This is a genomic window from Uliginosibacterium gangwonense DSM 18521 (assembly GCF_000373965.1).
GTDB lineage: Bacteria > Pseudomonadota > Gammaproteobacteria > Burkholderiales > Rhodocyclaceae > Uliginosibacterium > Uliginosibacterium gangwonense.
Genome location: NZ_KB892868.1, coordinates 112,314 through 169,321, shown reverse-complemented (window position 1 = coordinate 169,321; position 57,008 = coordinate 112,314). Strand labels below are relative to the sequence as shown.

Sequence of the window (57,008 nt, the reverse complement as noted above, 5' to 3'; positions counted from 1 at the left end):
GCAGCCCTTGCAGCGGATGCTGCAGCCTTGCAACCAGATGCCGATGCGGCGACCGGGGCCGAGTACGGTGACGGGAAAGTGTGCCTTGTTGACAGCGATTTTCATGCAGTGCTCAGTCCACTTGCAAGGTCAGGGATATGACCTTGTCTTCTTCTGCAAGCGCGGTGACGACAATGCGGCGCTTGCCTTCGATCTCTTGTGCAAACAGGGCACGCGAGAGCGGGTTGATGAAATTTGATTCCAGCGCATTGCCAATGCCGCGCCCGCCGTTGGAGAGGTCCCGCGTGCAGCGGGCCAACAGATCGCTGCGTATTTCGGCAGGCATGGCCAGTTGCAGATGGAATTCTTCGAAGAGGCGGCGGGCCACGTTTTTGAGCATACCATCAAAGATCCGCTCGGCTACTTCGGGGGAGATGAAATCGAATACGACGATGTTATCCCCAATCCGGTTGAGAATTTCCGGACGCGACAGGCGGAACTTGAAGTAGTCCCCAATCGCTTCGCGCACTCGACTCTCGACGATGTCATACGCATCCCCTGGGCGCACATTCTGGCTGCGCCGCCCCTGTTCATCTTCCACATAGATGCCAAGGTTGGAAGTAAAGATCAAGATGGTTTCCGAGAAATAGGCGGTGTCTCCTCTGCCATCGGTCAGACGCCCGTCTTCGAGAATCTGCAGGAACTTGTCCAGAATACGCGGATGGGCTTTTTCGATCTCATCGAACAGCACGACTGAAAAAGGTTTTTCGCGCACTGCATTGGTGAGTTCCCCGCCTGCATCAAAGCCGATATACCCTGGTGGCGCACCAAGTAGGCGGGCGCTGCTGTGCTCTTCGGCGAACTCGCTCATATCGAAGCGGATGTAGGCGCGTTCGTTGCCGAATACCAATTGGGTCAGTGTTTTCGCCAGTTCCGTTTTACCTACGCCGGTGGGGCCGGCGAAAAACAGCACGCCACGCGGGCGACCGGAGCCGCTGCGAGCCTGGGCACCGGTCAGCCCCATGGTGGAGCGTTTGAGGATGTCCAGCGTCTTGACGACGGCGCAGCGTTGCCCCTTGACGCGATCTTCGATGAAAGACTGTGCGTCGCGGATCTTGGCGCGCAGATAGTCTTTGCGCCAAGGGTTATCCAGTGCGCCGACTTTGTAGCAGCGCACGGCGTCGTCGATGGCGTCGATCCCCAGGTGTTCCCGGCTAGCCAGTTCGGTGATGTCTGAGAGCGCGTTGAGCGTCATGCCCTCTGTGCCATCGGTGAAGTTTTTGATGAACTTGGCGCGGGCTGCCTCGCTGGCATCACTATGCCCATCGAATAGTGCCGCCAATTGGTGGGCGGCGGCCTCGCGGGTTTCGTAATCTGGGCGGGAGACGATAAGGCTGGCGACGCGTTCGCTGTCGAGTGCAAACCATGAGGGAAGATCCTGCGGGCGGTTGACCAGCCACAGGATCGGGTTGAAAAGTGGTATACCACCGTCCTTGGGGACGAGTGCCGAGGCGTTCAACGATAGCTTTTCTGCGGCAATAAAGAAGCGGTGCTCAGCTTCGCTGAGGTGGTCTGCCTGGCGGGTCAGGCGCGAGGCGAAATCCACCAGCAGCGCACAGCGTGCCTCGCGCTGTGCGCTCAGGTTACGCATCACATTGTTGAGCGTTTCCAGGCTGATCTGTTGGGAGCCATTGGCGAGTTTGAGTTCAAACAAGCGTTCGGCCAGCGCTTTGGGCTCCGCTTCGTTGGGATAGACACGCAGCCCATCAACCGGGTCGTAGACCAGCAAGCACCGGTAGCCCTGGGCCTTGAGCGTTTCCCACAAGGCGCGCAGCAGGGGCAGGAGCACCGGCCCACCGGGCTGTGGCACCAGAAAGCTGTCGCGGATGTTGCCAGAGATCACATACTGCGAGCGGATCGCAAGCAGGCGCTCCAAGTCAGCAAGCCAGCGTGGTGCCGTGTTGCTCATTTCATCTCCCGCGCCCGCAGCGCCTGGGCGGGTGTCTGTTCTTCATCGCCCGCAAAATGCGGCAACTTGCTACGCTCGACCAACTGTACCGGCAGGTCGCCCGGTTCCACCCGGCGGGTGACGTTCAGGAGCACTCCCTTGGCTTCCAGCGCCTGCATCAGGGCTGGGAATTCGCTGCACCAGCGGTCTTCGGCCAGATGGTCGCGCACGCTGCGTTCATTATCGCCTTCGTCCACGGCGCGGATCACGTTGAAGTTGGCGCTGTGGCGTTTGAAATCCAGGCGCATCCGCACCATGTAATTGCCCCAGCCCGGGCGCTGGAAGTGCACCATGCCACCTTCCACGTACAAGGTGTGGGCAACCTCTTCCACCTCATAGCCCAGATCCTTGAGCGATTGCTCGATGACGATGGCAGCGGCTTCGTCATATTCGCGCTTCTGTACGGCTTCCAGATGCTGTGCGATGCGCAGGCGCAGTTCGGTTGCCAACAGATCGGCACGCTCACCCGGTGGTGTGGCGTCCAGGGTTTTGGCCAATGTGGCGATGTCGGTCGGGATCTCGCCCAGATGGGCGATGCGCAGCAACAGGCGGGCCGAGGGCAGGGCTTGGAGAGAGATCGGCTGATCCAGGTATTCGGCCAAGGCATCCAGCGCGGCAGTTTCCTGCTCGCTGCGGCAGGCCGCATCGGTGAGCAGGATGCGCTGCAGATCATCTGCCAAGCCTTCCAGGCCACGGATATAGGCGGCGAGCATCGCTGGGTCTTGTTCTGCCGGGCGTTGTGGGCGGGTTTTGGCGAGGCTGTCGCCACGGCCCAGTTGCTCGGCCAAGTTGCCTAAGCGTTCCAGGCGTGCCTCGGCGGCCTGCAGGGAGGCTTCCAGTGCTGCCTGCCCGGTGCTGGCGGCATTGCCCTGGGTAGTGGCCCGGTTCTGTTGCGCATCCTGATGGCTTGCACGCAGCGCCGCCGCCTGCGCATATCCATTGGCAATGGTCTGGGCTGCACGGATGCCCGCTGCGACCAGGACGACGCCTGGTGCAACGGTGATGCCGGTAGTGATGGGGCTGCTCATAGCGGGGCCGACCTGGCTATCCTGATGAAATCAGCACATATCCTAGCGCGGAATGGCTTCCTGTGTGCGACCCCAGGTCAGGCCTGTGGGCCTTTGCCCGCACCAGGAGGTGGCTTGGCGCAGCAGGCCCCGGCGTCGGCCTGCGCGTGGGTGGCCGTGTTGCGCTGGCGCCACGCGCGGAATGCCTGCCACATGTGACGCAGGCGATCTAGCCAAGCGGGGTGAGGGCAATTATCCGCCATGCAGAAAGTTTCCTATTTTTTGTCGCAACTCGCGCTGCAGGCATTGTAACTGCTCTGGCAACTGGCACCACGGCCACAGCTATACAGTTTGGCGCCGCAGGACTGGATGCAGGCATCCCATTTATCCGAGTGCGGCGCGTTTTCCCCTGGCAGCGTGACGTTGCCCCGGCCCCTGCTTTGTGGGCAGGCTTCCAGGTTGAGGGTACGGGCCGGGCTGCCAATCTGTGCCCAGGCGTCGGAATCGATAGGCAAATCCAGCATGACTGCATTGATGCTGTTCTGCTTGCTCAACACGCGCGAGCGGCTCAGGGTATCCAGCGCCCAACAGTCGGCAGCCTGGACCTGCTCGGGCGTGCGTTCGGCGCCCAGTGGTTGCTTGAGGGCAAAGCGGGCGCATTCCTGGGCGAAGAGGAAGAGCCTGGTTTCTGGCAGCAATTGCGGCAGAGCTTTCGGGTTGTAGTAAATAACGAGTTTGTTGTCGTCTTCCAGCGCGGCTTCAGCAAAGCGCCCCAATTCGGGGTCTGCCTGGGCGGGCACGGGTTTTCGGGCTGCATCCACGCAGCCATCGTAACTGAAGGTGGTGCCGGACTCGGCCGCATGGGCAAAGCCGGACAGGGCCAGCACGGCAAACAGGGAGGCGATCCAGCGTAACATGGCGAATTCCCGGAATAGTTTCACGTAAACTACCAATCTAGCCGAAATTCCGAGCCGGGCGAGTAGCGGGCGGATCGGCGGTTGTATAATCTCGCACTTTATCATTCAGACACTTCGCAGAGGTCATTATGGCCGGTCATTCCAAATGGGCCAATATCCAGCACCGTAAAGGGCGTCAGGACGCCAAGCGGGGCAAGGTTTTTACCAAGCTGATCAAGGAAGTCACCGTTGCCGCCAAGCTCGGCGGTGGTGACCTGAACTCCAACCCACGTCTGCGTCTGGCGGTGGATAAGGCCAAGGCCGAATCTATGCCCAAGGACAATATCGAAAACGCCATCAAGCGCGGTACTGGCCAGCTTGAAGGCGTGGTGTACGAAGAAATCCGCTACGAAGGTTATGGTATCGGGGGTGCCGCCGTGATGGTGGACTGCCTGACCGACAACAAGACCCGTACTGTGGCCGACGTGCGTCATGCTTTCTCCAAGTATGGCGGCAACATGGGCACTGATGGCTGTGTGGCCTTCCAGTTCAAGCACTGTGGCACCCTGGTGTTTGCCCCCGGCACGTCGGAAGACGCGCTGATGGAGGCCGCCCTGGAAGCCGGAGCGGAAGACGTGGTGAGCAACGATGACGGTTCCATCGAAGTGATCACCGGGCCGTGGGAATTCACCACTGTCAAGGAAACGCTGGAGAAGGCCGGTTTTACCGCCGAGTTCGGCGAAGTCACCATGAAGCCGCAGAACGAAACCGTACTGGCAGGCGAAGAGGGTGTGCGCATGCAAAAGCTGCTCGATGCGCTTGATAACCTGGACGACGTGCAGGAAGTCTATACCTCGGCAGAAATCGACGAGTAATCGCCTGTTTCTGCTGCGACTGGAAGGCAGGCCGATGTTTGGCCTGCTTTTTTTATTCCATTTCTAAACCAATCCACTCTTTGTCGACTTCGCCTTGCCGTGGGTTGATCACTGTCTGCGGTTTATCTTCGTGATCGAATTGGTTTAGAAACGGAATTACATTTGCCGGAACAGGTGGGCGAACTGGCGGCTGACCGGGAGTTTTTCTGAGCGGCCTTGCAGGCTCAGGTGAATCCGTCCGTTCTCATCGCGTTCTGCGCTGGTGATGCAAGCGGCATTGACGATGGTGCCACGATGCACCTGCCAGAACTGCTGTGGGTCCAGCCCGGTCAATAATTCCCTGAGCGGTATCCGGATCAGTGCCTCTGTTTGGGGGGTTACGACGTTGACATACTTGTCGCTGGCCTCAAAGTAGATCACCTGTTCGACGGGAATCATCTTGACCGAATTACCCACACCAGCACGGATGATGCGCAGGCGCTCCGTGGCGGAGCTTTGCCCCAGCAAGCCTTGCAGGTGCAGGGCAAGCTGGTCAAGCGAGCTGGACTCTGGTTCGGTGAGGCGTTCGCGCAGGCGGGCGATGCAACGCGCCAGTCGCTCCGGCTCCACAGGCTTGAGCAGGTAATCCACGGCTGCAGCTTCAAAGGCGGCCAGCGCGTATTCGTCATATGCCGTTACGAAGACGATCAGCGGTGGCTGGGTGTATTCGCACAGCACCTGGGCAGTTTGCAGGCCATCGCGCACCGGCATGCGCACATCCAGGAAAATGACATCCGGGTGATGGGCGTCCACCATGGCGAGCGCCTCGTCGCCGTGGGCGGCAAAGCCGATGCATTCGGCTTCACACCATTGCTCCTGTAGGTGGGCAGCCAAGGCTCGTGCAAGCAGGGGTTCGTCCTCGGCAATCAGGTAGCGGATAGGCGTCATGCAGATTGCTCCTGCAAACATGTCATCGGTATTGCTATGCGGGCCAGGGTGCCGTGTGGCGAGAGGGGGGCGAGTGTGAGTTGCGCCTTTTTACCATACAGTGCAAGCAGACGTTCGCGGATATTGGCAAGGCCCGTTCCGGTGCCCTGCGTGCTACCGGATTGGGCCAGCCCTATGCCGGTGTCGCTGACTTCGACGATCAGTAGATCGTCCTGACGCTGGACGTGGATACGGATTTCTCCACCTTGCGGAGCAGGTTCGATGCCATGCTTGATCGCGTTTTCCACCAGTGGTTGCAGCAGCATGGGGGCCAGCGGCAGCTCAACGCAATCGGCCGGGCATTCAATATGGGTACGCAGGCGATTGGGGATGCGGGTTTCCATGATCTGCAGGTAGGCCCGCAGCAACTCGCATTCCTCCCCCAAGGTGGTATGCGTATTGCGTGAGTGGATCAGGGCGCTGCGCAGATAGCGGTTGAGGTGACCGAGCAGTTCGCGGGCATGTTTGGGGTCGATGGCGATCAGGGCGTCCAGCGTGGCCAGGGTATTGAACAGGAAGTGGGGTTCCACCTGGGCCTGCAGACCGCGTAGCTGGGCCTCGACCGCGGCACGGGAGGCCTGTTCGGCACGTTGCCGCGCCTCCAGATACCGTGCTTTACCCGCAAAATAGAAAACGCCGAAACACCCGCCCAACAATGAAAAAGTCAAACTATTCCAGAGGTGATCCAGGGTCGGAATGTAGTATTTCACCCCGATCCATACACAGGGTACGATGCTGCCCAAAGCAAATCCGGCAGGGATTCCCAAGAGTACCGAGAGTGCATACCCGAGTGGCGCCTGGAGATGCCAACGCAGGAAAAGACGATGCAATGTAGAGATGCACAGATAAATCGATAAACCGATACTCTGGCTGGTCACCAGGACGACCCCAAGATGGGCCCAGTTCATTGTTACTGCACTATAGGTCAAGCCGATCAACAGGTTGAAAAGTATCAGCGATGGAAGATTGCGTACAAAGCGATGCCAGCTGAACTGATAAAGTGACTCACTGTGTTGGTCGCCCATGATTGTGGTTCTGTTCATCGAGTCTTAGATAGCTTCTATCATTTACCTGGCGGTAGGGCGACAGGTAAAACCTAAAATGGATACTTAACCCAAGCATACAATAAAGAGCGATTCGGCAAATTGCGTGCAATGGCTTCACGGGGGCCATCAAATTGGCGCCAGCCGCCCTCAACGCTCCAAACATCGCCTTGCCAGTTCAGCGACAAAGTTGTGATGCGGCCATGATCGCGCGGTGTATACAACACATCAAGCGCCGGGCTCCAGCGCGCGTCGGTCCATGATACCCGTAGCAGCAGATTATCTTGCTGCAGATTGGTACTGGTCGTCGGCGCAGCCAGATTGGCCACCATCCCACTTTGGGCCGAATGCCCCAGCCACTCAGGCACAGACTGAATGCGTTCGCGCCAACGCCGCCAGTCTGCTGCACTGGGCGCGCGGTTGTCGTGCCAATACTCGGCCAGAACCCCCAACTGATTGTCTCCCGTCCAACTGCCCCCTAACAGGCTTTGCCATCCCCCTTGTCCAACTGTTTGGGCATAGCCCATCCCGTTTTCTTGAAAATGCATGAGCTTCTCTGCGCGCAGCGCCGACGCATGAACCTCGATAGAATCATTTATCACCATTGCCCACGCCATGCCCGCCTCTGCGCCCGTTTGGCGGCCCCAGCGTGTGACGACATGCCAATCGGAACTGCCTTGACGCAAATAGTAACGGACCGCTGCAGCCGCTTCGTTCTGAGCGCTTGCCTGCTGATCTTTGAATGGATTCGCCAATACCATGGACCATGCCGACTCACCTGTGTAGCGTTCGGCCATCGCGACTCTCACGCCTTCAAGGGTCGCGCCATAGAGTACCCGCCGGTTTTCCTGCTGGATCACATCTAGGGGGCGAAAACCCTGGCCGACATCCCAACTGACGATCTTCTTGCCCAGCGTGAAATGCCAGTCCTGCGCCTGCCCGGACCAATACAGCTCATTGAACAGGCTTTGCGTGTTACTGCCGCCAGGGCGGCTTTGGGTCTGGGTGAGTGTGGCCTGGGCTTGCACCGGGCCTGCGCGGCCCTTGAGGGAGAACTCTTCGCGCAGGCTGTCTTTGCCCGCCTGCATGCGTTCCCGTGCTGGGGCGAGCAGACCATTCCGGTTCGAGTTATCGGATTCCGACAGCATGCGCAGGCTGCCTGACCAGTCAAAATTCTCTGCCCAGACTGGTGGAGTAGCGAGAAGCAATGCAATGGGCATTAACAGAACCCGGGCACGAGGGCGCATGCTCAGATCTCCGCCCGGGTCAGGAACATCGGGTTGTACCACTCATCCGGCGCACGCTTGGGTGTGCGCGCAAGGTAACGCACGGTGGTTTCACGGCTCTTTTCGATCTGGTCGAGCAGGATCATCTCCTTGACCTGCCGCCGCCCATCCACCTTGTCGAGCACGAAACGCGCCTGCTTGGCGAGCTTGTCTGACTGCACATACAAATCGGAGCGCACGGGTTCGGCACTCCCCACCGCCAGCCACAGTTCGATCAGTGCATAGGTTACGCCCTTGCGCTGTGAAGTTAATGACAAGTGTGTGCAGCGTGCCTTGCTGCCTTCCTCGCAAGGCTCTTCACCCACAATCTTGCCGTCATAGTCCCCCGCCCAGTTGAGCGTGGCGATGTCTCCGGTGGAGGCGTCGCCGAGCAGTTTCTGGGTCGGGGTGATGCGCATCGGGCGCTGGCTGTTGGGCATGATCAGCCAGAAGTCATCGCCCAGCATCAGCACCTTCTGTCCTTTTTCGGCGGGTGAGCGCATCAATACCAGGGATTGGCGGTTCTCGCGCACCAGCACGAGGTAGTGACGATCCTTGTCAGGATGCCCGTTCTTGCTGACGATGATCTGGGTTTCCACCTGCATCGCTGTCTCACTCAGGCGGTAGGTATCGGCCTTTTTCAAAAGTGCCTGGATGCCCTCGTCGGCATGGGCGAGCGGGAGGATTGTGCAGGCGAGGAAGGCGATCAAGGATTGCTTAAACATGGTTCAAGGCCTCCACGATGGGTTTGCGGGCCGAACGGCGGCTGACGAGTGTGGCGCAAAGGGTTGCCAGCACGACTACGCCAAGAACGACAAGTGCATAGATGAGTGGATTGATCGACACGGATAAGGGGTAGCCGACCGAGCGCCCGGGCGGTGGGGGCATCTGGATGCCCGCGTACAGCAGGATGACTGAGACGATCAGTGCCAGTACGGCCCCAACCAAGGCGCCCGCACCACCCAGCACCGCACCTTCCATGGCAAAGATGCGCGTGAGCTGCTGGGGCAGGGTGCCCAGGGCGCGTAGGGTGCCGATCTCACGGGTGCGTTCGATGATTGACATGCTCATGGCGTTGGCAATCACAAACAGCACGATGATGGCGATGATGCCACCCAGGGCACCGAAAATCCGGTTATACAATTCACGCACGGATTTGTAGAAGAATGCTTGATCGCGCCATGTCTGGGTGGTGAAACCCTTGCCTGCGGTGGCTTCGATGCGTGCACGGTCGTCGTCAGCCAGCTTCATGTCAGAAAGATATACGCCAAGCTGGCTGATTTTTTGGGTGACAAGCATCCTCTGTGCGGTTTCAAGATCGGTGTAGAGGGCGCGTTTGTCATATTCGGGTACGCCGGTTGAAAACGTGCCGCGCACCTGTACGTCAAGTGCGTTCAGTGCTCCATCGGTGGTGGAGGCCAGCAGGGTCAGGCCCGAGCCAGGGTGGACCTTGAGTGTTTTGGCAAGTGCTTCGCCCACCAGGATTTGTGGCGTATCGGATTTGGCAGAGCTGAGCAGGCTGCCTTCCTTCATGTTCAGAAAGGGGCCTTTGATCAGGAACTCGCTATCCGGGTCAATGCCGGTTGCCATCATGATCACCGATTTGTCGCCATTGGAAACCAGCCCAGAGAACTGGATGCGCGGCAGAAGGTAGCGCACATCGGGGTCTGCGAGCAGACGGCTGCGCAGCGCCGGGTAGTTGTCAATGCCATATTGCAATGGCGTATCCTCTTCGTGCTGGAAGTAATCGCTGCGTGCGACGACTAGATGGCCTGCGTCGCGTGCTGCGGATTCGGCCAGACCCTGGTAGGTGTACTCGGCAAAGCCTGCCGCGAGCAGGATGGCGGCGGTGCCCAGTGCGGCGATGAGCAAGGTGGTGGCAGAGCGGCGCCGGTTGCGCAAGGTGTTGAGTACGGCAAATTTGAACCATTTCATGGTACGTGTCCCTTTATGCCGCCACCGCAGGTGCGGCCAGATGGGTGAAGGGCGCATCAGGCAGGATGTACCCATCGCGCATTGCCAGCACACGATCACAGCGCGTGCTCAGGCGATCGTCATGGGTGGCGACCAGGCAGGCGGCGCCTTCGGCGTGGCAGAGTTCGCGGATCAGGGTGATGACCTGATCGGCAGTATGCGAATCGAGATTCGCGGTCGGCTCATCGGCAATCACCAGACGTGGCCATTTGACCAGGGCACGTGCTACGGCCACACGTTGACGCTGCCCGCCGGAGAGGGCGTCGGGGCGCCGTTGTGCCTGTTCGCGCAGACCAACCTTTTCCAGCATCTCGGCCACCCGCCGCTTGCGTTCGCCTGCGTTGATGCCCGCCAGGAACAAGGGGTAATCGATATTGTCGGCTACACTCATCACGGGTACCAGATTGAAGCCCTGGAAAATAAACCCGATGGCATTGCGGCGCAGCAGCGTCCGGCAGGTTTCATCAAGTTGGCTGACGTCCTCGCCATCGAGCAGGTAGCGCCCTGTATCGGGAGTGTCGATCAGCCCGGCGATATTCAGCAAGGTGCTTTTGCCGCTACCCGATGGCCCCGTCAAGGCCAGCATCTCACCAGGGGGTAGGGCCAGACTGGCGTCGCTTAAGGCCTGCACGCGGCCCTCACCCATATTGTATGCTTTACTCATGCCCTGCAGGCTGATGACAGGGGTATGTTCGCTCATTTCCACACCTCCTTCAGCTTGGTTTGGGCGGTTTGGCGCGCAGCCGCATCGCCCGAATTCAAGACTTGCAATTGCTCGATGGTGGAGGCGGGTTGCTTGTCAGCTGTGGCGGTTTTTACGGCCAGCCCGACTACCGCCTGACGGAATCCGGCAGGGGCGGTGAGCAGGTCAGCGTCCGCAAGGATTTGCTGCAATTGCTGGTGCCCGAGCTGGCTGCGTTTGAACATGTCCGGCAAGGCCAGGAAAGTGCTGGCAGCGACCAGACGGGTTTCCAGCGTGACGGGTACGCCGCGTACCAACTGGCGGGTTTGCTCCGGGCTGAGTTGTTGCAGGGCCTTGTCGATGGTGGCCAGCCCGTTTTCGGTGTATTTCAGCTTGTTCCAGGGTAGCCATGCCTGTTTGCCCTGTAGAGACTGGGCTGAACCCAGATAGGCGCGAAACAGCGGATTGGTGGGCTCCTGGCGAGAGAGTTGCTCAAACGCGCTGACCGAGGCCTCCACTTCATCGCCACCCGTGGTACGGGCTTTTTGCAGGTGGGCAACGGCGGCCTTAAAGGCGGTTTCATCAACAGCCTGGGCTTGCTGCATCCCCAAGGGCAAAGCGCAGCACAGGGCGAACAGCAAGGCGATGCGAGATGGCATGGCGTTTCCTTTTTGATGTGAGGAGGAACGCTGCCACTGTAGGACGGGCGGGGCGCCGGGTCAGGCAGGATGAGACGAAGCCTTGTTTTCCCGGCGCGAGTTACGCATGGAGGGGATGAATGGCGTTTAGGCGGATGCCCGGCCGAGCGAATGTGGCATCAGCGGCTGCGCTTGCGCGAGATGTTCCGGCGTGGCAAACCACCGCTGGAGCAGGCGGCAGATGTCTGAATCGAAGCAGCGGGGAGGCTGCCTGGTCAGCAGTTCGCCAAGTTCAGCCTCGGACTCTGCACTACCCAGATGGCACCATTGGTCGAAGACGTGGGTTTGCGCCCGCAGGCTGGCCGGGTCAGATTCGCTCAGCAGGATTGCGCCGGGCCAGGGCCAAGCCCGCAGGCGTAGTGCGGCCAGCGCGGTAGCCAGCCTCAGATCGTGCAGGCGCGGGTTTTCCTTGCCGGTGCACACCCCGTTGCAGCGCCCGAGGTGCACGCCCTGGCAGGCTCCAAAGCCTTGCTCCAGGCCAATGCGGGTGGCGCACAGGCGGTGCTGGCGGGCCAGCTCCTGCAAGGCGGTACGGGCTTCGCGCTCCCCCCGGAAATTGCCAAACACGTCTTGCCAATTGGCCGGGTCGGTCTCCTGCAGATTTTCCAGTGCCAACACCGGGCCGGTTTCCACCTGCCGATGCCAGCGCCAGCCAATTGCCTGGGTGGGCTCTTCATCCTTAAGCTGGCGGGTGAGCGTCAGTTCCCGTAGCTGTGCTCCCAGTTCACCTGCACAGGGCCAGGTTTCCACGTCATGGACACTGGCGGCGAGCTTCTTGGCCTTGGCGTCGGTGCGTGTGGCGGTGAAAATCCCCAGCACCTGCGAGCGCAGATCGCGGGCCCGCCCGATTTGCAGGATCTGCCCGGTCGGCCCCCGGAAGACGTAGGCGCCGGGGCTGGTCGGCAGGGCTTCCAGGTCGCCCTTGGGCAGACGCGGCACGCTGGCCGTGGAATAGGCTTTATCCCAGGCACGTTGCAGGCGCGCGTCGTCCGCACGCAGCAGGGCGTCGCTGAGAAAGCGCCAGACGATCAGCGCGTCATCCAGCGCCCGGTGGCGCGCATCAATGGCATAGCCGTGGCGGGCGATGATGGCATCCAGCCCGTGGCGGCCATGTTCCGGGTCCAGCGCGCGGGAAAATTTGACCGAACACATTACGGGAGCATCCCAGGTTTTGTGTTCAGTCTCGAATGCAGCACGCAGGAAGCCATAGTCAAAACGCGCATTGTGGGCGACAAAAACAGCGTTTTGCAGCTTGGCGTGCACAATGTCGGCCAGATCGCTGAACTTGGGAGCGTCTGCCACCATCTCATCGCTGATGCCGACCAGATTCTGGATGCGGAAGGGGATCGGCATGCCCGGATTGACCAGCGAACTCCACTGCTCAATCAGCTTGCCGTCTTCGGCAATCAGGATGGCGATCTCGGTGATGCGGTCTTTTGCTGGATCAGCCCCGGTCGTCTCCAGGTCAACAATGGCAAGGCGCGGAAACAGCATGGGGCGGTGATCTCGAAGGCAGGCAAAGGCGCCACAGGGCGCCAGCAGGGGTTAATCCGGTTGGTAGGGGTAAGGCTTCTGGGCAACCCGGGATTCGGCGCGAGCCTCCTGGATTTCCGGGCTCTGGGGTTTATCCCACCACAGGGAACGCCCCTTCTGTTGTTCTTCACGCTCTTCGGGGTGTTGTTCCAGCCACTGGTTGATGAACTGGGTGAAGTCGGATGTATAGGCCATGAATCTCTCTTCTGTTAGCGTTTATTGAGTGGTTTGTCGTAATTGCGTTCGCGCACGATCCGCACCACGTCGGTGAGGCGGCGTACCGAGCGCATCACCCGGGCCAGATGCAGGCGGTTTCTGACCTGGATGGTGAAATGGATGATGGAGCTGGGGCTGTGCTCATTTTCCATGTTTACGTTCTGGATGTTGGCTTCCATGTCCGCGATCGCAGCCGCCACGCGGGCCAGAACGCCACGGCGATGATCCACCAGCACCCGGATGCCCACGTCGAACATGCGTTCGGTGGACTCCTCCCATTCTACGTCGACCCAGCGCTCGCGGTCGGAGGAATGGTTGCGGGTGAGCATCGGGCAATCGTTGATGTGCACTTCCAGCCCCTGACCCTTGCGCAGCATGCCTACGATGGGGTCGCCGGGGATGGGGCGACAGCAGCGCGCCATCTGCACCGCCATGCCTTCACCGCCCTGGATCAGGATAGGCACCATCGGGCGGGGCTTGGTATTGGGCTCTTCACCACTGGCCGTATTGCGTTCATGCTGCAGGTCCGACAAGCGCCGTGCAACCATCGCGGCCAAACGTTTGCCCAGGCCGATATCGGTGTAGATGTCGTCCCGGCTGCGCACGCTCAATTCACGCAGGAAGCGATCCCAGGCCGAGGCGCCGATATCCGGCAGGCTGGTGCCAACTTGCCGCAAGGCTTGGGAGAGCAAGCGCTCGCCAAGCTGGGTGGCTTCCTCCTGCTGTACGGTCTTGAGGAAGTGGCGGATCTCCGCCCGGGCCTTACCGGTGCGCACATACGACAGCCACGCCGGGTTCGGGTGGGCGTGTTGGGCGACCGTAATGTCCACCTGATCGCCGTTTTTGAGTTCTGTGCGCAATGGGCGCAGTTCGCCATTGATCCGGCAGGCCACGCAACGGTTGCCCACATCGGTGTGCACGGCGTAGGCAAAATCGACAGCGGTGGCGCCACGTGGCAGGTTCAGAATCTTGCCCTTGGGCGTGAATACGAACACGTCGCCAGGGAAAAGATCGATCTTGACGTGTTCCAGAAATTCCGAGGAATCCCCGGAGGTGGACTGCAGCTCCAGTAGGGATTGCAGCCAGTTGTGCGTTTTGCGTTGCAGGTCGGACAGCGACTGGGCCGTGTCGTCTTTGTAGAGCCAATGGGAGGCGACGCCCGATTCAGCCACCGCATGCATCTCCTGCGTGCGGATCTGCACTTCCACCGGCATGCCTTGTGGGCCAATCACCGTGGTATGCAGCGACTGGTAGCCGTTGGCCTTGGGCAACGCGATGTAATCCTTGAACTTGCCGGGTACGGGCTTGAACAGCTCGTGCAAAGCCCCCAGGGCGAGGTAACAGCCGGAGGTGTCTTTGACGAGGATGCGAAAACCGTAGATATCCAGCACCTGCTCAAATGACAGGTGCTTCTCCACCATTTTGCGGTAAATCCCGAAGAGGTGCTTTTCGCGCCCGTATACCTCGGCATCCACGCCCCATGAAGGCAGGCGCTCACGCATGGTGTTCATGAGCCGGGTGACCATCTCGCGGCGGTCCCCCCGCACTTCGCGCAGAGCCTTGCCCAGCACGCGGAAGCGCATCGGGTAGGTGTTCTTGAACGAGAGTTCCTGCAACTCCCGGAACAGCGTATTCAGCCCCAGGCGATTGGCAATCGGGGCGAAGATTTCCAGCGTCTCCCGTGCGATGCGACGGCGCTTGTCGGGCCGCACAGCATCCAGGGTGCGCATGTTGTGCAGGCGATCTGCCAACTTGATGAGGATGACGCGCACATCTCGCGCCATGGCCAGGAACATCTTGCGGTAGTTCTCTGCCTGGGCTTCCTGATAGGTCTTGAATTCGATGCGGTCGAGCTTGGAGACGCCATCGACCAGTTCGGCTGCTGTTTTGCCGAATTGCGCTGCGATGTCTGCCTTGGTGACATCGCTGTCTTCCATCACATCATGGAGCAGGCCCGCGATCAGGGCCTGTGCGTCCAGATGCCACTGTGCGAGAATTTCCGCCACTGCCAAGGGGTGCGACACATAGGGCTCACCGCTGATGCGGAACTGCCCCGTGTGGGCACGCAAGGCAAGCCGAAAGGCCTGCTCAAGCCGGATCAGGTCATCTGGCTTGATGTAGCGCTCCGCCTGACTATACAGGCGGGCAAACTCCACTTCTTCGTCAAATTCGGCCAGGAAACCGTGGGAAACCGGTTCCGGCGGCACGACCACCCCCCCTTCCACACGCAGCAAGGCTGCTGCTGTGTTGTGATTGGCGGGGGCAAACGAAGCTGCTGCTGGCTTGGGCTCCATTTAGCGACTCCCGAAGCGTATCCAAGCCCGCTGCATACAATCAGCCCTGGGTGCGGGTCAGCACTTCCAGGCCGATTTTGCCGGCTGCGATTTCGCGCAGGGCAATCACGGTGGGCTTGTCACGATCACCATCCACCAGCGGCGTGCTGCCAGCACTGATCTGGCGGGCGCGATAAGTCGCGGCCAGGGTCAGCTGGAAGCGGTTCGGGATGCGTGGCAGGCAGTCATCTACAGTAATACGGGCCATTTGGATTCCTTGTTTCTTCAGACAGCAGGGAGAAAAACTTCCGGATTGCGACGGCGGACAAGAGGCGTGCGCAGGCGTGCCGCTTGGACGGTGGCACACAAGTCATCGAGTGCCCGTTGCAAGTCTTTGTTAATTATAACGTAACCAAACTGGTCTACCTGCCTCATTTCATCACATGCGGCGGCAAGACGTTTCTTGATCACCTCTTCGCTGTCTGTGCCACGGCCGCGAAGCCGCTGCTCCAGGGCTTCAAAGCTGGGCGGCATGATGTAGATCCCCACTGCATCGGGGAAAATTTTGCGCACCTGGGCCGCCCCCTGCCAGTCGATTTCCAGCAGCACGTCCTGCCCTGCCTGCATCTGCTCTTCCAGCCACAGGCGGGAACTGGCGTAATAGTTGCCATGCACCAGCGCCCACTCAATGAATTCGCCTCGGTCGCGGCGGGCCAGGAAATCCTCGGGGGTGGTGAAGTGATACGCCACCCCGTTGACTTCCCCTTCGCGCGGCGCACGGGTGGTGTAGGACACGGACAGGCGCACGCCGGGGTCTCGCGCAAGAAGCCCTTTTACAAGGGTGGTCTTTCCTGCGCCAGACGGGGCGGCAACGATAAAGAGAGAACCAGACATGATGAAAGCCAGCTAAAAAGGTTGATTACTCCAGGTTTTGAACCTGTTCGCGCATTTGTTCAATGTAGACCTTGAGGTCGACCGAGATATCCGTCAATTGGGGCGCGACGGCTTTGGAGCCCAGGGTGTTGGCTTCGCGGTTGAGTTCCTGCATGAGGAAGTCCAGTCGCTTGCCTACCGCCCCCCCTTTGTTGAGGATGCGTTCGACTTCGTCGAGGTGGGTTTGCAGGCGGGTGATTTCTTCGGCAATGTCTGCGCGCTGGGCAAACAGGGTGACTTCCTGGCGGATGCGGTCTTCGTCGAGCGTGGCGACGGCTTCGCGCAGGCGCAGGGTGAGGCGTTCGCGGTAGTCGGCAATCGCAGTGGGAATCAGGGGGGCTGCGGCGGCGACGCGTTCGCGCATCAGGGTGATGCGCTCGCGCAGCATGTCGGCGAGCTTGGCGCCCTCTCGGGCACGTGAGGCGCGGAAGTCAACCAGGGCTTCCCGGGCCAACGCCTGGACGGCGGCGAGCAGGGCTTCCGGGTCGGGCGACTGCTCGGCCAGAATGCCTGGCCAACGCAGGATTTCATTGACGCTCAGCGGGGCCGCATCAGGGGTGGTGGCGCGGATCTGGTCTTGCACCACGTTCAATTGCTCCAGAAGCTGGGCATTGATGTTCAGACTGTTGTTTTGTGCATGAGCCGCCTGTAAGCCTAGGCGACATTCGACCTTGCCTCGTGTTACGCTGGCGTTAATCAGCTCGCGTATGGCTGGCTCGGTGAAACGCAAGTCTTCAAAGATGCGGAAGGACAGATCGAGGTAGCGGGAATTGACGCTGCGCAGCTCGATCTGCATGGATGCACCCCCAACTTCACGGGTGAGGGTTGCGTAACCGGTCATGCTTAATACCATTGGAATCCTTCCTGCTGGATGCGGCCTTGTAATTCGGGCCTTTACACCTGTGGAACAAAGCCGGACAATCTCACGGCTAGTGGATCATAACGCCCGACTACATGGCCTCTCAAGTTAATTCGCCTCTGCCGCCTGGGTTTCAGCTCGAGCAATATCGCATCGAGCAGCAACTCAGCCTGGGTGGTTTCTCCATCGTCTATCTGGCGACGGACGCTGAAGCACGCCCTGTGGCGATCAAGGAATACCTGCCAAATTCGCTGGCCTTGCGCAAGGCGGGCGAGATTGAACCGCAGATTACAGAGGAGCATCAGGCTGCATTCCGTTACGGGATGAAGTGCTTCTTTGAAGAAGGGCGGTCCTTGGCCAAGCTGATGCACCCCAATGTGGTACGGGTGCTCAACTTTTTCCGTGCCAACAATACAGTGTACATGGTCATGCAGTTCGAGCGTGGTCGCACCTTGCAGGACTTCATCCAGCGCAACAAGGGCCACATCAAGGAGCGTTTCATCCGTGGCGTGTTCACTCGGCTCCTCAATGGCTTGCGTGAGGTGCACGCCCACAAGTTGCTGCACCTGGATATCAAGCCGTCAAATATCTACCTGCGCAATGATGGTGCCCCGGTGCTGCTGGATTTCGGGGCTGCACGCCAGACTCTTGCGCAAGACACCCCTATGCTCAAACCCATGTATACGCCGGGGTTTGCGCCACCAGAACAGTTTCAGGACCGCGAGCATCTGGGGCCCTGGAGCGATATCTATAGCATTGGCGCGGCGATGTATGCCTGCTTGGCGGGCTGCCCGCCGCAGCGTTCGGATGAGCGCCTGAAAAAAGACCAGATGGAACCGGCTACCAAGCGTTGGTCGGGGGACTATTCCCCCCATCTGCTTGAAACCATCGATTGGTGCCTCAATCTGGACCCCTTGGCGCGGCCGCAGAGTGTGTATGCCTTGCAAAAGGCGCTGCTGACGCGCGCGCGCCACGTTCCCAACAAGACGCCGGCTTCTCTGCTCGAACGAGTGGGTAACCGGCTCCGTGCTTTGATTGGCAGATCATGAAGTTCACCATCTACCAGGAAAGTCGGCCGGGGGCCCGGCCTAACAATCAAGACCGCGTGGCCTATAGCTATACGCGTGATGCGCTGTTGATGGTGATCGCCGATGGCATGGGCGGTCACTTGCATGGCGAGATTGCCGCGCAGATCGCCGTGCAATACATCACCGAGGCTTTCCAGCGCAGCGCAACCCCACAGGTGCATGACGAGTTGCTGTTCCTGTCGCGCAGCCTGGGCAATGCCCACGCCGCGATTCAGGATTACGCCTTTGACAAGAACCTGCCGGAAGCTCCGCGCACCACCATCGTGGCCTGTCTGGTGCAAAACAGCGTGGCCTTCTGGGCGCACGCTGGGGATTCGCGCCTGTATCTGGTTCGCCGTGGCCGTACCATCCAGCAGACCAAGGATCATTCCCGTTTGCAGATGATGCTGGATCAAGGTTTGATCGATGAAGAGGCAGCGTTGCATCACCCCGCGCGGAACCGGATTTTTAGTTGCCTGGGGGGATCGCATTCGCCGCAGATCGAGTTCTCGTCGCCGGTGCCCTTGTTCGCCAATGACCTGATTGCGATGTGTACCGACGGGGTGTGGGGTAATCTGGCGCCTGATGAGGTGGCCGAGCGCCTGGCCGAAGGCGACGTGCTGGAGACTTCACCGCGCCTGTTGGATCGTGCCGAGGCCAATGGCGCGCTGACCTGCGACAACCTGTCGATCCTGACCATGCGTTGGCATGATGATTATGTGATGGAGCAGGCCTCTGCCATTTCCACCGAAGGCATGCCCGTGGATGGCATCACGACCAAGATGGAAGGGTTCGCCCGGCATCGCCCGCCAGAGGGCGGCAATCTGTCGGACGCGGATATCGAGTCGGCCATCACCGAGATCAACATGGCGATCAAGAAATACTCCCGCTTTGATCCGGGCAAGTAAGCCGGTTCTACGCCACCCATTCCATGCGCCGTGCTCTATCGCACGGCGTTTTCCATTTCAAACCGAGTGAGAATTTACATGACCCGTCCTTCCCTGCGCCAAGCCAACCAGATGCGCGATGTGCGCATCACCCGCCACTACACCTGCCATGCCGAAGGCTCGGTGCTGGTGGAATTCGGCAACACCAAGGTGTTGTGTACCGCCAGCGTGGAAGAGGGGGTTCCGGGTTTTCTCAAGGGGAAGGGGCAGGGTTGGGTGACGGCCGAATACGGCATGCTGCCGCGTTCAACCCATACCCGTTCGGCACGTGAAGCAGCCAAGGGCAAGCAAAGCGGGCGTACCCAGGAGATCCAGCGCCTGATTGGCCGCAGCCTGCGTGCGGTGGTGGATCTGGAGGCGCTGGGCGAACGTCAGCTCATTATTGACTGCGATGTGCTCCAGGCCGATGGGGGTACCCGTACCGCATCGATCACCGGTGCCTGTGTAGCGGTACATGATGCGATGCAGAAGCTGGTGGCCGTTGGCAAGCTCGCGGCCTCCCCTCTGCGTGACTGGGTGGCAGCCGTCTCGGTTGGCGTCTTTGAGGGGGTGCCGGTGCTGGATCTGGATTACCCGGAAGACTCTGCCTGCGATACCGACATGAATGTGGTGATGACGGGCAGCGGTGGTTTTGTGGAAGTACAGGGCACCGCCGAAGGCACCCCCTTTTCACGTACCGAATTGAATGCATTGCTGGCCTTGGCCGAAGAGGGGATTGCCCGCTTGGTGGCCTTGCAGAAGGCGGCGGTGGCGCAGTAGGGGATTTGGCGTTGGCAGGGGGTTTAGCGTATCTTACGAAGTCCTACAATATTGAAAACCCTTCAGGGTTTCTGAAAATATGCCGATCCCCCTCTATGAGTTGCTGATTCGCAATGCGGCCTGGTCACAGCGTGAGCGCGAGGCCGATCCCGAGTTCTTCTCCCGTCTGGTGGCTCAGCAGAGCCCCGAATACATGTGGATTGGCTGTTCAGACAGCCGCGTGCCCGCCAACGAGATCATCGGCCTGGCGCCGGGTGAAGTCTTTGTTCACCGTAACGTCGCCAATGTGGTGGTACATACCGATCTGAACTGTCTGTCCACTTTGCAGTTTGCGGTGGATGTGCTCAAGGTCAAGCACGTCCTGATCGTCGGGCATTACGGCTGCGGCGGCGTCAAGGCCGCCATGAATGATGTGCGCCAGGGCTTGGTGGATAACTGGCTGCGCCATGTGCAGGATGTGCATGAAAAATTCCAGTCAGAGCTTGCCCGTCAGTCCGACCTCTCGTTGCGCGCAGACCGCTTGTGTGAGCTGAACGTGATCGAACAGGTGCTTCATGTCTGCCAGACCACGATTTTGCAGGACGCCTGGGCGCGCGGTCAGGATGTGTCTGTGCATGGCTGGATGTACAGTCTGGCCGATGGTCTGGTGCGGCAACTTGGCGCAGACGTGGGCTTGGGGAGCGATCCGCGTGCGGCCTATGAGAGCGCGGTCAAAGCCACGCTGCAGCGTATTTCGGCCTGATCGGCCCGGCCCCGGTTGAGGTCTCAATCGGGGCAGGATGCCACTCGGCTTTCCGCAATTGGGCGGCGAGGATGAAGGCGGTTATACTCGCTCCACCATTTTTCGGGATTTGTGTATATGTACGGTACGATTTCCATGGCGAAATACCAAAAGGGGAATACCGTTTCGGGGGTGCTGATCGGCTTGCTGATCGGGATCATTATTGCCGCAGCCATTGCGCTCTATATCAATTTTGGTCCCAAACCCTTTACGTCTCCCAAGGTCGACACGGTCACCAAGCCTGCGCAAAGCGCGCCGGTGGGGAATGTGGCGCCTATCGATCTGCCCGGCAAGCCAGGGGATCGCCCTGTGGGGCCCAAGCCCACGGTGAGTGCGCCTGCTGCAGCCAATAACCCGCCACCGGCAGCCTCTGCTTCCACGCCTGCCTCGGGCGACGGGGAGAAGAACAAGTTTGATTTCTACAAGATCCTGCCCGGTGGAGATGCCGCCTCGACCCCGGTGCCCGCCAAACCTGTGGAAGCCCCCAGCAACAAGGTTTCCTTGCAGGCAGGCGCCTACCAGAATCCGTCGGATGCCGACAATCTGAAGGCCCGTCTGGCGCTGGCGGGTGTCGAAGCCAAGGTACAGCGCGTCGACCTGGGCGATAAGGGCGTGTTCTACCGTGTACGCCTCGGCCCGTTTGACACGGCTGCAGAGGCGGATGCAATGCGCGCAAGATTGGCAACGGAGGGGATAGAAACCAGCATTGTGCGGTCCAATCCTTCGGCAAGTGGCGCGACCACTGCAAAACACGGAACTTAATGGAGAGATTCAGAATGAAGCGACGCAGTATTTTCAAGGGTTTGCTGGCTACGCTGGCGTTTACGGCTGTGGGTAGCGTCTGGGCCGAAGGGCCCGAGATCGGGCCGATTTCCCCCGCTCAGGCGCCCAGCACAGGGCCGGGGCAAGTGGAAGTGTTGGAGTTCTTCTCCTATGGCTGCCCGCACTGCGCCAATCTGGACCCCTTCCTGCGCAAGTGGGAGCAGTCTCTTAAGAAGGATGTTGTGGTCAAGCGAGTCCCTGTCTCGTTCGGGCGCCCATCCTGGGCCGCATTGGGTCGCATCTATACTACCCTGGACGCGATGAGGCTTGCCGACAAATTTGGTCCGCAGGTGTTTGAAGCCGTCCAACGTTCCCGCGTCCGCCTGGACGACGAGAAGGCGCGTAACGAGTGGCTCGCCAAGGTCGGCATTGATGTGAAGACTTTCAACGATACCTGGCGTTCATTTGGTGTGGATACGACGACCCGCCGGTATGAACAGTTGGCTGTGGCTTACAAGATTGAATCCGTGCCGACGCTGACAGTGCAAGGTCGCACCCGTGTGACCGGTGAAGGCCCGGATGCGATCAAGGCTGTGGACGATCTGATCGCCAAGGCCCGCAGCGGCAAGTGAGTGCTTCGACGCCTCCCCGCGTCTGGATCACCGGTGCTTCCAGCGGTATCGGCCAGGCGCTGGCGCAATGCTATGCGCAACGCGGGGTGATGCTGGGACTGGTGGCGCGCCGTGCCGATGCTTTGGCAGAGGTCGCGGCAAGCCTGCCGGGCGAACATGCCTGTTACGTGGCAGATGTCACCCAGCCTGATACGCTCAAACTGGCCGCCAGCCAATTCTGTGAACGCTTCGGCGTGCCCGATATCGTGATCGCCAACGCCGGGGTCTCCGTAGGGACGCTGACCGAAGAACCGGACGATTTTGCCGCCTTTGACAAGGTCTTCCGTACCAATGTGTTGGGCATGGTGGCCACCTTCCGCCCCTTCGTGAAAGAGATGCGGCGGCGTGGGTCCGGGCATCTGGTGGGCGTCTCTTCCGTAGCCGGTGTGCGTGGCCTGCCTGGGGCCGGTGCCTATAGTGCCTCGAAGGCCGCCGCTAGCCGTTATCTGGAAAGCCTGCGCGTCGAGCTGCATGGTACGGGCATCAAGGTGACGGATATCCGCCCAGGCTATATCCGTACCCCTATGACGGCTGTGAATCCCTACCGCATGCCTTTCATGCTGGATGCAGATGAGGCGGCCCGGCGTTTTGTGGCGGCTATTGAGCGGGGGGCGGGTCAGGCGACCATTCCGTGGCAGATGAGTCTGGTGGCAAAATTACTGCCACTGGTGCCCAATGCCCTGTATGACCACTTTGCCTCCCGAGTCAAGCGCAAACCACGTGGCATATTGTGATAGTGTGAGCTGCTTTTGCGCTTGTAATCAGCTTACTTACCGGGAGCTTTGAGCGGGAGGGTGATCGTGAAACCCGTACCCACTCCTTCGGTACTGTTCACCTTGATGCTTCCCCCCAGAATCCCCGTTACAATGTTGTGAACGATGTTCAGCCCCAACCCTGTACCATCCTGGCCGAGTTTGGTGGTGAAGAAGGGGTCGAAGATCCGCTTCAGATTGGCGGGTGATATGCCAATGCCGTTGTCCTGGCAGAGCAGGCTGACATGCTCTGCATCCGGGCATTCTGCCCTGAGCAGAATGCTGCCATCGTTACGTCCCTCAAATGCATGCAACAAAGCGTTGTTGAGCAGGTTGGCCAATACCTGACCCAGCGGGCCGGGGTAGCTGTCCAGTTGCAGGTCGGCAGGAATGCGGGTGTCAATGCTGAAATTGGTCTTACGAAATACCGGATGCATGGTGACGATGATCTCGTTGATTACCTCCGCCAGATTGAAAGTACGGCGTTGTGAGCTGGTCTGATCAACCGCGACCTGCTTGAACGAGGTAATCAGTTCAGCGGCGCGATGCAGATTGCGTACCAGGATGTCGGCCGCTGAGTCGTTCTCATTCACGTAACCATCCAGAGTCGACTTGCGCAGGCCGGATTGCATTTGTGTGCGGAATTCCTTGTTCATGTCGCGCAAGGTGCTGGCCACGATCAGGCTGTTGCCGATCGGGGTGTTCAATTCGTGGGCGATACCGGCGACCAGTGAGCCGAGTGCGGCCAGTTTTTCGGAACGCACCAGTTCATCCAGTGTGCGCCGCAATTGCTCCAGGGTGTGTTCCAGATTCTGGTTGGCTTGGGCCAGATCCTGCGTGCGTTCTTGTACCCTTTGTTCCAAGGACAGGTTCAGTTCCTTGATCTGGCGTTGTGCTTCCAGAAGCTGGGTGACATCGACAATGGCAATCAGTTGGCTGTCTTCTTCATTGATGGTGACTCTGCGGGCAATCAACTGGCAGTCCCGCTGCTCGCCACGCGCGGTGAGGAGCCGCAGATCAGCCGAGGCGGAATCCTGCGTGCCACCCAATACGGTGGCGAGCCATGTCTGGTAGGCGGCACCGCCCGCGTCCTGAACCATCTCCAGGTTGCCAAAGGCCAGCCGGAAAGCCGGATTCAGGTCCAGGCAATGCTTGTCAGTACATCGGAATAATGCCAGAGGGATGGGTGAGCTTTGAAAGATGGAGGAGAAGCGCTGCTCGCTGTGCTGCAAAGCTTCCAAGGTGCGCTGACGCGACAATTCCGCACCCGCCCGGGAGGCGCCGATTTCGGCTAGAGACTGGATTTCTTCCGGGCTATTGGGCACAACATCGAACAGCAGGGCCAGATGCCCCATGATTTCCTGATGGGGGTCCAACAAGGGTTCCGCAATAAGCGCCTTGCAGTTCACCGCGTTTTTCAAGATGGCATCTTCCTGCAAGTAGCCTTTGATGTTGTCGACGATGCGCTGTGCGCCAGCAAGCTCGATATGCCGGGCGATGCTATGGGTTTTCGGGTGCAGGCCCGTGGCAATCTCGGTTGCACTGCGGCCCCAGGTGGTGCACACCTCGATGTTGTCGTCCTGATTCAAGGCAATATAGGCTCCTGATGCGCCGGTGCCACGCGCGATGACGGCCAGGATCTGGGTGAGGAATAGGCGAGTGTCATTGCTGGCTTCGATCCGGGCGATATTGCGCAAGGCATCGGCAATGATGTGCCGGTCGGTGACATCGGTCATCACCACGACCCACTGTTGCAAGCTCCCCTGGTCGTTGCGCATCGGTTGGAGTTCCATCGACACCCAATAGGGTGTTTGCGTGGCGCTGATGCACAGCAATTCGTTGATGGATTGGCTGGTGCCTGAGGTAAAAACCTGATCAATGATGGTATAGCGAGATCTGTCTTGCGGGCTGGTTTGTCCTTGCAGAAGGCCGATGAGGGGCCGCCCCAAGGGGCTTGCACCGGGGGGGACACAGCGCTCGCCAAAGGCACGGTTGAACCAGATGACATTGCCAAGCGCGTCGACCAAGGTGACCAGATTGGTGGTCATGCGCACGACCGTTGCCAGACGCCGGATCTCATCGTCGGCCTGCTGTTGCTCGGTGATGTCTTCGACCATGGCCACAATGCGCAGCGGGGTGCCTTCTGCATCACGGATGGTAGAGTAATACCATTGACATATTATGGTTTGCCCGTCTGCGCGCTTGTTGTATTGGCGCTCCTGGCCGGTGCCGTTTTTTGCCAGATCGTCGTTTCTATCTTTGAGGGGATTCCGTGGGGTTGTCTGCAGTATGCTGATGGGTTTGTTTAATGCGCTGTTTCTATCCCATAAAAAGGTATTGCAGGCGGCCTCATTCCAGTTCTGGATGGTCCAGTCAAGATCGAACTCGATGACTGCCAGCGGACTTTGATCCACCAGTGTTCTGAGGCGTTGTTCGCGGTCACGCAGGGTTGATTCCACGCGCATACGTTCCTGAAGATCATTTTCCAGTGCCTGGTTTTTTTGTTCCAGCGTCTGGAAGAGGTTTTGCAAGGCTTGCCGGGTGACTTCAAGCTGCGCCTCCACCTCACCGATTTCATCTTGCCGCAAGGGCTGGATGCTTGCGGAAAGTTCCCCCTTGGCAAGCGAGATGGCTTCTGTGGTGAGCCGCTTGAGTGGCCGCCCGACCCGAACCTGCAAGACCGCCAGGATCAGTAAGACGCTGCATAACAGTTGCAGGGCCAAGGCTTCGCCTTGTGAGATCATCTGGCGTTGGAATTCACTGGTGAATGCGGCGTCGGATATTTCCAGCCGGACACGCCCGATGACTTCGCCCCGATGTAGCACTGAGCGCTCCAGCTTATAGATTTTCCCCAGGCGTCTTTCTGGGTTTTCGCGGAATACGAAACGCCCCAGTTCCGGGTCAAGCACTTCCACGGAAACCAACGGCGAATCCTTCATGACAGCTTCCACCAGTGCGGAAGTGGATTCATTGTCAATCGCCCAGAGGCTTTCCCGCACCCCCAGGCTGAGGACATCCGAGTCCCGCTGAAGGGCCTGGATGATCTCACGATCAAGTTTATCAACGTAGTAGTTACGGGTCAGGTAGATTCCCACTCCTAGCGCGGGCAGCAGAACTCCCAACAGCACGGCGATGACGACGGCTTTGCGGATGGTGAGCTTCAGGCCCAAAATGTGTTCCCCTTAGTGAATATGCTGCATGTTTGGCGTGTTTTGAACGCTTTTGTCATGCGTCATGTGCGGTATCCGTGGCGGTGTTCTTGAGCCACTCAAGCAGCGCAGGCGGCTCAACCGGGCGGCTGTAGAAATAGCCTTGTATATCGTCGCACCCCAGCGCTTTGAGTACCTGAACCTGCGCGGCGGTTTCCACGCCCTCGGCAATGACGGACAAGCCCAACTTGTGCCCCAGTTCAATCACCAGCTCGGGAATCCGGCGTGCCCGTTCGTTGGTGGCAATGTCTGTGATGAAGGCGCGGTCGATCTTCAGGCGGTCGACGTGTAGGCGTTGCAGGTAGGATAGCGAGGAAAACCCAGTGCCGAAATCATCAACGGCCACGTGCACGCCAAGCGCTTTCATCGCATCCAGCGTATGGCTGAGGAAATCGATTTCTTCCATGGCGACGGATTCGGTGATTTCCAGCTCGATCAGGTGTGGGTCTACTCCGCTATCGGTCAGCGCCGCCTGCAAGGAGGCCAGGAAATGTGGGTGGCGGAATTGGGCCACCGATAAATTGATGGCCATGCTGATGCCTTCAAACCCGGCGCGGATGATTTCTGCCTGCTGGAAGCAGGCCATGCGCAAGACCCATTCACCGATGCCAATGATCATGCCTGAGTGTTCGGCAATCGGGATGAAGCGGCTGGGTTCAATCATTCGTCCGTCTTCTGCCCGCCAGCGCAACAGGGCCTCTATGCCCGAGACCTTGCCAGTGGCGACTGATACCTGGGGTTGATAGACCAGGAACAGGCGCTGTCTCTCGATAGCGGTGCGCAGCGATTGGAGCAGGCGAGATCTTTCCCTGATTTCCAGGGCCATATCACGAGTGAAGAAGGCATATTCTCCGCGATGATGGAGTTTGGCCCTGCGCAGTGCCAGGTAGGCGCTTTTCAAAGCTTCTGATCCGTCGCCGTCCACATCGACCAAGTGCGCGATCCCCATGGTGATGGACAGAATGACTTCTTGGCCGTGTATGACAAAGGGCGTGCGGAACAGGGCTTGCAGGGTGGCGGGCAGAAGCTGCTCAATCAGGCCCAGCACGGCAAAGGTGTCGGCAGTCAGGCGGGCGAGGTTGCATTGGCCGCTCAGGCTAGAGCGCATGCGGGCAGAGACGGCCTTGAGCAGATCATCACCATATTGATGCCCAAGCGCATCGTTGGTATCGGCGAAACCATCCAGGTCGATCAGCGCCAGGGTGTAGCGCCCGCGTTCGCCGCCCAGCAAGCGTTCGTCGAGCTTGTTGATCATGCTGCGACGGTTGGGGAGCCCGGTCAGCGAATCGAAATAGGCAAAATCGTGTAGTTGCGAGAACAGCAGGGTGTTTTCCAGCCCGACCGAAATGTTGGTGCAAAACACTTCCAGTAATTGGCGGATGCTTTCATCGATGCTGATGGGGGCATCCAGGAAGGCGGCCATGTTGCGTTGTGCCCGGCTGCTGAAAAACAGTACGGTATGCTGATCGGTAAAGATGTGCTTGCCGGCGTTCAGGCAATTGATCAGCGCATCTTTGACCCGGTCTTCGCTGATGTCATCCAGCGGCATGTTGATCAATTCCGCATAACGGCCTGCTGCGGCAATGATGATGGTGCCATCGTCCTGTGGGCTAGGATTGGAGGGGGGGTGTTGCACGCAGATCAGGCCTTCGGAACGCATGCCCAGCAGGGCGGCCATCTGGGTAATGACGCCCGCCGCGAAATTGCGAATGCCAGACAAGGCCAGTAGCTCTCCTGTGGCATGCACAATCAGGTCCAGCCCACGGCGAGACGTATTGATGGTGCGGATCTGGCGGTAGGAGCGGATGGCGGAGGTCAGCGTGGTGAAAAGCTTGTTGCGCGTGAGTTCGGATTTGGTCTTGTAGTCGTTGATGTCGTAATCACGGATAGCATCCATCTCCGGGGCGTAGCCGGGTTGGCCGGTACGCAGGATGATCCGTGTCTCGGCCATGCCAAACTCGGTACGGATGGTGTGGACAAGCCGGAGCCCGGAGTCTTCCTGCTCCATGACAACGTCAAGCAAAATAACTGCGATATCAGGTGCTGAAGCCAGGATGTCTCGCGCCTGGGCGGCAGAGTCGGCATGCAGGAAGTTAAGGGGGTGCCCCAGGATGTCGGTGCCGCGCAGGGCAAAGGTGGTGGTGGTGTGGACATCGGGGTCGTCATCGACAATCAGGATGTTCCAAGGCGTGTGCTTGGGTGTTAGGCTGGCATGATCACCAGTTTGGGCCGAACCCATTTCGCCTGCAAACACCAGTTCGTCATTGTCAATCGTCTTGTCAACCACGATTACGTCTCCCATGGCGTATTCCCGGACCAATCCAAGATCGCATCTGCGTGTTTACGACTGTCGTCTGGTCTGGCTTGAATAGCTTCTGTGTCTGGATGTGAAGTAGTACTCATCAAGCTTCAGGGGCTTACACATCCGGGCGAATCTAGTTGATGTTTTATCACTGAATGGAAGCGGGAATGTCCTGCCCGCCTGTCTGGGGAGTGTTTTGCCCTTTTGGGCTTGTTTGCCCCGGGGTCTGTTCAAGTCTGCACGGCTGCCTGCTCATGCAGGGGCTTTGATGTGATAATCGAAGTATTTACCAGATTGTTGAGTGGATCTGGCTTTTGTGCGGGATGAGACGATGAATTGCAGAAGCGTGTGGTGCCTGTGGCTGCTAGGGTGGATGGTGGGGAGCGCTTCGGCGTGGGGCGCGGAACTGACGATTACGGAGGCTTGGGTGAGGGCGCCAGTCGGTCATCAAAAAAGCAGTGGCGTTTTCTTGAACATTGTTTCCCCTGTGCCACAGTTGATCGTCGGGGCGCGTGCTGACGTAGCGGAACGTGTCGATCTGGTGGAGATGCTGGTGGCTGATAGTGGGCCGATGCGCCCGCACAAGGTGGAGGAGATCCGGCTGGTGGCGAAGGAAAAGAATTACCTGACGCCGGTGACCCATTACTTGATGTTGGCAGGGTTGAGACGCCCGCTTGTGGCGGGCGAACATATCGCGGTGGTGCTGGAGCTTGAGGCGGCTGGGCATGTCCGCTCGACAGCCACAGTCGATGCCGTGGTCAAACCCTTCTATGAGGGGAACAGGTAGGGCTGCCTGTTCAGTTTGGCGTGCTGCTTCCCACCCCATTGGCAGGTGGCGCTTGTGTGGTGCCGCTTGCGGAGGGGGGAGGCATGATCAGCGCACCTTTGATGCCGCAGGCAGACAGGATCAGAGCGCAGCAGAGTAGTGTCAGGATTCGCATGGGGCCGATGGATCGATAATTGAACCCCGAAGTTTAGCGCAGAACAGGCGCAGGCATGATTGATATGCAACGGAGAGCAGGATGGATGAGAGTAAGTTCAGCCAGTTGGCGCAGGCCGAATTGGCCGCAATCGAGGCCGCGATTGAGGCGGCGATTACCCGCGCTGATGCGGATTGCGATGTACAGATGAGTGCCGGGGGCATTCTGGAAGTCGAGCTGGAGGATGGCGCCAAAGTGGTGATCAACCAGCATGCCGCCATGCAGGAAATCTGGCTCGCTGCGCGCACGGGCGCCCATCATTTCCGCCCGGAAGGCGGGCGCTGGATTGATACACGGGATGGCCAGGATTTGCGCGCAGTATTGACTCATGTACTGCGTACCCTGTCAGATGGGGAACTGGTCGTATTCTGATTGTGTTGTTGGGGATCTGAAAAAAGAGCCTGATCGAGGGACCGATCAGGCTCTTTGCGTATGACAGCCTCAGGTGGTCGGCTCGCTTTGTGCAGCGGGGTCTGGTTCGGGAGCGTCAGCGGCTGGAGGGGCTGGCATATGCTCCTCGTAGATAAAGTCATCCCCTTCCTTCTCAATGGTGGGTTGGACCTTGACCAGACCGCTGGGAGGACTCATGAACTGCTCGGGCACCCCCTTCAATGCGACGCGCATATAGTCGATCCACATCGGCAGCGCAAGCAACCCACCAGTTTCGCCTGAGCCGAGTTTCTTGGGTTGGTCAAAGCCGATCCAGGAGACTCCGACCAGGGTGGGCTGGTAGCCGCAGAACCAGGCGTCGACATATTCGTTGGTCGTCCCCGTCTTGCCCGCCAGGTCGCTACGCCCCAGGCTCATCGCCTTGGCTGCCGTACCACGACGGACCACGTCTTTCATCATCATGTCCATCAGATAATCGTTACGGGGGTCAATCACCCGTTCGGCCTGCTGGCCTGCCACGGAGGGGGTGACGCGGGCGAGGACGTGGCCTGAGGAATCCTGCATTTCCTTGACCAGATAGGGCTGGATACGATAACCACCATTGGCAAAAATGGCATAAGCCGATGCCATCTGCCAGGGGGTAACAGAGCCCGCACCCAGCGCCAAGGTCAGGTAGGGTGGGTTCTTGGCCGGGTCAAAGCCGAAACGGCTGGTGACATAGTCCTGTGCGTAGCGCACGCCAATGGCCTGGAGTACGCGAATGGCCACCACGTTCTTGGATTTTGCGAGCGCTGTGCGCAGGCTCATCGGGCCTTCATAGCGGTTGTCGTAGTTCTGTGGGTTCCAGTCTCGTCCCCCGGTTTCCTCTGACGAGAAATTCAAGGGCGCATCCTGGAAGACGCTGCCGGGTGTATAGCCTTTGTCGATGGCTGCGGAATAGATGAAGGGCTTGAAGCTGGAGCCCGCCTGGCGCCAGGCCTGAGTCACATGATTGAATTTGTTGCGGTTGTAGTCAAAACCGCCGACCAGGGAATGGATTGAACCATCACGAGGGTCCAGCGATACAAAGGCGCCTTCTACTTCGGGGGGCTGAGTGACCAGCCAGTTCTTGCTGCCTTTTACCAGGCGGATGATCGCCCCAGGACGAATGCGTTTTTGTTGCGGAGCATTGTCGGAGAGCATTGGGCCGGGGAAGCGTAGCGAGTCTCCGGATAGATCGACGAGTTCCCCGCCACGCATGTAGACCTTGACGAGCTGGCGAGAGGCTTGCAACACGATGCCGGGCTTCATCTCATCCAGATCGGGATAGGCATCGATCATTTCTTCCAAAGCTTCATCCTTGTTGGACTCAATATTGCTCAGGTCCACATAGTCTTCCGGGCCACGATAGGCATGGCGCTGCTCGTAAGACAGGATGTTTTTGCGTAAAGCTTCGTAAGCAGCCTGTTGGTCTGCCTTGACGATGGTGGTGATCACCTTGATGCCACGCGTGTAGGCCTCCTCCTTGAACTGGTCATAGGCCATTTGGCGGGCCATTTCGGCTACATATTCAGCATGTGGCATGGCGACAGCGCTAGCCTGGGCGTTCCTGCCGATTGCCAAGCGCATAGGTGTGGACAGGGCCTGTTGATAGGTCTCTTCATCCAGATAGTTCAGATCCCGCATACGGCGCAACACGTAATGCTGTCGCAAGGTGGCGCGGGGCAGGTTGGTAACCGGGTTGTAGGCAGATGGCGCCTTGGGCAGGCCTGCGAGCATTGCATATTCGGCTACGCTAAGCTGGGATACCTCGCGCCCGAAGTAGGTTTGTGCCGCATTGGCAAAGCCATATGCGCGTTGGCCCAGGTAGATCTGGTTGATGTAGACCTCAAGAATCTTCTCTTTGCTCAGGTTATGTTCGATCTTGAGGGCAAGCAGAATTTCGTAGAGTTTGCGGCTGATTGTTTTTTCACGACTGAGGTAGAAATTGCGTGCCACCTGCATGGTGATGGTGCTGCCGCCTTGGCGCTTGCTACCGCCTATCAGGTTCAGCAGCGTGGCGCGGATCAAACCGCTAAAGTCGACGCCGGAATGTTCGAAGAAGCGATCATCCTCGGCTGAGACGATCGCTTGTTTGAGTTTTTCTGGTACATCGTTGATGGCGATGTAGGTTCGACGTTCTTCGCCAAATTCACCGATCAAGGCGCCGTCTGCGGTATACACCCGCAAGGGGATTCGGGGCTTGTAGTCGGTCAGTGCATCGAGCGATGGCAGCTTGGGCCAGGCAAAGGCTGCGGCAACAGCGATGGATGCGGCGCCTAGAACGAGCAAAGTGCCAACGAACAGTAGGCTGAGTAACAATGGGCGGGTGCGCATGGGATGTAATAAGTTGTTTCGGTGCGTGTGAGACGGATTATTACTTGATTGTCTGCCGCGTCAATCATATTAGATAGAAGGGCGGAAACGGAAAGCATTCCGACTCTTGGCATAAAACGAACACTTGGGCTGCCGTTCGGCGCCGATTTTAAGAGCCAGCTTTACTTACACAGTAGGTTACTGCTAGGATTTAAAGTAAATTGTCGTAAAAGCGTCCAACTATCGGATTTTAAACGATATTTAAAGGATTGCATCAAGTTATGGATATATCTTCGTTGCTGGGAGGGGGGTCTAAGGCCTTGATTGGTCTGGATATATCATCCTCTGCTGTTAAGTTGGTTGAACTGTCGGAAGCGAGCTCCAAGCAATACAGGCTGGAGCGCTACGCAATTGAGCCTTTGCCGCGTGACGCGGTAACCGATGGCAACATCTCCAGCCTTGAGGCTGTTGCGGATGCCATTAGACGTGCGTGGAAGCGATTAGGTTCCGGAACGCGTCAGGTTGCGCTCGCGTTGCCCGCTCCTTCGGTGATCACCAAAAAGATCTTCCTGCCTGCCGGTTTGCGCGAGGTGGAGATGGAAGTGCAGGTGGAGTCTGAAGCCAACCAGTACATTCCGTTCGCCATTGACGAAGTGAACCTCGATTTCCAGGTGCTGGGCTATGCCCCTGGCAGCGAAGAAGAGGTCGAAGTGCTGATTGCCGCTTCCCGCAAGGAAAAGGTTGAAGATCGCGTGGCTGCGGCCGAGGCGGCAGGGCTGAAGGCGTTGGTGATGGATGTGGAATCGTTTGCCTCGCTGGCTGCGTTCAATCTGATCCAGAGTCGTTTGCCAGAAGCAGGTAAGGGCAAAGTCATTGCGATGGTCGACATTGGCGCCCAGATGATGAAAGTCACCATCCTGCGTGACCAGAATGTCGTGTATTCCCGCGAACAGGCTTTTGGCGGCAACCTGCTGACCCAGGATATCGCCCGCAACTATGGGATGAGTTTTGAAGAGGCGGAAGCTGCCAAGCGTTCCAACAGCCTGCCGGAAAACTTTGAACACGATCTGTTGCGCCCGTTCATGGATAGCGTGGGGCTTGAGGTTTCACGCGCGCTGCAGTTTTTCTTTACCTCCACCCAGTTCAATCAGGTGGATCACATCGTGCTGTCAGGCGGCTGCGCGGTCATCCCAGGCGTCGATCAAATCGTGTCGAGCCGTACCCAGGTGACCACCGAAGTGGCAAACCCCTTTGCCGGGATGGCCTTGTCGCAGAAGGTACGGCCCAAGAGCCTCGCAACGGATGCTCCAGCACTTATGTTGGCGTGTGGATTGGCTTTGCGGAGATTTGACGCATGATTAGCATCAACCTACTGCCGCACCGCGAGCAGGCAAGAAAAAATCGGCGGCAACAGTTCTACTCCATGATCGGCTTGGTCGTGATCATCGCGGCGGTCATCTGGTTTGTGGTCTACCAGTTGATTGATGGCGCGATTCAGAGACAGGAAGGTTCCAACAACTACCTGAAGAGCGAGATTGCCACGCTGGATAAGGATATTGCCGAAATCAAGCGCATGAAGGAGCAGATGCAGGCGCTGCTGTCGCGCAAAAAGGTGATTGAAGAGCTGCAATCCAACCGCACTGAAACGGTGACTCTGTTCAATGAGTTGGCCAAGCAGATGCCGGAAGGGGTGCAGTTGCGCGGAATCAAGCAGACCGGCATGATCATCAATTTCACCGGCTATTCGCAGTCAAACGCCCGCGTTTCGCAATTGATGCGGAACCTGGACGCATCCCCGGTTCTTGAGAATCCCAAGCTTGATGTCATCAAGACAACGACATACAACAAGCGTACGGTGGGAGACTTCAGTCTGAACATGTCCATAGAACGGGCTCCAGTGGCCGAGCAGTCGGGCGCAGCAAAGGCTCCGTCGAGCCAACAGTCGGCAGGGGTGGCAAGCAAATGAAAAAGACCGCAGTTCCTGGCGCCGCCGGTTTTTCCTTCAACCGGTTGGTGGATGATTTCCGGCAGATGGACCCCAATGATCCGGGTGTCTGGCCGATGGCTCCGAAGGTTGTGGTATTGATTGTCCTGCTGCTGGTTTGCCTGCTTGGATCATGGTGGTTGAGCTGGAAAGACCAGTTGGATGCTCTGGACGCCCGCCATGCTGAAGAGCAAAAGCTCAAGGATGAGTGGCTCGACAAGAAAAAGCAGGCTGTCAATCTTGCCGAATACAAAAAGCAACTGGATGAAATCGATCACCAGTTCGGCGCCTTGCTCAAGCAGTTGCCCAACCGCTCGCAAATGGAAGCCTTGTTGGTTGATATCAACCAGGCTGGCCGTGGTCATGGCTTGCAGTTTGAACTTTGGAAGCCTGGGCAGGAAATGGTCAAGGATTTCTATGCAGAACTGCCGATTGCGGTCGAATTGACGGGGAGCTATCACGATTTCGGGCAATTTGCCGCAGATATTGCCAAATTGCCGCGCATTGTGACCCTTCGGGATTTGTCTGTTTCCATGAACAAGGACAACGGTTTGAAGATGGCTGTGACAGCCGTGACCTACCGTTACCTTGATGAAGAGGAAGTGGCCAAACAACGAAGAGAAAAATCCAACAAAAATGCCAACAAGCAGTGATATGGCTCGGAGATACCAAAATGCGTAAGGTGTGGCTGATGCTTGGGATCGGGCTCCTGTTGTTGGGGTGCTCCGGCGAAGAGCATGAAGATTTGAAGAACTGGATGGCTGATCAGGCTAAAGACATGCGCCCCAAGCTCATGCCTTTGCCAAAGCTGGAGACCTTTCCATCCGTTGATTACGATGCAGCAGCGCTGGTTGATCCATTCCAGGCATCCAGGCTGGAGCCAGAAAAACGACCGGGTGCACGTGGTGCCAATGCACCGGACCCGAATCGGCGTAGGGAGCCTCTGGAGGCCTATCCGCTGGAGTCACTCAGAATGGTGGGTCAAATGATGATGAATGGACGCCCTGTCGCCTTGATTCAGGCAGATAAGACGATCTACCAGGTTAAAGCAGGGAATTACATGGGGCAGAATTTTGGGTTGGTGACCAAGATTAGCGAAACAGAAGTCGTGCTCAAGGAACTCATCGAAGACGCCAATGGCGATTGGGTCGGGCGCGAAAGCACAATTCAGTTGCAGGAGCCGGAGGCGAAGAAATGAGCATCGTATTGCGTGTCGTTGCACCCTTGGTGTGCGCTATTGTCGGCCTGCATTCGGCCATTGCAGCGGTAGGGAGCCCCACTCCTGCGGCTGTTGCGGCAGATTCTGCACGTAATGCCATTGAATCTATCCAGTCCTCTGCGGCGGGCGGGAACGTGGTCGTCAAAGTCACGCTCCGGCAACCCCTGGAAGGGCAATTGGGGAGCTTCAGTGTTTCCAACCCTGCGCGGGTGGCAATCGATTTTCCGGGGACTGCCAATGCCCTGGGGAAGAGCGCCCAATCCATCAATGAAGGTGATGTGCGCAGTGCCAACGTGGTACAGGTGGCAGACCGCACACGCCTGGTGATCAACCTGCTGCGCCCACTAACCTATGAGACCAAGGTGGAAGGGCGTGAAGTATCGATCACCTTCTCCCCCGTGGTTTCTAAGTCTCCTGAAGCCACCACCACGGCACGTTTTGCAGAACAGAAGGGCGGGCCGGAAGTGCACGCCATTCGTGATATCGGCTTCCGTCGTGGTAAGGATGGTGCAGGCCGTGTAGTGGTGGATATGTCTGACTCCAATACGGGGATCGACATCCGCCAACAAGGCCAAAACCTGGTGATTGAATTCCTGAAAACCTCTTTGCCGGAAAATCTGCGTAAGAGCCTGGATGTGACTGACTTTGGTACACCTGTCTCCAACGTTGTGACCACGCAACAAGGCAACATGGTGCGCATGGTGGTGACCCCGACAGGCTTGTGGGAACATAACGCCTACCAGACCGATACCCAGTTCGTGGTGGAAGTCAAACCGATTCAGGAAGATCCGCGCAAGCTGGTGCAAGGGAATGGACGTACTGCCAAATATGCAGGCGAAAAGCTCTCGCTGAACTTCCAGAATATCGATGTGCGTTCGGTGCTGCAGGTTATTTCTGACTTTACCAACTTCAACATCATTACCAGCGATTCAGTGACAGGTTCTCTGACCCTGCGCTTGAAGGATGTCCCCTGGGATCAGGCTTTGGAAATCATTCTCCAGGCCAAGGGGCTGGACATGCGCAAAAACGGCAATGTGATCTGGATTGCGCCCAAAGACGAATTGGCCTCGCGTGAAAAGGCTGATCTGGAAGCCAAGACTCAGATCACCGATCTGGAGCCGCTACGTACCGAAACCTTCCAAGTCAATTACCACAGCGCCAAGGCGATTTATGACGGCATCCTGAAGGATAAGGACAAATCCCAAACGGTGCTGTCTAAGCGTGGCTCCATCATCATGGACGAGCGTTCCAACAAGCTCATCATGACTGACGTTGCTGCCCGCCTGGATGACATGCGCCGGGTGCTGACCGAAATCGACATTCCTGTCCGTCAGGTCCTGATTGAAGCCCAGATCGTGGAGGCCTCCGATAACTTCCAGAAATCGATTGGTGTGAAGCTTGGCGTGGGTGGCAAAGCAGGTAGCACGAGCGCAGGAACCGGCCGACTGAATTTCGGGGGCAGTCTTGATTCCAGTATGTATTATGCTGGGCTGACCGATACCAAGGCGACTACGGTCAATTCACAATTGACTCACTTTGCTGCGGAATCGTCCAATACCGCATCGCCGTTCTCCACTTCTTTCGTGCTGTGGAACAGTGCTGCAACTCGCTTCCTGGATATGGAAGTCAGTGCGCTGGAAACCGATGGTCGTGGCAAGGTGGTTTCCCGGCCGAAGGTTATGACCTCCGACCAAGCTGAAGCCTTGATTGAGTCCGGTACTGAGTTGGCATATACCTCCGCCTCCAGTTCAGGTGCCACGACGGTGTCCTTCAAGAAGGCCATGCTGTCCCTTAAAGTAACGCCACAGATTACGCCGGATGGACGTGTCTACATGACTGTGGATGTAAACAAGGACAAACCCAACTATACCAATGCCACCTCTTCAGGCGTGCCGATCGATACCAAGCACGTGATGACTAAAGTGCTGGTGGACAATGGCGGTACTGTGGTAATTGGGGGGATCTTCCAGCAAGACACGTCTGACACCACTGACAAGGTGCCCCTGCTGGGTGATATCCCTTACCTGGGTTACCTGTTCCGTAAGAACACCAAGGTGGATAACAAGACAGAATTGCTGGTATTCCTGACGCCTCGGATCATTACTGATCAAAATCTGGTTCGCTGAGAAGGTAAAAACAAGGGCCGCGCGGGCCCTTGATTCATATCCATGACCACACACTTGGGGCGTGTTCCAAGTGTGTGGGTTTTGTTTTGTAACGATGCACACAGCAGGGATATATGCTGTTTTGTTCTTGTTCGAAAAGAACCCGAAAGTGAAGGTTCTTTGGCGTTGTTGACGTCAGCATCACAATTAACGTTGAGCTTATCGAGACGCTCAATAATGAAATTGGCCGACATGTCGGCCTTTTTTGTTTTGTAGCGTAGGTGTTTTTAGAAAACAGTTGTGGATAACTGTCGCTTGCATCACATCACCAAGCGGATAAACAACCTCTTTTTCAGGTAATGTTCAGTGAATTTGTGTACGGATTGGCATATACTTTTATACTGAAATTTAACGCGCCTAGATGTATTTTGATGTCAGGCGCCAACCCTGAGCGACTGAAATGGTTTTATTTCGGTTGTATTTGAGGAAGGCACGGCAGGGAATACACCTCTGTCTGTGTCTAAGCATTCTGTCCGCCTTGGATGCTCCACTTGGCGGATGAAGAAAAATGGGCTGTTTTTGTGAGAAGAGCCGATTGCTCTTTCATGTTGCTGCCGTGCAGTAGAACGATTGGTGCCTCTGGCACCATGGGCTGTAAGCAATTGGGGCTTGGTTTGTTCATTACATTGGATTGCGGGGGTTGATATGTTGCAATATTTGAAAGTGCTTGCGGCAGCAGCTGCATGCGCCACTTTGGTCGCATGCGGAGGTGGCGGAGGCGGGGGCACGTCTTGCTTGGCTACGACGTGTAGTTCGAGTTCGTCTTCAAGCTCGTCGTCTTCATCTTCATCGGGAGGAACCTCTGCGTCAAACGTGACTCTTTCGGTTTCGTCTCCGAGCCTGACGACCAGCGGATCAAGCACTGTAACTGTGACGGCTGTAGTCAAAGATTCCAGCAATGGTGGTTTGTCTGGCCAGACTGTGACATTCGCGGCTACTTCAGGGACGCTCTCTGCCAGTTCTGCGACAACGGACACCTCGGGTTCTGCTACCGTTACTTTCAGCACCAATTCGGATAAGTCCAATCGCACGGTAACAATTACTGCAGCATCCGGTACTGCACAAAGCACTACCACGGTTGATGTGACCGGGACTGCGGTTGCACTGAACGGGGTCTCCTCGGCAATTGTAGGCGCCACGACCTCCTTCACCGTTGCTTTGAAAGATGCGGCAAACAGCCCGATTTCCGGAGTGACAGTGGCTTTGTCGTCTGCGCTGGGCAACCCGATTTCTTCTTCTGTGGTGACGGACTCCACTGGGTCGGCAACTGTCAGTTACACAGCATCCAAGGGCGGCACGGACACCATCACCGCTTCCGCGCTTGGGGCATCGACGAGCAAGACGGTGACCGTCAGTAGTGTCAGCTTCTCGTTTACCGCACTTTCTTCAAGCAATATCGCTATTAACACTTGCCAGGCGATCACGGTGAATGGTGGCGGTTTTACGACAACACCTTCGTTTGTGAACTTCACGGTCACGCGCGGTGCTCTGCACACGGTGGCAGGTTGTACGGATTCTCCAAGCCAGGTAACGCCTGCATATTCGACCGCTACGACTGTCTGGGTGAAGTCTTCAAGCACAGGGAGTGCAACGGTTACCGCCTCTGCCTTGTTGGCTGATGGGCAAACCTCGATTGCAACCACTTCGCTTCCTGTGAATTTCGTTTCAACAACGCCTGCAACCATCACCTTGCAAGGTACTCCGACCACGGTTTCCGTGAATGGAACAAGTACCTTGACCGCACTGGTGAGGGATTCTGCCGGTAATCCCGTGGAAGGCAAGACGGTTGTCTTTACTACCACTTCCGGTGGTCAGGTGAGCCCGACAACGGCTACAACGGATAGCAGTGGCACGGCAAGCACCACCTTCACGGCAGATAGCTCATCTTCCGGCAACAGTGCGGTGACTGTTGGTGCATCCGTTCTGGGGTATTCCAGTGTTTCGACCACCACCACGCTGACGGTGTCTGGTCTGGCTGTGAATATCGTGCTGGGGACCAACAATCTTCTGGATTTGTCTGCGGACAGCATCTATTACATCAAGACATTCAGTGTCGCGGTGTCAGACAGCAACAGCTCTCCTGTGAAGAACCAGAAGGTTACCATCTCGTTGTTGGGGACCGGGTTCTATAAGGGTAACTGGGTTCTAGGTACATCCGCTTGGTCTCGTGTGCAGAACCAGTATTGCCCGGCAGAAGATCAAAACAATGACGGCGCAATTACCGGTACTGAGTTGGGTGATGTGAATGGTAACGGCCACTACGATCCCAATGGGGTTGCACTGGTGATGGCTAGCACGAGTGCAACGGCTTCGCCTTCTGTTGTGGTGACAACGGATGGTACTGGTGCTGCAACGTTCTATGTCAAGTACCCACGCAACTATGCTAGTTGGGTGGATGTAAACGTCTTTGCTACAACCACTGTGCTGGGGCTCACGGGCGTAGGCTCATCCAAGTTCATGCTGCCGGTACTTGCGTCTGAAGTCAGCTCGACAACTAGTTCACCGTCCTTCCAAGTATCGCCATATGGCGTCGCCTCTGGGTGCGGTAACACGAACTAGCCATAGTGGCTAGGGCAGTCACTCTGCTACAATCGCAGGGTGACTGCGCCAAGTAAAAACAACATCTATCTAATCGGCCTCATGGGCTCGGGCAAGACGACGATTGGTCGGCTTCTTGCCCGACGCATGGGGCGCGTTTTTTTTGATTCTGACCACGAGATCGAACATCGGACCGGGGTCAGGATTCCCGTCATCTTTGAGCTGGAAGGCGAGGCGGGATTCCGTCGCCGCGAGGCTCAGACAATTGCCGAGTTGGGCGCCGAGGGCGCCGGGGTTGTGCTGGCAACCGGTGGCGGCGTGGTTTTGGACTCTGCCAATCGGGAAGTGCTGCGTAACACCGGATGGGTGGTGTATTTGGATGTGCCGACCCATATCCTGTTCGAGCGGACCCGGCATGACTCTAACCGCCCTTTGCTGCGGGTGGAAGATCCGCTGGCCAAGCTCAATGAGCTGCGCGCCCAGCGTGATCCACTGTATCGTGAAACCGCACATTTCATCGTCGATGGCGCCCGCTGCAATTCCAATGGTGCGGTCAACCGCATTCTTCAAGCATGGGAGCGACAATGCGCACAGTCCAGGTAGCGCTCGCGGAGCGTGCCTACCCCATTCATATCGGTACAGGTCTGCTGAGTCAGGCCAGTTTGTTGACTCCTTTCCTGAAACGTCCGCGTGTAGCGATTGTCACCAACGATGTGGTCGCCCCGCTTTTGCTGAACTCCTTTGCGGAGAGCCTGCGTGCTGCAGGGGTGGCGGTTACCGAGATCATTCTGCCGGATGGTGAGGCCCACAAGGATTGGCTGACCCTCAACATGATTTTTGATGGCCTGCTGACGGCTCATTGCGATCGCTCGACCACGCTTGTTGCACTCGGCGGTGGCGTGATTGGCGACATGACCGGTTTTGCTGCGGCGAGCTACCAACGGGGTGTGCCTTTCATACAGATTCCGACCACGCTTTTGTCTCAGGTCGATTCCTCGGTTGGCGGCAAGACGGCGATCAATCATCCGCTGGGCAAGAACATGATCGGGGCTTTCTATCAGCCCCGTCTGGTGCTGGCGGACATTGACAGTCTGAAAACCCTGCCAGAGCGTGAGTTGAAAGCGGGTTTGGCCGAAGTCATCAAATACGGCCTGATTCGTGACCCGGAATTCCTGGTTTGGCTGGAAGCCCACATGGAGGCTTTGCTCGCTTACGACGCCGAGGCGCTGGCCTACGCAGTTGAGCGCAGTTGCATCAACAAGGCAGAGGTTGTGGTGGCGGATGAAACCGAGCAGGGGGAACGTGCCACGCTGAACCTGGGCCATACCTTTGGTCACGCAATTGAAACGGGCTTGGGCTACGGTGTCTGGCTGCACGGTGAAGCTGTGGCGACCGGGACAATCATGGCCGCTGAGCTGTCTGCCCGCTTAGGGATGCTGACCGCGGCGGATGTGGCGCGCGTGCGTCGCATCTTTGAACGTGCGGGCTTGCCTGTGGTGGGTGCCAAGCTTGGTGTTGAGCGCTACCTAGAATTGATGCAGCATGACAAAAAGGTGGCTGATGGCAAGCTGCGCCTGATTCTGCTGCAAGCTCTGGGCAAAGCCATCATTCACGATTCTGCGCCGCAGAAGGATATCATCGCGGCTATCGAAACCTGTTGCTGAGGTAAGACCATGCATGCACTGGCCCCCTATGCCGTGAGCGAGCTTAACTCCAAAGGTCGGCAGGTGCCCGAGCCTCAGCCCGTGGCACGTGGAGAATTCCAACGTGATCGAGATCGCATCATCCATTCCACGGGGTTTCGGCGGCTGGAATACAAGACCCAGGTTTTCGTCAATCACGAAGGCGACCTGTTCCGCACCCGTCTCACCCATAGCATCGAAGTTGCGCAGATTGCGCGTTCGCTGGCACGCGCCCTGCAACTCAATGAGGATCTGGCCGAGGCGGTTTCCCTGTCTCATGACCTTGGGCACACCCCTTTCGGCCATGCCGGGCAAGATGCACTCAACGAATGCATGAAGGACTACGGTGGTTTTGAACACAACCTCCAGTCCCTGCGCATGGTCGACAAGCTTGAAGAGCACTATGCCGAATTTGAGGGCCTCAACCTGATGTATGAGACCCGTGAAGGCATTCTCAAGCACTGCTCAGCCAACAATGCCGAAACCCTGGGGGAGCTAGGGCGGCGTTTTATTGAGCGCAAACAGCCTTCACTTGAAGCGCAGTTATGCAATCTGGCTGACTCCATCGCCTACAACAACCACGATATTGATGACGGCCTGCGCTCGGGGCTCCTCACACTGGAGCAGCTTGAGCAGGTGGATGCGTTTTTCCGCCATAGCGCGGCAGTGCGGGCCCAGTACCCCGGTGTGGCGGGCCGCCGCCTGATCCATGAAACCATCCGCCGCATGATTAATGCGCATGTCATTGACTTGATTGCGCAGACGCAGAAGAATATTGCCGAGTCTGGCGTACATAGTCTGGAAGATGTGCGCAATGCCCCGCCTTTGGTGGCCTTCAGCCCTGCGATGATCCGCGAGCAAGTCCAATTGCAGCAATTCCTGCGAGAAAACCTCTATTGGCATTACCGCGTGCTGCGCGAAATGAGCAAAGCCAAGCGCATCATTGCCGAATTGTTCGATGCCTTCATGCAGGACGTGCGCCTGCTCCCGCCCCAGTATCAGGCGCGTACCCGTGACGACAAGGCGCGCGCCATTGCGGACTATATTGCGGGTATGACTGATCGATATGCAATGAAAGAACATCAGCGCCTCTTTTCCATCGGGCAGATTTAGGGCACCCCATGGCCAGACTAGGGCGCTTGTTCGTGCCGGGATTTCCCTTGCTTGTTTTACAGCGGGGCAACAACGGCACGCCGATATTTCTGGATGAAGTCGATTGCCAAAACTATCGGCATATTCTGCGTGATGGTGTGCGTGAACTGGGTGTTTCTCTTCATGCCTATGTACTAATGCCGGATCATGCCCACCTCCTGCTCAGCGCACCACAGGCCGATGCAGTCAGCACCCTTGTGCAACGTTTGGGCCGCCGCTATGTGCGGGGGTTCAACGACCGCCATCAACGCACAGGCACACTATGGGAAGGGCGCTACCGGTCTACCGCTGTGCAGCCAGAAGCCTATGTGCTGGCATGCTATCGGTATATAGAACTCAATCCGCAACGCAAGGGCCTCGTGGCTGACCCCGCCGCCTATCTCTGGTCAAGCTGTCAGCATCACCTTGGTCTGACGCCAGACCCGCTGATCAGCGATCACCCACTGTACTGGGCTTTGGGGAATACGCCATTCGAACGCCAAGCCCGCTACCGCAGCCTGCTTGAAGCGGGGTCGCCTAGCAAAGAGCTGGAAGCGATCCGCCATGCTGGATATAAAGGCTGGTTGCTGGGCCAAGCGCCTGCAGACCTTGCCAATAGTGAAGACATCAGACGGTTTCAGCCCTTGCCAAAGGGCCGCCCACGACGCAACCCGGCGTAACAGACATGAGCGGGCTATATGCCAGAACGCTGGCCTTGATCGCGTCTGACCCATGGCGGATGGAGTGTTTGCGTCTGGCTGCTGGTTTGCATTTGCCGCAATGGGCGATCGTAGCCGGATTTGTGCGCAACGCCATCTGGGATGAGATTTTCGGCGTCCGAACGACGTTGGCTGATATTGACCTTGCCTACCATTGTTCGCAGAATCTGTCAGCTGAGCAGGAACGGGCATATGAACGCATGCTTGCTGCAAGGGGTGCATGCTGGCAGGTTCGTAATCAGGCGCGCATGCATCAGCACAACGGCGTGATGCCGTATGCATCGTCGGCGGATGCCGTGAGCCGGTATCCAGAGCTTGCAACCTGCCTTTCCATCTGCATCAATCCTGTGCTGGGTTTGTACATGCCCAATCAAGAAGGGCTGGAGGATGCTTGGAGCGGCATCGTGCGCCCAAATCCACGTGTGCCTGGTTCCTCCGCCCTGTTGCACAAGCGCCTGCATGCCAAAGGGTGGGTCCGGCGCTGGCCGGGCTTACGCATATTGGACGTGTGATGCAATTTCCTTTGTTTCTGTATTGACAGAAATATATGAACAGCTACACTGTATTGTATGGAACTCAAACCGATTGCAGAACGTTTTGTCCTCCACTGGGGGGAAATGGGCTCGCGCTGGGGCGTTAACCGCACCGTGGCACAGATTCACGCTTTGCTCTATCTTGCCGCGCGCCCGATGGATGCCGAAGAGATCACTGAAACGCTGGGGGTTGCGCGTTCCAACGTCAGCAACAGTCTCAAGGAATTGCAAGCCTGGAATCTTGTGCGCGTGGTGCACATCATGGGCGACCGTCGGGATTACTTTGAAACCTCGACAGACGTGTGGGAATTGTTCAAGCTGATTGTCGCCGGGCGGCGCCAGCGTGAGATTGATCCTACGGTGACAACCCTGCGGGAATGCCTAGCGAATCCTGCCATTGCAGAGGAAGACCAGGGCGTGCAGCAGCGCATCGGGGAGACGCTGGAGTTCATCGATACTATGAGTGCGCTGGCCGATGAAATGCTACGGTATAAGCCTGAAACACTGATGAAAATGTTGGGTACAGGCGCCAAAATCAGTCGGGCTATCCGTAGATAAATCATCAGTACCTTGTACCAACACGCAAACGGACTTCGGTCCGTTTTTATGAAATATAAATTTCTGTTCTTACAGAAATGACTGACTAAATCTAAATTCTATTTGGCGCCATTTCATCCCAGTAGGAGTTTCATGATGAGAATTCTTATATGTGGAGCTTCAGGCTTTATCGGTCAGGCCCTTTGCGAACGGCTGGCACTTGGTGGATACGATGTGCTGCGGGGTGTCCGACGATGTTCCCGCATTACGGATGTGCAGATTGATTTCAGCCATCCCCTGGCGCCAGAAATGTGGGCGGAGCGCCTGCGTGGTATAGATGTTGTGGTAAATGCCGTGGGTATTATCACAGAAAATACCAGTTCCCGATTTGCTGACGTTCATTACCGCTCACCTGCGGCATTGTTTGCCGGTTGTGTGTTGGCTGGAGTTAAGCGGGTTGTACAGATTTCTGCCTTGGGTGCGGAGCAGGGTACTACTCCGTATTTCAGGAGTAAATATGCGGCAGATCAGTGTGTGATGAAGTTGCCAATTGAATGGTGCATTCTGTGCCCTTCACTGGTGTATGGACAGAATGGCACATCCGCCGCAATGTTCAGGATGAGCGCAAGCCTGCCTCTGATGCTCGTTCCTGATCTTGGAGACGCAAGGTTTCAGCCCATTCATGTAGATGACTTGGTTGATGCGATTGTTGCAAGTATTACTCAGGTGACAGCACGTGGAAAGTGTATTGATGTAGTGGGAGCCTCTCGCATTTCTTATCGTGAGATGCTCGATAGTTATCGGCGCCAAATGGGTTTTCCCGAAGCATGGCACGCCACCATTCTGGCGCCTGTCATGGCGATAGCCGCAAGGTTTGCGGGCATGATTCCCGGTGCTGTATTGAATACGGATAACTGGAAAATGTTGCAGGCTGGCAATACAGGGGATATTGGTGGATATACGCGTCTGGTGGGGCATGTGCCCAGGGGGATTGATGATTTCATTGCACCACAATGCGCTGAAGTGGCACGTTCGCGGGCATTGGTTTTGTGGCGCATCCCCTTGTTGCGCTATGTGATGGCATTCGTCTGGATTGCATCGGCATATGTGAGTGCATGTGTCTATCCGCTTCAAGCCAGTCTGGAGTTGCTCGCACCACTGGGGTTGAGTGGCGCGCCTGCTCAGGTGGCGCTATTCGGTGCGTCAGTGCTGGATCTGATTATGGGGGTTGCATGCGTGGCCTATCCCCAAAAGGGGGTCTGGCTCATTCAGGCCGGGCTAGTGATCGCCTATTCCCTGCTGATTGCCGTGTTTGAGCCAGCGTTTCTCGCCCATCCTTTCGGCCCTGTGCTTAAAAACCTGCCGATTCTGGCGCTGCTTTTGATCCTGTATACAGAGGAGTCTTAATATGGAATACCTTGTCATCAAGACCATCCATATCATCTCATCCGTACTCATGGTGGGTACTGGATTCGGCACTGCGTTCTATCTCTTCTTTGCCAATCGTTCTGGCTCGGTGGAGGCCATCGCAGTGGTATCCCGGCTCGTGGTGCGTGCCGATTGGTGCTTCACCACGCCTGCGGTTATTGTGCAGCCCTTATCCGGCGCGTATCTGCTTTACCTGTCCGGCTGGCCGCTGAATTCATTCTGGATTGTTGCTTCGCTTGGCCTGTATGCTCTGGCCGGGGTTTGCTGGCTACCGGTGGTTTGGCTCCAGATCCGGATGGGGAAGATGGCGCTGGCGGCGCACCAGGGTAAAACACAGCTGCCTCCCTTGTATTGGGTGTATGCCCGCCGCTGGGAAATCCTCGGATACCCCGCCTTTACGGCGATGGTGGCTGTGTATTTCCTGATGGTGACAAAGCCCATGAGTTTCTGATCGCTACGTAGGATCAATGTGCCAGAATGACTCGGAGAATAAAAAACAAAAACACGAACACCCCGATCCCCAAGCCAAAGAACAATTTGATGGAACCTTGAGCATTGGCTGGATTGCCAAGTGAATACGCGGTGGAAGTGTCTGCGGTGTTGATGAATGTGTCTTGATCGCGGATGATGGCTTGGGGAATCAGCACTTCGCTACGGGTGCTCAGTCCTTCGATTCTGCGTACCGCCGTGCCGATGGCGAGGAATTCGATGATGCCGCCGCCTAGATTATAGACATAGGTTTTCACGCCCAACACCTCATCTGCGCCCAAGTCTCGGGCATCGTCGCCCAGGCGTAGCAGGGCGTTTTCGCGTGCGTCGTAGATCAGGCTTGTCAGCTCGTTGATCTCTCCACGGGCGAAAGACTTCAGGAATGAGGTGATTCCTCCCACCAAGCCCAAGGAATAGACCGAAACGCTCAACACCAACTGGACCGGCATGTAGCCTTGATTGATGAGGCTCCACATTTCCTCTTGGGTCAGGTCACTGGTGATCGGCATGGCCTCGGTGGAAGGAGGCAGGGTAGGGTGGATGCCTGCTGTGCCGGTCATCACCATTTCCTGCATGCCTGCAAGGGGCAGAATGGCGGTGCGGATGCCAGTGACTGCGTTGGCGCCAACCAGGCGGGCTTCTGCGCGAATCCGTTCCAAGGCCAGATGGCGGGTATGGTTGAAAACCTGTGAGAACTCGATGACCTCGCCGCGCCCCAGGCTGCGCAAAACCCCCATCATGCCGCCTCCAACCCCTACGGAATAGGCGACATTCCCAAAGACGAAATGTTTTGGGGTGAAGCCCGCGTCTTGCAGGCAATACAAACCCTGCCCATCACAGGCGCTGGAAAACGTAGGGGTGCGGGCAGGTTTCCCGGCTTCGCGCACGCAGGAGCCGATAGCCAGGAATTCTATATTTGTGCCGTGAAACACCAACTCACTGCTCACGCCTGTTACACCATAGCCGCCATTATGGCGGGCTTCCTCGTGTAGCCGGTCGATGGCGCGTTTGCGCCCATCGTGGATAACCTCGGTGACCCCGCGTACCTCACCGCCCGCAAGCGTCTTCAGGCCCGCACCAATGCTACCAATCAGGCCGAGGGACACCACGCTATTGCCAATCACCAGCTCACCCGGTGTAAGCCCCTGGCGATGCAGACAGAAAACCTCGTTACCGGACAGCCCTGAAATTGTGGTCATGGCAAACCCTGCAGAATGTTTGGGAAGCACTATCCGCGAATCATACTGCACGTTGGCAGAAGAAGCACGACGCCGTATCGGAGGACGGTGGCAGCGGTGCGTTACGAAGATCGTTTCTCCAAAGCGCTTTTGAGGAGCGTTTCAAATCTATTACTTTTTCTCAGGCAGCCATGAATGCCTTCAGTACATTTGGAGACGTATCGCACCCAATGTGAATGATTTGCAATACGTATTGGGGGTGCTGTGACAATCTCCTGCAGTGCCCAAAATGGGTATGCCGAAAACTAAAAAGTGAATTAAAAACATGCTTTAAAATTTTATTCCAGAGTGATTTTTATTTCGATTCTCAGGCGGCAACCGGCAAGCACATCTGCGCTGCGACTTGCATACAGCACGATATATGGAATTTATTTTCTGTGGCCTATTGTAGAAACTTCCAGCAGTAGACCACTGAGTATGTTGTTCTTTATAAATGGCTGAAATTTTTTGCAGTTTTGTTGAAATAAATTCTTATTTGCAACAACTTAAAAAATAAAACCGCTCGTCATGAATGGTTTGACAATAATTAACAAGCCACTACTATGCGAATGGATTTTTGATATTGCTTTCCTTGCGAAACTGACTACACCCTTGTTGAAAGGATTGCCCGTGCAGCCAAAGAGTCATATGCCAAGTTCAATTAGTACGGTCATATTAGGCATTGGAAATCCCTTACTGTCGGATGAGGGAGTTGGCGTTCACGCAATTCGATGGCTGGATAGCAATGTTGACGCAAATCAAAAGCGCTTACTCAATCTCGATTTTGTCGATGGTGGAACGATTGGCTTTGCGCTGTCCGGGCTCATCGGAGATGCTGATCAAATCATCATTATCGACGCAGCCGAATTGCATAGTGAGCCGGGTGCTATCCAGGTCTTCACAGGTGAGGGGATGGATCATTTTTTAGGGCAGCGCCAAAGCCTGGCTGTACACGAAGTATCCTTGCTTGATGTGCTTTCAGTCGTGTTGCTGGAAGACCGCTTGCCGAGCAAACGGGCAATTATCGGCATTCAGCCCGCCAGCCTGGAGTGGGGGGAAGCGCCTACCGAGCAGGTGGCCAAGTCTATTCCAGAAGCATGCAACGCAGCCCTCGCGTTGGCCAAGGAGTGGTTGCAATGAACAAGGCCATCACCATCCCGATTGCAGTGCAAAAACCCAACCGTGCACAGCGTGTTGAGCAGTTGCATCACGACATTTTAGAAGAATTGGCACAACTGGTTTCTCGTTTTCTCTCTACTGGCGAGAAAGGCGTTATTGACCTACGCATTCGGGCGCAAGATTTTCTTGCCGATGAGATGCAACCACTCAGAGAACGTTTGGGCAAGGGTGAGGTCAGCGCCAAGTTTGAGGGCTTTGGTCACGTTGATATAGAAGAAACATCTTATCCGGGCATATGGTGGCTGAGCTATTTTGACGCAGAAGAACAGTTGGAAACCCAGCAAATCGAAGTGGCTTGGTTTCCCAACCTTCTGAAGGCGCAAGCTCCTGACATACGACAGGGGGCCGCGCGGCTGGCTGCAGAATTGCTGGGAAGCGATGCCTCGCCTGCAGTAGAGACTCATTGAGCACAAACCTTTGGGGTAACCCAAGAAAGGATGAGTACGATGACTGACCTCGAAAAGACGGATTCAATAGACAGTCCTGATTTCGAGTTCCCGGCTGAACCGGGAACGGTAGGAGAAAGACTTGTGAACCTTGGTGTCAGCCGCCGTGGTTTTTTAAAGTTTTGCACGGCGCTGACATCTACGATGGCGCTTGAAGCGAGCATGGCACCCAAGCTGGCCTATGCGCTTACCACGTCGCGCCCCTGTATCATTTATATGTCATTCCAGGAGTGTACGGGATGTCTGGAGTCGCTAGTCAATTCCTATGGCACAACCATTGAGAATTTGATCCTCACCTCATTCTCGCTGGACTACCAGGAAACCCTGCAGGCTGCAGCAGGCACCGCTGCTGAAGCGGCGCGCAACGAGGCCATGACCAAAAATGCCGGCAAGTATATTTTGGTGGTAGATGGCTCGATTCCGGCCAACGCCAAGAGTGGATACTTTGTCTCCGCTGGTGAAAGTGGGGTGGATCGCTTGAACAAGGCCGCCGCCAACGCTGCATTTGTTGTTGCAGTGGGAAGCTGCGCTGCGTTTGGTGGTCTACCGGGGGCGAGTCCGAATCCCACGGGGGCTGTACCAGTTTCCAGCATCATCAAAAACAAAACCGTGGTCAATGTCTCCGGTTGCCCGCCGATTGCCGAAGTCATTACGGGTGTGTTGGCATATTACCTCACCAATAATGCACTTCCTGCGCTTGACGCGAATAAGCGGCCAACGATGTATTACGGCAAGACGGTCCATAGCAGCTGCTATCGTGAGGAAAACGAGCGGGCAGGGCATGTGGCCAATTTTGGTGACGCAGCGGCTCGGGCGGGTGGTTGCCTGCGCCCTCTCGGTTGCAAAGGGCCGCGTACCCATGCGGCATGCGCAACGATGCGTTGGAATCAGGGCTTGAGTTTCCCCATCCAGTCCGGGCACGGTTGTATTGGTTGTACAGAGCCTGGTTTCTGGGATTTTGGTGGTCTCTACACCAAAACCTCTGGCGGCGATTAATCACATTTCAAACCGATACAGCAGAAACAGCTAGGAGAATTACATGGCCGCTTCTCGAACACTGGTCATTGACCCCGTAACACGGATCGAAGGCCACCTGCGCATCCAGGCAAACACAACAGCCAATGCGGATGGCACATACACGATTTCCCGCGCATCCAGCAGCAGTACCATGGTGCGTGGTATTGAACTGATCATGAAAGGACGCGATCCGCGTGAAGCCTGGGCTTTCGCCCAGCGCATTTGCGGCGTCTGTACCGTGGTACATGGTGTAACCTCGGCACGTGCGGTGGAAAATGCATTAGGCATCACTGTGCCATCCAATGCGGAAATGATCCGTAACCTGATGATTGCATCGCAGTATATGCATGACCACGTTATGCATTTCTATCTGCTGCACATGCTCGACTGGGTTGATGTGACCTCTGCGATTAAAGCTGATCCCGCAAAGGCCGCAACCCTTCAGGCCTCCATGAGCACCTACGCCAATAACACCGCCAGCTATTTTACCGGTGTGAAAAGCAAGCTCACCACGTTCATCAATTCCGGCCAGTTGGGTATTTTTGCCAAAGGGTATTGGGGGCATTCGGCATACAAGCTTTCACCCGAGCAAAACCTGGTTTTGATGGCGCACTATCTGGAGTGCCTCTCGTGGTCCCGGAGCATCGTCAAGCTGCACACCATCTTCGGTGGCAAAGACCCGCACCCCAGCGTGGTGGTCGGCGGTATGCCCTGCGCCATCAGCTCAAGCGGCGGCGGCACGGGCAAGATCAGCACTGGCACAGCAGTCAACAGCGCCTCGCTCAAAATGGTCAGCGATCTCATCACCACCATGCGCAACTTTGTCGACCAGGTCTATCTGCCTGATGCGATCATGATGTGCAAGGCTTACACGGATGCGGCCAAATCTGGTGGAACCGACTGGTCGACCATCGGGGAAAGCGTCGGTAACTATCTGTGCTATGGTGAATTCCCGAGCACCAACATCAATGATCCTGCCAGCTTCCTGATTCCGCGTGGCGTGATTATTGGTCGGGATCTGAGCAAGATCTATCCGATTGATGTCACCAATACCTCTGAATTCCAGGAATTCGTTGCGCACTCTTGGTATGACTACAAGACTGCCAGCAAGAATGCCGGGCTGCACCCGTGGTCTGGGGAAACGACATTCAACTACACCGGCCCTGCGCCAGGCTACACGACGCTGCCGGATAACGCCGAAAGTTATTCCTGGATCAAGTCACCGCGTTGGAGAGGGCGTGCGATGGAAGTCGGCCCCCTGGCCCACGTCTTGATGATGTATGCCAAGGGCAATACCACGGCCAAGACGCTGGTGCAGCAGTGCTTTGGCAAGATTGGCTGGACGGTTGATGCCAATCTGACGCGTTTCCACTCCACATTGGGCCGTACCCTGGCCCGTGCCATTGAAACCAAGCTGATTGGCGATGGCATGGTGGGGTGGTACAACAAGCTGATGTCCAACATCAACGGTGGGGATGTGTCGGTATTCAACAATGCCAAATGGGCACCAACCACATGGCCTGCTTCAGCCAAAGGTTTTGGCTTTACCGAAGCGCCGCGTGGTGCCTTGGGTCACTGGGTGGTGATCGACAATCAGAAGATCTCCAACTACCAGTGTGTCGTGGCTAGTCAGTGGAATGCCGGGCCACGTGATGCGGCGGGGGTTGCAGGTCCATATGAAGCGGGGCTTCAGGGGCATCCCATTGCAAACTTTGATCAGCCGATTGAAGTGCTGCGCACGATTCACAGCTTTGACCCCTGCATCGGCTGCGCAGTCCACCTGACCGATCCAGATGGACAAGCCTCGGTAACGGTCGACTTTAACGACTTTGCCTGAAGCTGTTTTCTGTATCAGCGGGTTTGTGTCCGAGCGAGGTGTGATCCACCTCGCTCGGATGCATTTTGGATAACATGGTAGTGGGTGGATCGCTAAGGAGAGTGCTGCAGTGCACGAAGTCTCACTGGTAGAAAGTGTGCTGGAGTTGATTGAAGATAGCGCACGCAGCAATGGTGTTACGCGAGTCAAAAAAGTCGTACTTGAAATCGGCCAGCTTGCCAATGTCGAACCCGAGGCAATGAGCTTCTGCTTCGAAGCAGTCACACGAGGCAGTATCGCAGAAGGTGCGATCTTGGAAATGTTAGCTAGCCCCGGTTTGGCCTGGTGTATGAGCTGCCAGCGCAGCGTTGAGATTCCCAGCCGTAATGCAAGTTGCCCCGAATGCGGTGGATATACCCTGCAAGTTACCGGCGGCGCGGAAATGCGGGTCAAATCCATTGAAGTTGAAGCTTGAATACTGCCTGATACGGACGACTGGCATGGCCAAGTGCTGCGCGGTTTTGTCATGCTATTGGGTTTTTGTATAAAGGCCCAAGCGCTGTTTGCGCAGCGCGTTCTCATATTTCCAACAAATCACGCCCAACGATGACGCGGCCCGCGAAATTTTTGCGGACAGCCGCTTCCCAGATCGCATCTTCAATGAAGGGATAGCCCCCCGGGACGAAATGGGAGAGTACCAGGGTTTTGACCCCCGCCTCGCTTGCAAGCTGGCCTAATTGCTCGGTAGTGGTGTGGCTGGCGAGCAGGTGTTCCTTCAGCGTTTTGGCGTTGCTCTCGCGGGCCAGTAGCGCTTCGAGCGCGGGGAGGTACATGACTTCGTGCACCAGTACATCGGCATCCTTGGCGAGCTTGACGAGATTGGGTGTTGGGCGCGTGTCGCCAGAAATCACGATGGAGCGATCCGGGCAATCAAAACGGTAGGCAAACGCGGGTGTGACGGGCGGATGTTCGACCAGGGTGGCCGTGACCTTGACGTTCTCGTCCTCAAATATCACGTCGGGCGTGGAGAATTCGTGCGGGACAATCAGGTCTTTGAGCGGCGGACGCCCTTCGTCTGCAATGCGGGTGAGAATGTCGTAGTCATTGAGCGCAAGGAATTGCTCCGTCATCTTCACCAGGGGCGGTGGGCCGTAGGTGTCTACGCGATGAGCCAGGTCTGAGCCCCACGCAAGTAGGAGCAGGTTGCCGTAATCCGCGTTGTGATCCGAATGGTGATGGGTGAGAAACACATTGCGGATCGAGCCCAGTTTCAGCCCGGCCAGCACCAGTTGGCGGGCCACTCCGTTACCACAATCGATGACGTAGGATTGACCGTTGATGACAATGACCTGCGCAGGCGCCGAGCGATTCGGCTTGGGCGTGGGGCCGCCACCGGTTCCAAGCAGGATCAGCCGTGAAGTTTTGCCCTTGTCCTGCCCCGCGCCTTTCCCGATTTCTTTCGTCGTTTCCGCTGCCAGCACACGGCCCAAGGGGGCGGACGCCGCCAGGGCAGAGAGTCCGGCTAGAAAGTGGCGGCGGGTGAGAAGGGGGCTGCGATCCATAAGGGCTCCTGCGTGGGAACGTTAACCAGGAGGCCAGTCTAGATCGTTTTGCCAAGGCATCCAAAGACGGTTTTGTGCTTTGTTAATGCACAAAGCTTTTTGTGCAAGTGCCCGGCAAGCAGGTTTAGGGACGCGTTTTGCAGGCTTCGTCAAACAGGTGTTCCAACGCCGGGTGTACGCCTCGCAAGCCGTTGACGACGGCTTTGGCCCATTCATAGTATTCCTGCTTGCGCTCAAGCGACCAGTCCGCAGGCGGGCTGTTGTGGATATCCCGCAGATTACAGATTTTGTCGGCCAGCTTCACGAGCTTGGCGCGGCGGCTGATCGTGCTGGCGTGTTCAATCTGGCGCCGCTTGCGTTCTGCCTTGGGCAAGGACTTGTCGTCGGTGACTTCCATGACGATGTCGGAAATTTCCTTGCCGAACTCCCGGACAAGCTCCTGTTCTGTCGTATTGGTGTCTTCAATGGTGTCGTGTAGGACGGCGGCAATCAACACGCGCTCATCATCAATCCCGACTTCGTTGGCGAGCACATTGGCCAGGGCGATGGGGTGGTTGATGTAAGGCGATGCGGCGAGATCTTTGCGCCGCTGGTCCCGGTGCTTTTGGGCGGCAAAGGCGAGGGCTGCTACTAAACGATTCATAAAGGGGAGGCTACTAAATATAGGCGTCTATTTTGCCTGAAGCGGATCGCGCCCACCACTGTGTTGGGCATTTCGGCAGATGATTGCGTCGCCGCCGCGCCAGCCGCCTAGGTGGTGAGCCTGACTTGAAAGCGTGCGCTCGTCCTTGCTGTCTATGTGGGCATAGGCCGAAGGGCTGAATTGGTGCTCAATAATTACTCTGACCCTAATTTAATTTCAAATAAACTTGCTTTACGGTATAAATACACTCTGACCCCAATTTAAATGTCTTGTGCCAAGCAGGGGATGCGGCCTATATTTCAAACCTCGTATATATAAATGCATCCGGTTCGACCTCGGTTTACCCGATTCAGGAGTGGAAAGAATGGAAATGCGTTCGCAGGGGTTGTACAACCCCGCCAATGAACATGATGCCTGTGGCGTGGGTTTTGTGGCCCACATCAAAGGCAAGAAGAGCCACGAGATCATTCAGGGCGGCCTGAAGATCCTGGAAAACCTGGATCACCGGGGCGCAGTCGGGGCTGACGCCCTGATGGGCGACGGTGCGGGCATCCTGATCCAGATTCCCGATGCCTTCTTCCGCGAAGAGATGACTGCACAGGGCGTGAAGCTGCCGCCCGCAGGCGAATACGGTGTGGGCATGATCTTCCTGCCCAAGGAAGCCGCTTCCCGCCAAGCCTGTGAGCAGGAACTGGAACGTGCAGTGCGTGCCGAAGGGCAAGTGGTGCTGGGCTGGCGTGATGTGCCCGTCAACCACGAGATGCCGATGTCGCCGCGTGTGCGCGCCAAGGAACCCATCATCCGCCAGATCTTCGTCGGTCGCGGCCCGGATGTGATGGTGACCGAAGCCTTGGAACGCAAGCTCTACGTCATCCGCAAGATGGCCAGCCACGCGATCCAGAAGCTCTCGCTCAAGCACGGCAAGGAATACTACGTGCCCTCGATGTCGGCACGGACGATCATCTACAAGGGCCTGCTGCTCGCCACCCAGGTGGGCGTGTACTACAAGGACCTGGCCGATCCGCGTTGCGTATCCGCCCTGGCGCTGGTGCACCAACGCTTCTCCACCAATACCTTCCCTGAGTGGCCCTTGGCCCACCCCTACCGCATGATCGCCCATAACGGCGAAATCAACACGGTGAAGGGCAACTTCAACTGGCTGCGTGCCCGCGAAGGTGTGATGCGCTCCGCCGTGCTGGGTGAAGATTTGCGCAAGCTCTACCCGGTGGTGTATGAAGGCCAGTCAGACACGGCAACCTTCGACAACTGTATCGAACTGCTGACCATGGCGGGCTACCCGCTCGCCCAGGCCGCGATGATGATGATCCCGGAAGCCTGGGAACAGCACGCATTGATGGATGAGAATCGTCGCGCCTTCTACGAATACCATGCCGCGATGATGGAGCCGTGGGACGGCCCCGCTGCCATCGCCTTCACCGACGGCCGCCAGATTGGCGCCACGCTGGATCGTAACGGCCTGCGTCCGGCTCGCTACATCGTGACCGAAGATGACATGGTGATCATGGCGTCCGAAGCCGGTGTGCTGCCGGTGCCGGAGAGCAAGATCATCAAGAAGTGGCGTCTGCAGCCCGGCAAGATGTTCCTGATCGACATGGAAGCCGGTCGCATCATCGACGACAAGGAACTCAAGGACGCGCTGGCTAACGCCAAGCCCTACCGCGAGTGGATTTCCCGCATCCAGATCAAGCTTGAAGAGGTGGATGGCCCCGAGCAACTGCCGGTGTCCCGCGCCCCCTTGTTGGATCGCCAACAAGCCTTCGGTTATACCCAGGAAGACATCAAGTTCCTGATGACGCCGATGGCTGCCAATGGCGAAGAAGCCATCGGCTCCATGGGCAATGACTCGCCGCTCGCAGTCATGTCCAACAAGAACAAGCCGCTGTACAACTACTTCAAGCAGTTGTTCGCCCAGGTGACCAACCCGCCGATCGACCCGATCCGCGAGGCGCTGGTGATGTCCACCGTGTCCTTCATCGGGCCGAAGCCCAACCTGCTGGACTTGAACAACGTCAACCCGCCGATGCGCCTCGAAGTCTCCCAGCCCGTGCTGGACTTCCAGGACATGGCCAAGCTGCGCGACATCGAGAAGTACACCGACAACAAGTTCAAATCCCATGAGCTGGATATCTGCTATCCGGTCGCCTGGGGCAAGGACGGTATCGAAGCCCGTCTGGCCTCGCTGTGCGCCCAGGCAGAAGACGCCGTGCGCTCGGGCTACAACGTGCTGATCGTCTCCGACCGCAAGCTGGATGCCGCCCACGTGGCCATCCCCGCCTTGCTGGCCACGAGCGCAGTGCACCAGCATTTGGTGAAGAAGGGCCTGCGTACCTCTACTGGTCTGGTGGTGGAAACCGGCTCTGCCCGCGAAGTGCATCACTTCGCCCTGCTCGCAGGTTATGGTGCCGAAGCGGTTCACCCCTATCTGGCGATGGAAACCCTGCGTGAGTTGGCCAAGACGCTGCCGAACATTGATGGCGACAAGGCGATCTACAACTTCACCAAGGCGGTGGGCAAGGGCTTG

The 57,008-nt window shown here is 57.3% G+C and carries 55 protein-coding genes (2 of these 55 cut by a window edge); 30 read left to right on the top strand and 25 right to left on the bottom strand.

Going from position 1 to position 57,008, the window contains the following annotated elements:
• From B145_RS0123480 to B145_RS26865, 5 genes are all read right to left on the bottom strand, one after another.
• A protein-coding gene (locus tag B145_RS0123480) for a 4Fe-4S single cluster domain-containing protein (RefSeq protein WP_018610705.1) crosses the window boundary here: on the bottom strand, window positions 1-105 show its 5' portion. 552 nt of this gene lie to the left of the window's left edge; 105 of the gene's 657 nt are visible here — the first part of the coding sequence; its start codon is at window positions 103-105; its stop codon lies beyond the left edge, outside the window.
• Between the two features lie 7 nt (window positions 106-112).
• Window positions 113-1,948 (bottom strand): AAA family ATPase, encoded by a 1,836-nt coding sequence (locus tag B145_RS0123475; protein WP_018610704.1) that lies wholly within the window; start codon window positions 1,946-1,948, stop codon window positions 113-115.
• A complete protein-coding gene (locus tag B145_RS0123470) occupies window positions 1,945-3,015 on the bottom strand; it encodes a hypothetical protein (RefSeq protein ID WP_018610702.1) in 1,071 nt (356 codons plus the stop codon). Before B145_RS0123470 ends, B145_RS0123475 begins: the two co-directional genes overlap by 4 nt.
• 77 nt (window positions 3,016-3,092) lie before the next feature.
• Window positions 3,093-3,257 (bottom strand): hypothetical protein, encoded by a 165-nt coding sequence (locus B145_RS28920; RefSeq protein WP_018610701.1) that lies wholly within the window; start codon window positions 3,255-3,257, stop codon window positions 3,093-3,095.
• A gap of 12 nt (window positions 3,258-3,269) precedes the next feature.
• Window positions 3,270-3,911: a hypothetical protein gene (locus B145_RS26865; protein ID WP_018610699.1), complete on the bottom strand. Its 642-nt coding sequence runs from the start codon at window positions 3,909-3,911 to the stop codon at window positions 3,270-3,272.
• 128 nt (window positions 3,912-4,039) lie between these two features.
• Here B145_RS26865 and B145_RS0123455 point away from each other — a divergent pair, with 128 nt between their 5' ends.
• Entirely contained in the window at window positions 4,040-4,765 is a 726-nt protein-coding gene (locus B145_RS0123455) for a YebC/PmpR family DNA-binding transcriptional regulator (protein WP_018610697.1), read from the top strand.
• Window positions 4,766-4,921: 156 nt separating this feature from the next.
• Here the strand turns inward: B145_RS0123455 and B145_RS0123450 are convergent, their stop codons facing one another.
• The 13 genes from B145_RS0123450 to B145_RS0123390 all read right to left on the bottom strand — a co-directional run bounded on the left by B145_RS0123450 (window position 4,922) and on the right by B145_RS0123390 (window position 17,201).
• Window positions 4,922-5,692 (bottom strand): LytR/AlgR family response regulator transcription factor, encoded by a 771-nt coding sequence (locus B145_RS0123450; RefSeq protein WP_018610695.1) that lies wholly within the window; start codon window positions 5,690-5,692, stop codon window positions 4,922-4,924.
• The gene (locus B145_RS27935; RefSeq protein ID WP_169558570.1) at window positions 5,689-6,756 is read right to left on the bottom strand and encodes a sensor histidine kinase; all 1,068 of its coding nucleotides are present in this window, start codon (window positions 6,754-6,756) and stop codon (window positions 5,689-5,691) included. The genes B145_RS0123450 and B145_RS27935 overlap by 4 nt, the downstream gene beginning before the upstream one ends.
• Before the next feature lie 71 nt (window positions 6,757-6,827).
• Window positions 6,828-8,021 carry a hypothetical protein gene (locus B145_RS0123440; RefSeq protein ID WP_033407998.1) on the bottom strand — a complete coding sequence of 398 codons (1,194 nt, stop codon included), beginning with the start codon at window positions 8,019-8,021 and terminating at the stop codon, window positions 6,828-6,830.
• A 2-nt stretch (window positions 8,022-8,023) separates the two neighbouring features.
• Window positions 8,024-8,764 carry an outer membrane lipoprotein-sorting protein gene (locus B145_RS0123435; RefSeq protein ID WP_018610689.1) on the bottom strand — a complete coding sequence of 247 codons (741 nt, stop codon included), beginning with the start codon at window positions 8,762-8,764 and terminating at the stop codon, window positions 8,024-8,026.
• Window positions 8,757-9,974, bottom strand: a complete 1,218-nt coding sequence (locus tag B145_RS0123430) for an ABC transporter permease (protein WP_018610687.1) — start codon at window positions 9,972-9,974, stop codon at window positions 8,757-8,759. Before B145_RS0123430 ends, B145_RS0123435 begins: the two co-directional genes overlap by 8 nt.
• Window positions 9,975-9,987: 13 nt before the next feature.
• Window positions 9,988-10,713, bottom strand: coding sequence for an ABC transporter ATP-binding protein (locus B145_RS26855; RefSeq protein WP_018610685.1), 726 nt, complete (start codon window positions 10,711-10,713; stop codon window positions 9,988-9,990).
• A complete protein-coding gene (locus tag B145_RS27930; protein ID WP_018610682.1) occupies window positions 10,710-11,354 on the bottom strand; it encodes a hypothetical protein in 645 nt (214 codons plus the stop codon). Before B145_RS27930 ends, B145_RS26855 begins: the two co-directional genes overlap by 4 nt.
• Before the next feature lie 126 nt (window positions 11,355-11,480).
• Complete coding sequence (locus tag B145_RS0123415; protein ID WP_018610681.1) at window positions 11,481-12,887, bottom strand: exonuclease domain-containing protein; 1,407 nt, start codon at window positions 12,885-12,887, stop codon at window positions 11,481-11,483.
• 51 nt (window positions 12,888-12,938) lie between these two features.
• On the bottom strand, window positions 12,939-13,121 hold the full coding sequence (locus tag B145_RS0123410) for a DUF3460 family protein (protein ID WP_018610679.1): 183 nt from the start codon (window positions 13,119-13,121) through the stop codon (window positions 12,939-12,941).
• Window positions 13,122-13,135: 14 nt separating this feature from the next.
• Window positions 13,136-15,436, bottom strand: a complete 2,301-nt coding sequence (locus B145_RS0123405; RefSeq protein WP_018610677.1) for a RelA/SpoT family protein — start codon at window positions 15,434-15,436, stop codon at window positions 13,136-13,138.
• 40 nt (window positions 15,437-15,476) lie between these two features.
• Window positions 15,477-15,683 carry a DNA-directed RNA polymerase subunit omega gene (rpoZ, locus tag B145_RS0123400; protein ID WP_018610676.1) on the bottom strand — a complete coding sequence of 69 codons (207 nt, stop codon included), beginning with the start codon at window positions 15,681-15,683 and terminating at the stop codon, window positions 15,477-15,479.
• Window positions 15,684-15,700: 17 nt separating this feature from the next.
• Window positions 15,701-16,309 carry a guanylate kinase gene (gene gmk / locus B145_RS0123395; RefSeq protein ID WP_018610674.1) on the bottom strand — a complete coding sequence of 203 codons (609 nt, stop codon included), beginning with the start codon at window positions 16,307-16,309 and terminating at the stop codon, window positions 15,701-15,703.
• Between the two features lie 25 nt (window positions 16,310-16,334).
• Window positions 16,335-17,201, bottom strand: a complete 867-nt coding sequence (locus B145_RS0123390; protein ID WP_018610672.1) for a YicC/YloC family endoribonuclease — start codon at window positions 17,199-17,201, stop codon at window positions 16,335-16,337.
• A 101-nt stretch (window positions 17,202-17,302) separates the two neighbouring features.
• Between B145_RS0123390 and B145_RS0123385 the strand changes: the two genes are divergently transcribed.
• The 7 genes from B145_RS0123385 to B145_RS0123355 all read left to right on the top strand — a co-directional run bounded on the left by B145_RS0123385 (window position 17,303) and on the right by B145_RS0123355 (window position 22,928).
• Window positions 17,303-18,256, top strand: a complete 954-nt coding sequence (locus B145_RS0123385; RefSeq protein WP_018610669.1) for a serine/threonine protein kinase — start codon at window positions 17,303-17,305, stop codon at window positions 18,254-18,256.
• The gene (locus tag B145_RS0123380; RefSeq protein ID WP_018610668.1) at window positions 18,253-19,182 is read left to right on the top strand and encodes a PP2C family protein-serine/threonine phosphatase; all 930 of its coding nucleotides are present in this window, start codon (window positions 18,253-18,255) and stop codon (window positions 19,180-19,182) included. The genes B145_RS0123385 and B145_RS0123380 overlap by 4 nt, the downstream gene beginning before the upstream one ends.
• A 78-nt stretch (window positions 19,183-19,260) precedes the next feature.
• The gene (gene rph, locus B145_RS0123375; protein ID WP_018610666.1) at window positions 19,261-19,980 is read left to right on the top strand and encodes a ribonuclease PH; all 720 of its coding nucleotides are present in this window, start codon (window positions 19,261-19,263) and stop codon (window positions 19,978-19,980) included.
• A 79-nt stretch (window positions 19,981-20,059) separates the two neighbouring features.
• The gene (gene can / locus B145_RS0123370; protein ID WP_018610664.1) at window positions 20,060-20,722 is read left to right on the top strand and encodes a carbonate dehydratase; all 663 of its coding nucleotides are present in this window, start codon (window positions 20,060-20,062) and stop codon (window positions 20,720-20,722) included.
• A gap of 135 nt (window positions 20,723-20,857) precedes the next feature.
• Window positions 20,858-21,523: an SPOR domain-containing protein gene (locus B145_RS26845; protein WP_245541910.1), complete on the top strand. Its 666-nt coding sequence runs from the start codon at window positions 20,858-20,860 to the stop codon at window positions 21,521-21,523.
• A 14-nt stretch (window positions 21,524-21,537) separates the two neighbouring features.
• Window positions 21,538-22,155 (top strand): thiol:disulfide interchange protein DsbA/DsbL, encoded by a 618-nt coding sequence (locus B145_RS0123360; RefSeq protein WP_018610660.1) that lies wholly within the window; start codon window positions 21,538-21,540, stop codon window positions 22,153-22,155.
• Window positions 22,152-22,928 carry an SDR family oxidoreductase gene (locus B145_RS0123355; RefSeq protein WP_018610659.1) on the top strand — a complete coding sequence of 259 codons (777 nt, stop codon included), beginning with the start codon at window positions 22,152-22,154 and terminating at the stop codon, window positions 22,926-22,928. Before B145_RS0123360 ends, B145_RS0123355 begins: the two co-directional genes overlap by 4 nt.
• Before the next feature lie 32 nt (window positions 22,929-22,960).
• Here B145_RS0123355 and B145_RS27925 read toward each other — a convergent pair whose 3' ends face one another.
• The gene (locus tag B145_RS27925) at window positions 22,961-26,116 is read right to left on the bottom strand and encodes a PAS domain S-box protein (RefSeq protein ID WP_018610658.1); all 3,156 of its coding nucleotides are present in this window, start codon (window positions 26,114-26,116) and stop codon (window positions 22,961-22,963) included.
• Between the two features lie 55 nt (window positions 26,117-26,171).
• Complete coding sequence (locus B145_RS0123345; protein ID WP_018610656.1) at window positions 26,172-28,457, bottom strand: GGDEF/EAL domain-containing response regulator; 2,286 nt, start codon at window positions 28,455-28,457, stop codon at window positions 26,172-26,174.
• Window positions 28,458-28,788: 331 nt separating this feature from the next.
• On the opposite strand from B145_RS0123345, the gene B145_RS0123340 reads away from it, so the two are divergent.
• Window positions 28,789-29,244, top strand: a complete 456-nt coding sequence (locus B145_RS0123340; protein WP_157288601.1) for a copper chaperone PCu(A)C domain-containing protein — start codon at window positions 28,789-28,791, stop codon at window positions 29,242-29,244.
• Between the two features lie 10 nt (window positions 29,245-29,254).
• Here the strand turns inward: B145_RS0123340 and lptM are convergent, their stop codons facing one another.
• On the bottom strand, window positions 29,255-29,398 hold the full coding sequence (gene lptM, locus B145_RS29425; RefSeq protein ID WP_245541908.1) for an LPS translocon maturation chaperone LptM: 144 nt from the start codon (window positions 29,396-29,398) through the stop codon (window positions 29,255-29,257).
• A gap of 81 nt (window positions 29,399-29,479) precedes the next feature.
• Between lptM and cyaY the strand changes: the two genes are divergently transcribed.
• A complete protein-coding gene (cyaY, locus tag B145_RS0123335; protein WP_018610653.1) occupies window positions 29,480-29,809 on the top strand; it encodes an iron donor protein CyaY in 330 nt (109 codons plus the stop codon).
• Between the two features lie 69 nt (window positions 29,810-29,878).
• On the opposite strand, the gene B145_RS26835 is transcribed toward cyaY, so the two are convergent.
• The gene (locus B145_RS26835) at window positions 29,879-32,182 is read right to left on the bottom strand and encodes a penicillin-binding protein 1A (RefSeq protein WP_018610651.1); all 2,304 of its coding nucleotides are present in this window, start codon (window positions 32,180-32,182) and stop codon (window positions 29,879-29,881) included.
• A gap of 260 nt (window positions 32,183-32,442) precedes the next feature.
• On the opposite strand from B145_RS26835, the gene B145_RS0123325 reads away from it, so the two are divergent.
• The 14 genes from B145_RS0123325 (at window position 32,443) to B145_RS0123250 (ending at window position 46,548) form a co-directional block, all read left to right on the top strand.
• The gene (locus tag B145_RS0123325) at window positions 32,443-33,519 is read left to right on the top strand and encodes a pilus assembly protein PilM (RefSeq protein WP_018610649.1); all 1,077 of its coding nucleotides are present in this window, start codon (window positions 32,443-32,445) and stop codon (window positions 33,517-33,519) included.
• The gene (locus B145_RS0123320; RefSeq protein WP_018610647.1) at window positions 33,516-34,127 is read left to right on the top strand and encodes a PilN domain-containing protein; all 612 of its coding nucleotides are present in this window, start codon (window positions 33,516-33,518) and stop codon (window positions 34,125-34,127) included. The genes B145_RS0123325 and B145_RS0123320 overlap by 4 nt, the downstream gene beginning before the upstream one ends.
• Entirely contained in the window at window positions 34,124-34,798 is a 675-nt protein-coding gene (locus B145_RS0123315) for a type IV pilus inner membrane component PilO (protein ID WP_018610645.1), read from the top strand. The genes B145_RS0123320 and B145_RS0123315 overlap by 4 nt, the downstream gene beginning before the upstream one ends.
• Window positions 34,799-34,818: 20 nt before the next feature.
• Complete coding sequence (locus tag B145_RS0123310) at window positions 34,819-35,343, top strand: pilus assembly protein PilP (RefSeq protein WP_018610643.1); 525 nt, start codon at window positions 34,819-34,821, stop codon at window positions 35,341-35,343.
• Window positions 35,340-37,490 carry a type IV pilus secretin PilQ gene (locus tag B145_RS0123305; protein ID WP_018610641.1) on the top strand — a complete coding sequence of 717 codons (2,151 nt, stop codon included), beginning with the start codon at window positions 35,340-35,342 and terminating at the stop codon, window positions 37,488-37,490. The genes B145_RS0123310 and B145_RS0123305 overlap by 4 nt, the downstream gene beginning before the upstream one ends.
• A gap of 852 nt (window positions 37,491-38,342) precedes the next feature.
• A complete protein-coding gene (locus tag B145_RS28360; RefSeq protein ID WP_169558569.1) occupies window positions 38,343-40,088 on the top strand; it encodes a beta strand repeat-containing protein in 1,746 nt (581 codons plus the stop codon).
• Window positions 40,089-40,127: 39 nt separating this feature from the next.
• Window positions 40,128-40,670 (top strand): shikimate kinase, encoded by a 543-nt coding sequence (locus tag B145_RS0123285; protein WP_281167678.1) that lies wholly within the window; start codon window positions 40,128-40,130, stop codon window positions 40,668-40,670.
• Window positions 40,652-41,731 carry a 3-dehydroquinate synthase gene (aroB, locus tag B145_RS0123280; protein ID WP_018610632.1) on the top strand — a complete coding sequence of 360 codons (1,080 nt, stop codon included), beginning with the start codon at window positions 40,652-40,654 and terminating at the stop codon, window positions 41,729-41,731. Before B145_RS0123285 ends, aroB begins: the two co-directional genes overlap by 19 nt.
• 9 nt (window positions 41,732-41,740) lie before the next feature.
• Window positions 41,741-42,862 carry a deoxyguanosinetriphosphate triphosphohydrolase gene (locus B145_RS0123275; protein ID WP_018610630.1) on the top strand — a complete coding sequence of 374 codons (1,122 nt, stop codon included), beginning with the start codon at window positions 41,741-41,743 and terminating at the stop codon, window positions 42,860-42,862.
• A gap of 8 nt (window positions 42,863-42,870) precedes the next feature.
• Entirely contained in the window at window positions 42,871-43,560 is a 690-nt protein-coding gene (locus B145_RS0123270; RefSeq protein WP_018610629.1) for a transposase, read from the top strand.
• Window positions 43,561-43,565: 5 nt separating this feature from the next.
• Window positions 43,566-44,111, top strand: coding sequence for a nucleotidyltransferase family protein (locus B145_RS0123265; RefSeq protein WP_018610626.1), 546 nt, complete (start codon window positions 43,566-43,568; stop codon window positions 44,109-44,111).
• A 57-nt stretch (window positions 44,112-44,168) separates the two neighbouring features.
• The gene (locus tag B145_RS0123260; protein ID WP_018610624.1) at window positions 44,169-44,690 is read left to right on the top strand and encodes a GbsR/MarR family transcriptional regulator; all 522 of its coding nucleotides are present in this window, start codon (window positions 44,169-44,171) and stop codon (window positions 44,688-44,690) included.
• A gap of 132 nt (window positions 44,691-44,822) precedes the next feature.
• Entirely contained in the window at window positions 44,823-46,076 is a 1,254-nt protein-coding gene (locus tag B145_RS0123255) for an SDR family oxidoreductase (RefSeq protein ID WP_211209903.1), read from the top strand.
• A 1-nt stretch (window position 46,077) separates the two neighbouring features.
• Window positions 46,078-46,548, top strand: a complete 471-nt coding sequence (locus B145_RS0123250; RefSeq protein ID WP_018610619.1) for a DUF2269 family protein — start codon at window positions 46,078-46,080, stop codon at window positions 46,546-46,548.
• Window positions 46,549-46,561: 13 nt separating this feature from the next.
• Here B145_RS0123250 and B145_RS0123245 read toward each other — a convergent pair whose 3' ends face one another.
• On the bottom strand, window positions 46,562-47,785 hold the full coding sequence (locus B145_RS0123245) for a heavy metal-binding domain-containing protein (RefSeq protein WP_018610617.1): 1,224 nt from the start codon (window positions 47,783-47,785) through the stop codon (window positions 46,562-46,564).
• A 546-nt stretch (window positions 47,786-48,331) separates the two neighbouring features.
• Between B145_RS0123245 and B145_RS0123240 the strand changes: the two genes are divergently transcribed.
• The 5 genes from B145_RS0123240 to hypA all read left to right on the top strand — a co-directional run bounded on the left by B145_RS0123240 (window position 48,332) and on the right by hypA (window position 52,736).
• Window positions 48,332-48,943, top strand: a complete 612-nt coding sequence (locus B145_RS0123240; protein ID WP_211209902.1) for a hydrogenase maturation protease — start codon at window positions 48,332-48,334, stop codon at window positions 48,941-48,943.
• On the top strand, window positions 48,940-49,389 hold the full coding sequence (locus B145_RS27920) for a hydrogenase expression/formation C-terminal domain-containing protein (protein WP_018610613.1): 450 nt from the start codon (window positions 48,940-48,942) through the stop codon (window positions 49,387-49,389). The genes B145_RS0123240 and B145_RS27920 overlap by 4 nt, the downstream gene beginning before the upstream one ends.
• Before the next feature lie 39 nt (window positions 49,390-49,428).
• Window positions 49,429-50,424, top strand: coding sequence for a hydrogenase small subunit (locus tag B145_RS0123230; protein ID WP_083917862.1), 996 nt, complete (start codon window positions 49,429-49,431; stop codon window positions 50,422-50,424).
• Window positions 50,425-50,467: 43 nt separating this feature from the next.
• Window positions 50,468-52,282, top strand: coding sequence for a nickel-dependent hydrogenase large subunit (locus tag B145_RS0123225; protein ID WP_018610610.1), 1,815 nt, complete (start codon window positions 50,468-50,470; stop codon window positions 52,280-52,282).
• Window positions 52,283-52,391: 109 nt separating this feature from the next.
• A complete protein-coding gene (gene hypA / locus B145_RS0123220) occupies window positions 52,392-52,736 on the top strand; it encodes a hydrogenase maturation nickel metallochaperone HypA (protein ID WP_018610609.1) in 345 nt (114 codons plus the stop codon).
• A 103-nt stretch (window positions 52,737-52,839) separates the two neighbouring features.
• Here hypA and B145_RS0123215 read toward each other — a convergent pair whose 3' ends face one another.
• Together B145_RS0123215 and B145_RS0123210 are read right to left on the bottom strand one after the other, a co-directional pair.
• Complete coding sequence (locus B145_RS0123215) at window positions 52,840-53,823, bottom strand: MBL fold metallo-hydrolase (protein ID WP_018610606.1); 984 nt, start codon at window positions 53,821-53,823, stop codon at window positions 52,840-52,842.
• 124 nt (window positions 53,824-53,947) lie between these two features.
• Window positions 53,948-54,466 (bottom strand): HD domain-containing protein, encoded by a 519-nt coding sequence (locus tag B145_RS0123210; protein WP_018610604.1) that lies wholly within the window; start codon window positions 54,464-54,466, stop codon window positions 53,948-53,950.
• Between the two features lie 364 nt (window positions 54,467-54,830).
• On the opposite strand from B145_RS0123210, the gene B145_RS0123205 reads away from it, so the two are divergent.
• Window positions 54,831-57,008 carry the start of a glutamate synthase-related protein gene (locus B145_RS0123205; RefSeq protein ID WP_018610602.1) on the top strand. Its footprint extends 2,502 nt past the window's final position, so 2,178 of the gene's 4,680 nt are visible here — the first part of the coding sequence; its start codon is at window positions 54,831-54,833; its stop codon lies beyond the right edge, outside the window.

Coding starts and splice junctions, on each gene's coding strand:
- B145_RS0123210 (WP_018610604.1), bottom strand. CDS start 54,466: ATGAATCGTTTAGTAGCAGCCCTCGCCTTTGCCGCCCAAAAGCACCGG.
- can (WP_018610664.1), top strand. CDS start 20,060: ATGCCGATCCCCCTCTATGAGTTGCTGATTCGCAATGCGGCCTGGTCA.
- B145_RS0123230 (WP_083917862.1), top strand. CDS start 49,429: ATGACTGACCTCGAAAAGACGGATTCAATAGACAGTCCTGATTTCGAG.
- B145_RS0123245 (WP_018610617.1), bottom strand. CDS start 47,785: ATGACCACAATTTCAGGGCTGTCCGGTAACGAGGTTTTCTGTCTGCAT.
- aroB (WP_018610632.1), top strand. CDS start 40,652: ATGCGCACAGTCCAGGTAGCGCTCGCGGAGCGTGCCTACCCCATTCAT.
- B145_RS0123415 (WP_018610681.1), bottom strand. CDS start 12,887: ATGCTGTTTCCGCGCCTTGCCATTGTTGACCTGGAGACGACCGGGGCT.
- B145_RS0123390 (WP_018610672.1), bottom strand. CDS start 17,201: ATGGTATTAAGCATGACCGGTTACGCAACCCTCACCCGTGAAGTTGGG.
- cyaY (WP_018610653.1), top strand. CDS start 29,480: ATGGATGAGAGTAAGTTCAGCCAGTTGGCGCAGGCCGAATTGGCCGCA.
- B145_RS0123360 (WP_018610660.1), top strand. CDS start 21,538: ATGAAGCGACGCAGTATTTTCAAGGGTTTGCTGGCTACGCTGGCGTTT.
- B145_RS0123340 (WP_157288601.1), top strand. CDS start 28,789: ATGAATTGCAGAAGCGTGTGGTGCCTGTGGCTGCTAGGGTGGATGGTG.
- B145_RS0123475 (WP_018610704.1), bottom strand. CDS start 1,948: ATGAGCAACACGGCACCACGCTGGCTTGCTGACTTGGAGCGCCTGCTT.
- B145_RS0123240 (WP_211209902.1), top strand. CDS start 48,332: ATGAATGGTTTGACAATAATTAACAAGCCACTACTATGCGAATGGATT.
- B145_RS28920 (WP_018610701.1), bottom strand. CDS start 3,257: ATGGCGGATAATTGCCCTCACCCCGCTTGGCTAGATCGCCTGCGTCAC.
- B145_RS0123305 (WP_018610641.1), top strand. CDS start 35,340: ATGAGCATCGTATTGCGTGTCGTTGCACCCTTGGTGTGCGCTATTGTC.
- B145_RS0123450 (WP_018610695.1), bottom strand. CDS start 5,692: ATGACGCCTATCCGCTACCTGATTGCCGAGGACGAACCCCTGCTTGCA.
- B145_RS0123250 (WP_018610619.1), top strand. CDS start 46,078: ATGGAATACCTTGTCATCAAGACCATCCATATCATCTCATCCGTACTC.
- B145_RS0123255 (WP_211209903.1), top strand. CDS start 44,823: ATGATGAGAATTCTTATATGTGGAGCTTCAGGCTTTATCGGTCAGGCC.
- B145_RS0123320 (WP_018610647.1), top strand. CDS start 33,516: ATGATTAGCATCAACCTACTGCCGCACCGCGAGCAGGCAAGAAAAAAT.
- B145_RS0123325 (WP_018610649.1), top strand. CDS start 32,443: ATGGATATATCTTCGTTGCTGGGAGGGGGGTCTAAGGCCTTGATTGGT.
- B145_RS0123385 (WP_018610669.1), top strand. CDS start 17,303: ATGGCCTCTCAAGTTAATTCGCCTCTGCCGCCTGGGTTTCAGCTCGAG.
- B145_RS26835 (WP_018610651.1), bottom strand. CDS start 32,182: ATGCGCACCCGCCCATTGTTACTCAGCCTACTGTTCGTTGGCACTTTG.
- rpoZ (WP_018610676.1), bottom strand. CDS start 15,683: ATGGCCCGTATTACTGTAGATGACTGCCTGCCACGCATCCCGAACCGC.
- B145_RS0123440 (WP_033407998.1), bottom strand. CDS start 8,021: ATGCGCCCTCGTGCCCGGGTTCTGTTAATGCCCATTGCATTGCTTCTC.
- B145_RS0123225 (WP_018610610.1), top strand. CDS start 50,468: ATGGCCGCTTCTCGAACACTGGTCATTGACCCCGTAACACGGATCGAA.
- gmk (WP_018610674.1), bottom strand. CDS start 16,309: ATGTCTGGTTCTCTCTTTATCGTTGCCGCCCCGTCTGGCGCAGGAAAG.
- B145_RS0123260 (WP_018610624.1), top strand. CDS start 44,169: ATGGAACTCAAACCGATTGCAGAACGTTTTGTCCTCCACTGGGGGGAA.
- B145_RS0123265 (WP_018610626.1), top strand. CDS start 43,566: ATGAGCGGGCTATATGCCAGAACGCTGGCCTTGATCGCGTCTGACCCA.
- B145_RS0123275 (WP_018610630.1), top strand. CDS start 41,741: ATGCATGCACTGGCCCCCTATGCCGTGAGCGAGCTTAACTCCAAAGGT.
- B145_RS0123455 (WP_018610697.1), top strand. CDS start 4,040: ATGGCCGGTCATTCCAAATGGGCCAATATCCAGCACCGTAAAGGGCGT.
- B145_RS27930 (WP_018610682.1), bottom strand. CDS start 11,354: ATGCCATCTCGCATCGCCTTGCTGTTCGCCCTGTGCTGCGCTTTGCCC.
- B145_RS0123410 (WP_018610679.1), bottom strand. CDS start 13,121: ATGGCCTATACATCCGACTTCACCCAGTTCATCAACCAGTGGCTGGAA.
- B145_RS26855 (WP_018610685.1), bottom strand. CDS start 10,713: ATGAGCGAACATACCCCTGTCATCAGCCTGCAGGGCATGAGTAAAGCA.
- B145_RS0123470 (WP_018610702.1), bottom strand. CDS start 3,015: ATGAGCAGCCCCATCACTACCGGCATCACCGTTGCACCAGGCGTCGTC.
- B145_RS0123345 (WP_018610656.1), bottom strand. CDS start 28,457: ATGGGAGACGTAATCGTGGTTGACAAGACGATTGACAATGACGAACTG.
- B145_RS0123310 (WP_018610643.1), top strand. CDS start 34,819: ATGCGTAAGGTGTGGCTGATGCTTGGGATCGGGCTCCTGTTGTTGGGG.
- rph (WP_018610666.1), top strand. CDS start 19,261: ATGACCCGTCCTTCCCTGCGCCAAGCCAACCAGATGCGCGATGTGCGC.
- B145_RS26865 (WP_018610699.1), bottom strand. CDS start 3,911: ATGTTACGCTGGATCGCCTCCCTGTTTGCCGTGCTGGCCCTGTCCGGC.
- B145_RS27920 (WP_018610613.1), top strand. CDS start 48,940: ATGAACAAGGCCATCACCATCCCGATTGCAGTGCAAAAACCCAACCGT.
- lptM (WP_245541908.1), bottom strand. CDS start 29,398: ATGCGAATCCTGACACTACTCTGCTGCGCTCTGATCCTGTCTGCCTGC.
- B145_RS0123315 (WP_018610645.1), top strand. CDS start 34,124: ATGAAAAAGACCGCAGTTCCTGGCGCCGCCGGTTTTTCCTTCAACCGG.
- B145_RS27935 (WP_169558570.1), bottom strand. CDS start 6,756: ATGGGCGACCAACACAGTGAGTCACTTTATCAGTTCAGCTGGCATCGC.
- B145_RS0123215 (WP_018610606.1), bottom strand. CDS start 53,823: ATGGATCGCAGCCCCCTTCTCACCCGCCGCCACTTTCTAGCCGGACTC.
- B145_RS0123430 (WP_018610687.1), bottom strand. CDS start 9,974: ATGAAATGGTTCAAATTTGCCGTACTCAACACCTTGCGCAACCGGCGC.
- B145_RS0123380 (WP_018610668.1), top strand. CDS start 18,253: ATGAAGTTCACCATCTACCAGGAAAGTCGGCCGGGGGCCCGGCCTAAC.
- B145_RS0123270 (WP_018610629.1), top strand. CDS start 42,871: ATGGCCAGACTAGGGCGCTTGTTCGTGCCGGGATTTCCCTTGCTTGTT.
- B145_RS26845 (WP_245541910.1), top strand. CDS start 20,858: ATGGCGAAATACCAAAAGGGGAATACCGTTTCGGGGGTGCTGATCGGC.
- B145_RS0123435 (WP_018610689.1), bottom strand. CDS start 8,764: ATGTTTAAGCAATCCTTGATCGCCTTCCTCGCCTGCACAATCCTCCCG.
- B145_RS0123405 (WP_018610677.1), bottom strand. CDS start 15,436: ATGGAGCCCAAGCCAGCAGCAGCTTCGTTTGCCCCCGCCAATCACAAC.